This window comes from Citrobacter sp. CRE-46 (assembly GCF_059615875.1).
The window spans coordinates 457,116-514,786 of sequence record NZ_CM184341.1 but is presented as its reverse complement, the minus strand read 5'-3'; the positions used below and the strand labels follow the sequence as shown (position 1 = coordinate 514,786).

Annotated in this window: 54 protein-coding genes, 3 tRNA genes and 4 rRNA genes (2 of these 61 cut by a window edge); 29 read left to right on the top strand and 32 right to left on the bottom strand. The window is 51.6% G+C overall.

Annotation, left to right across the window (positions count from 1 at the left end):
• Window positions 1–249, top strand: partial view of a peroxide/acid stress response protein YhcN gene (gene yhcN / locus AC534G_RS02540; protein WP_110496714.1) — the 3' portion only. Its footprint begins 18 nt before the window's first position; only the last 249 of its 267 coding nucleotides appear in the window; its start codon lies beyond the left edge, outside the window; its stop codon occupies window positions 247–249.
• Window positions 250–305: 56 nt separating this feature from the next.
• On the opposite strand, the gene AC534G_RS02535 is transcribed toward yhcN, so the two are convergent.
• From AC534G_RS02535 to aaeX, 4 genes are all read right to left on the bottom strand, one after another.
• Window positions 306–584 carry a barstar family protein gene (locus tag AC534G_RS02535; protein WP_038634342.1) on the bottom strand — a complete coding sequence of 93 codons (279 nt, stop codon included), beginning with the start codon at window positions 582–584 and terminating at the stop codon, window positions 306–308.
• 117 nt (window positions 585–701) lie between these two features.
• Window positions 702–2,669, bottom strand: a complete 1,968-nt coding sequence (gene aaeB / locus AC534G_RS02530) for a p-hydroxybenzoic acid efflux pump subunit AaeB (RefSeq protein WP_038634345.1) — start codon at window positions 2,667–2,669, stop codon at window positions 702–704.
• Between the two features lie 5 nt (window positions 2,670–2,674).
• Window positions 2,675–3,607, bottom strand: a complete 933-nt coding sequence (gene aaeA / locus AC534G_RS02525) for a p-hydroxybenzoic acid efflux pump subunit AaeA (RefSeq protein WP_038634348.1) — start codon at window positions 3,605–3,607, stop codon at window positions 2,675–2,677.
• Window positions 3,608–3,614: 7 nt separating this feature from the next.
• Window positions 3,615–3,818, bottom strand: a complete 204-nt coding sequence (gene aaeX / locus AC534G_RS02520; protein ID WP_003025177.1) for a p-hydroxybenzoic acid efflux pump operon protein AaeX — start codon at window positions 3,816–3,818, stop codon at window positions 3,615–3,617.
• Window positions 3,819–4,002: 184 nt separating this feature from the next.
• On the opposite strand from aaeX, the gene aaeR reads away from it, so the two are divergent.
• Window positions 4,003–4,932: an HTH-type transcriptional activator AaeR gene (gene aaeR / locus AC534G_RS02515; RefSeq protein WP_038634351.1), complete on the top strand. Its 930-nt coding sequence runs from the start codon at window positions 4,003–4,005 to the stop codon at window positions 4,930–4,932.
• 84 nt (window positions 4,933–5,016) lie between these two features.
• Here the strand turns inward: aaeR and tldD are convergent, their stop codons facing one another.
• The 7 genes from tldD to mreB form a co-directional block, all read right to left on the bottom strand.
• Window positions 5,017–6,462, bottom strand: a complete 1,446-nt coding sequence (gene tldD / locus AC534G_RS02510) for a metalloprotease TldD (RefSeq protein WP_038642897.1) — start codon at window positions 6,460–6,462, stop codon at window positions 5,017–5,019.
• 146 nt (window positions 6,463–6,608) lie between these two features.
• Entirely contained in the window at window positions 6,609–10,409 is a 3,801-nt protein-coding gene (gene yhdP, locus AC534G_RS02505; RefSeq protein WP_038634353.1) for an AsmA2 domain-containing protein YhdP, read from the bottom strand.
• Window positions 10,410–10,519: 110 nt separating this feature from the next.
• The gene (gene rng / locus AC534G_RS02500) at window positions 10,520–11,989 is read right to left on the bottom strand and encodes a ribonuclease G (RefSeq protein WP_038634356.1); all 1,470 of its coding nucleotides are present in this window, start codon (window positions 11,987–11,989) and stop codon (window positions 10,520–10,522) included.
• A complete protein-coding gene (locus AC534G_RS02495) occupies window positions 11,979–12,572 on the bottom strand; it encodes a Maf family protein (RefSeq protein WP_085048629.1) in 594 nt (197 codons plus the stop codon). Before AC534G_RS02495 ends, rng begins: the two co-directional genes overlap by 11 nt.
• 8 nt (window positions 12,573–12,580) lie before the next feature.
• Window positions 12,581–13,069 (bottom strand): rod shape-determining protein MreD, encoded by a 489-nt coding sequence (gene mreD, locus AC534G_RS02490; protein ID WP_038634362.1) that lies wholly within the window; start codon window positions 13,067–13,069, stop codon window positions 12,581–12,583.
• Window positions 13,070–14,092, bottom strand: coding sequence for a rod shape-determining protein MreC (gene mreC / locus AC534G_RS02485; RefSeq protein WP_038634365.1), 1,023 nt, complete (start codon window positions 14,090–14,092; stop codon window positions 13,070–13,072). It lies immediately after the preceding gene.
• A 64-nt stretch (window positions 14,093–14,156) separates the two neighbouring features.
• A complete protein-coding gene (gene mreB, locus AC534G_RS02480) occupies window positions 14,157–15,200 on the bottom strand; it encodes a rod shape-determining protein MreB (RefSeq protein ID WP_000913396.1) in 1,044 nt (347 codons plus the stop codon).
• Here mreB and AC534G_RS02475 point away from each other — a divergent pair.
• Window positions 15,178–15,498 carry a hypothetical protein gene (locus AC534G_RS02475; protein WP_154050627.1) on the top strand — a complete coding sequence of 107 codons (321 nt, stop codon included), beginning with the start codon at window positions 15,178–15,180 and terminating at the stop codon, window positions 15,496–15,498. The genes mreB and AC534G_RS02475 overlap by 23 nt on opposite strands.
• Before the next feature lie 8 nt (window positions 15,499–15,506).
• On the opposite strand, the gene csrD is transcribed toward AC534G_RS02475, so the two are convergent.
• Window positions 15,507–17,447 (bottom strand): RNase E specificity factor CsrD, encoded by a 1,941-nt coding sequence (gene csrD / locus AC534G_RS02470; protein ID WP_110496712.1) that lies wholly within the window; start codon window positions 17,445–17,447, stop codon window positions 15,507–15,509.
• A 225-nt stretch (window positions 17,448–17,672) separates the two neighbouring features.
• On the opposite strand from csrD, the gene acuI reads away from it, so the two are divergent.
• From acuI to AC534G_RS02405, 13 genes are all read left to right on the top strand, one after another.
• Window positions 17,673–18,647, top strand: a complete 975-nt coding sequence (gene acuI, locus AC534G_RS02465) for an acrylyl-CoA reductase (NADPH) (RefSeq protein WP_069324416.1) — start codon at window positions 17,673–17,675, stop codon at window positions 18,645–18,647.
• Between the two features lie 119 nt (window positions 18,648–18,766).
• Window positions 18,767–19,771, top strand: coding sequence for a protein-methionine-sulfoxide reductase catalytic subunit MsrP (msrP, locus tag AC534G_RS02460; RefSeq protein ID WP_085048625.1), 1,005 nt, complete (start codon window positions 18,767–18,769; stop codon window positions 19,769–19,771).
• On the top strand, window positions 19,772–20,371 hold the full coding sequence (gene msrQ, locus AC534G_RS02455) for a protein-methionine-sulfoxide reductase heme-binding subunit MsrQ (protein ID WP_087856909.1): 600 nt from the start codon (window positions 19,772–19,774) through the stop codon (window positions 20,369–20,371).
• Window positions 20,372–20,763: 392 nt separating this feature from the next.
• Window positions 20,764–21,234, top strand: coding sequence for an acetyl-CoA carboxylase biotin carboxyl carrier protein (accB, locus tag AC534G_RS02450; protein ID WP_003025210.1), 471 nt, complete (start codon window positions 20,764–20,766; stop codon window positions 21,232–21,234).
• 10 nt (window positions 21,235–21,244) lie between these two features.
• Window positions 21,245–22,594: an acetyl-CoA carboxylase biotin carboxylase subunit gene (accC, locus tag AC534G_RS02445; protein WP_003828838.1), complete on the top strand. Its 1,350-nt coding sequence runs from the start codon at window positions 21,245–21,247 to the stop codon at window positions 22,592–22,594.
• A gap of 107 nt (window positions 22,595–22,701) precedes the next feature.
• Window positions 22,702–22,944 (top strand): YhdT family protein, encoded by a 243-nt coding sequence (locus tag AC534G_RS02440; protein ID WP_038634384.1) that lies wholly within the window; start codon window positions 22,702–22,704, stop codon window positions 22,942–22,944.
• Window positions 22,934–24,385: a sodium/pantothenate symporter gene (gene panF, locus AC534G_RS02435; protein WP_110496710.1), complete on the top strand. Its 1,452-nt coding sequence runs from the start codon at window positions 22,934–22,936 to the stop codon at window positions 24,383–24,385. The genes AC534G_RS02440 and panF overlap by 11 nt, the downstream gene beginning before the upstream one ends.
• An 11-nt stretch (window positions 24,386–24,396) precedes the next feature.
• Complete coding sequence (prmA, locus tag AC534G_RS02430) at window positions 24,397–25,278, top strand: 50S ribosomal protein L11 methyltransferase (protein ID WP_069324419.1); 882 nt, start codon at window positions 24,397–24,399, stop codon at window positions 25,276–25,278.
• A gap of 161 nt (window positions 25,279–25,439) precedes the next feature.
• On the top strand, window positions 25,440–26,171 hold the full coding sequence (locus tag AC534G_RS02425) for a carbonic anhydrase (protein WP_233593814.1): 732 nt from the start codon (window positions 25,440–25,442) through the stop codon (window positions 26,169–26,171).
• A 298-nt stretch (window positions 26,172–26,469) separates the two neighbouring features.
• Entirely contained in the window at window positions 26,470–27,435 is a 966-nt protein-coding gene (gene dusB, locus AC534G_RS02420) for a tRNA dihydrouridine synthase DusB (protein WP_110496706.1), read from the top strand.
• 25 nt (window positions 27,436–27,460) lie between these two features.
• Window positions 27,461–27,757, top strand: coding sequence for a DNA-binding transcriptional regulator Fis (fis, locus tag AC534G_RS02415; protein ID WP_000462905.1), 297 nt, complete (start codon window positions 27,461–27,463; stop codon window positions 27,755–27,757).
• An 88-nt stretch (window positions 27,758–27,845) separates the two neighbouring features.
• Complete coding sequence (gene yhdJ / locus AC534G_RS02410) at window positions 27,846–28,730, top strand: adenine-specific DNA-methyltransferase (protein ID WP_038634402.1); 885 nt, start codon at window positions 27,846–27,848, stop codon at window positions 28,728–28,730.
• A gap of 82 nt (window positions 28,731–28,812) precedes the next feature.
• Window positions 28,813–28,977, top strand: coding sequence for a DUF2556 family protein (locus tag AC534G_RS02405; protein ID WP_032940702.1), 165 nt, complete (start codon window positions 28,813–28,815; stop codon window positions 28,975–28,977).
• 34 nt (window positions 28,978–29,011) lie between these two features.
• On the opposite strand, the gene envR is transcribed toward AC534G_RS02405, so the two are convergent.
• Window positions 29,012–29,668 (bottom strand): acrEF/envCD operon transcriptional regulator, encoded by a 657-nt coding sequence (gene envR, locus AC534G_RS02400; protein WP_038634405.1) that lies wholly within the window; start codon window positions 29,666–29,668, stop codon window positions 29,012–29,014.
• 413 nt (window positions 29,669–30,081) lie between these two features.
• Here envR and AC534G_RS02395 point away from each other — a divergent pair, with 413 nt between their 5' ends.
• The 7 genes from AC534G_RS02395 (at window position 30,082) to AC534G_RS02365 (ending at window position 39,482) form a co-directional block, all read left to right on the top strand.
• Window positions 30,082–31,242, top strand: coding sequence for an efflux RND transporter periplasmic adaptor subunit (locus tag AC534G_RS02395; protein WP_110496704.1), 1,161 nt, complete (start codon window positions 30,082–30,084; stop codon window positions 31,240–31,242).
• 11 nt (window positions 31,243–31,253) lie between these two features.
• Window positions 31,254–34,367, top strand: a complete 3,114-nt coding sequence (locus AC534G_RS02390; protein WP_110496702.1) for an efflux RND transporter permease subunit — start codon at window positions 31,254–31,256, stop codon at window positions 34,365–34,367.
• 271 nt (window positions 34,368–34,638) lie between these two features.
• The gene (locus AC534G_RS02385) at window positions 34,639–34,860 is read left to right on the top strand and encodes a lipoprotein (protein ID WP_003025292.1); all 222 of its coding nucleotides are present in this window, start codon (window positions 34,639–34,641) and stop codon (window positions 34,858–34,860) included.
• Between the two features lie 466 nt (window positions 34,861–35,326).
• A complete protein-coding gene (locus AC534G_RS02380) occupies window positions 35,327–36,352 on the top strand; it encodes an amino acid ABC transporter substrate-binding protein (RefSeq protein WP_110496700.1) in 1,026 nt (341 codons plus the stop codon).
• Window positions 36,353–36,421: 69 nt separating this feature from the next.
• Entirely contained in the window at window positions 36,422–37,603 is a 1,182-nt protein-coding gene (locus AC534G_RS02375; RefSeq protein WP_110496698.1) for an amino acid ABC transporter permease, read from the top strand.
• Window positions 37,604–37,612: 9 nt separating this feature from the next.
• Window positions 37,613–38,716, top strand: a complete 1,104-nt coding sequence (locus tag AC534G_RS02370) for an amino acid ABC transporter permease (protein WP_038634420.1) — start codon at window positions 37,613–37,615, stop codon at window positions 38,714–38,716.
• Between the two features lie 7 nt (window positions 38,717–38,723).
• A complete protein-coding gene (locus AC534G_RS02365) occupies window positions 38,724–39,482 on the top strand; it encodes an amino acid ABC transporter ATP-binding protein (RefSeq protein WP_038634423.1) in 759 nt (252 codons plus the stop codon).
• A gap of 103 nt (window positions 39,483–39,585) precedes the next feature.
• Here AC534G_RS02365 and rrf (AC534G_RS02360) read toward each other — a convergent pair.
• From rrf (AC534G_RS02360) to AC534G_RS02330, 7 genes are all read right to left on the bottom strand, one after another.
• A 5S ribosomal RNA gene (rrf, locus tag AC534G_RS02360) occupies window positions 39,586–39,701 on the bottom strand.
• Between the two features lie 38 nt (window positions 39,702–39,739).
• A tRNA-Thr gene (locus AC534G_RS02355) sits at window positions 39,740–39,815 on the bottom strand.
• Between the two features lie 14 nt (window positions 39,816–39,829).
• A 5S ribosomal RNA gene (rrf, locus tag AC534G_RS02350) occupies window positions 39,830–39,945 on the bottom strand.
• 98 nt (window positions 39,946–40,043) lie between these two features.
• Window positions 40,044–42,948, bottom strand: a 23S ribosomal RNA gene (locus AC534G_RS02345).
• Between the two features lie 199 nt (window positions 42,949–43,147).
• Window positions 43,148–43,223 (bottom strand) — tRNA-Ala (locus AC534G_RS02340).
• Window positions 43,224–43,329: 106 nt separating this feature from the next.
• Window positions 43,330–43,406: transfer RNA gene (locus tag AC534G_RS02335), tRNA-Ile, on the bottom strand.
• Between the two features lie 71 nt (window positions 43,407–43,477).
• Window positions 43,478–45,017, bottom strand: a 16S ribosomal RNA gene (locus AC534G_RS02330).
• The 16S, 23S and 5S rRNA genes sit together here with 3 tRNA genes alongside, the layout of an rRNA operon.
• Before the next feature lie 469 nt (window positions 45,018–45,486).
• Between AC534G_RS02330 and AC534G_RS02325 the strand changes: the two genes are divergently transcribed.
• Complete coding sequence (locus AC534G_RS02325) at window positions 45,487–46,041, top strand: gamma carbonic anhydrase family protein (protein ID WP_110496696.1); 555 nt, start codon at window positions 45,487–45,489, stop codon at window positions 46,039–46,041.
• On the opposite strand, the gene AC534G_RS02320 is transcribed toward AC534G_RS02325, so the two are convergent.
• Genes AC534G_RS02320 through dprA form a run of 6 tightly spaced genes read right to left on the bottom strand, consistent with a single transcriptional unit; the run spans window position 46,017 to window position 49,809 of the window.
• Window positions 46,017–46,274, bottom strand: coding sequence for a DUF1488 family protein (locus tag AC534G_RS02320; protein WP_038634625.1), 258 nt, complete (start codon window positions 46,272–46,274; stop codon window positions 46,017–46,019). The two genes, AC534G_RS02325 and AC534G_RS02320, sit on opposite strands and share 25 nt — an antisense overlap.
• Window positions 46,271–47,092, bottom strand: a complete 822-nt coding sequence (gene aroE, locus AC534G_RS02315; protein ID WP_110496694.1) for a shikimate dehydrogenase — start codon at window positions 47,090–47,092, stop codon at window positions 46,271–46,273. Before aroE ends, AC534G_RS02320 begins: the two co-directional genes overlap by 4 nt.
• Window position 47,093: 1 nt before the next feature.
• Window positions 47,094–47,666 (bottom strand): L-threonylcarbamoyladenylate synthase type 1 TsaC, encoded by a 573-nt coding sequence (gene tsaC / locus AC534G_RS02310; RefSeq protein ID WP_038634630.1) that lies wholly within the window; start codon window positions 47,664–47,666, stop codon window positions 47,094–47,096.
• A gap of 4 nt (window positions 47,667–47,670) precedes the next feature.
• Complete coding sequence (locus AC534G_RS02305) at window positions 47,671–48,213, bottom strand: DNA topoisomerase family protein (protein WP_069325294.1); 543 nt, start codon at window positions 48,211–48,213, stop codon at window positions 47,671–47,673.
• Between the two features lie 26 nt (window positions 48,214–48,239).
• Window positions 48,240–48,713, bottom strand: coding sequence for a DUF494 family protein Smg (gene smg, locus AC534G_RS02300; RefSeq protein WP_038634635.1), 474 nt, complete (start codon window positions 48,711–48,713; stop codon window positions 48,240–48,242).
• The gene (dprA, locus tag AC534G_RS02295) at window positions 48,685–49,809 is read right to left on the bottom strand and encodes a DNA-protecting protein DprA (protein WP_110496691.1); all 1,125 of its coding nucleotides are present in this window, start codon (window positions 49,807–49,809) and stop codon (window positions 48,685–48,687) included. The genes smg and dprA overlap by 29 nt, the downstream gene beginning before the upstream one ends.
• Window positions 49,810–49,938: 129 nt before the next feature.
• Between dprA and def the strand changes: the two genes are divergently transcribed.
• From def to mscL, 5 genes are all read left to right on the top strand, one after another.
• Window positions 49,939–50,448, top strand: coding sequence for a peptide deformylase (def, locus tag AC534G_RS02290; protein WP_038634641.1), 510 nt, complete (start codon window positions 49,939–49,941; stop codon window positions 50,446–50,448).
• Window positions 50,449–50,462: 14 nt separating this feature from the next.
• Window positions 50,463–51,410 carry a methionyl-tRNA formyltransferase gene (gene fmt / locus AC534G_RS02285; RefSeq protein WP_042312102.1) on the top strand — a complete coding sequence of 316 codons (948 nt, stop codon included), beginning with the start codon at window positions 50,463–50,465 and terminating at the stop codon, window positions 51,408–51,410.
• A gap of 51 nt (window positions 51,411–51,461) precedes the next feature.
• Entirely contained in the window at window positions 51,462–52,751 is a 1,290-nt protein-coding gene (gene rsmB, locus AC534G_RS02280) for a 16S rRNA (cytosine(967)-C(5))-methyltransferase RsmB (RefSeq protein ID WP_110496689.1), read from the top strand.
• 21 nt (window positions 52,752–52,772) lie between these two features.
• Window positions 52,773–54,149, top strand: a complete 1,377-nt coding sequence (gene trkA, locus AC534G_RS02275; protein WP_006687350.1) for a Trk system potassium transporter TrkA — start codon at window positions 52,773–52,775, stop codon at window positions 54,147–54,149.
• A gap of 141 nt (window positions 54,150–54,290) precedes the next feature.
• Window positions 54,291–54,704: a large-conductance mechanosensitive channel protein MscL gene (mscL, locus tag AC534G_RS02270; RefSeq protein WP_003031152.1), complete on the top strand. Its 414-nt coding sequence runs from the start codon at window positions 54,291–54,293 to the stop codon at window positions 54,702–54,704.
• Here mscL and arfA read toward each other — a convergent pair.
• The 6 genes from arfA to rpsD all read right to left on the bottom strand — a co-directional run.
• On the bottom strand, window positions 54,701–54,919 hold the full coding sequence (gene arfA / locus AC534G_RS02265) for an alternative ribosome-rescue factor ArfA (protein ID WP_038634656.1): 219 nt from the start codon (window positions 54,917–54,919) through the stop codon (window positions 54,701–54,703). The genes mscL and arfA overlap by 4 nt on opposite strands.
• Window positions 54,920–54,978: 59 nt before the next feature.
• Window positions 54,979–55,404, bottom strand: coding sequence for a Zn(2+)-responsive transcriptional regulator (gene zntR, locus AC534G_RS02260; RefSeq protein WP_038634659.1), 426 nt, complete (start codon window positions 55,402–55,404; stop codon window positions 54,979–54,981).
• A 10-nt stretch (window positions 55,405–55,414) separates the two neighbouring features.
• Window positions 55,415–55,783: a DnaJ family domain-containing protein gene (locus tag AC534G_RS02255; RefSeq protein WP_038634662.1), complete on the bottom strand. Its 369-nt coding sequence runs from the start codon at window positions 55,781–55,783 to the stop codon at window positions 55,415–55,417.
• 107 nt (window positions 55,784–55,890) lie between these two features.
• Window positions 55,891–56,274, bottom strand: coding sequence for a 50S ribosomal protein L17 (rplQ, locus tag AC534G_RS02250; RefSeq protein WP_001216370.1), 384 nt, complete (start codon window positions 56,272–56,274; stop codon window positions 55,891–55,893).
• Window positions 56,275–56,314: 40 nt separating this feature from the next.
• Complete coding sequence (locus AC534G_RS02245) at window positions 56,315–57,304, bottom strand: DNA-directed RNA polymerase subunit alpha (protein WP_003031139.1); 990 nt, start codon at window positions 57,302–57,304, stop codon at window positions 56,315–56,317.
• Window positions 57,305–57,329: 25 nt separating this feature from the next.
• Window positions 57,330–57,671: the 3' portion of a 30S ribosomal protein S4 gene (gene rpsD, locus AC534G_RS02240; RefSeq protein WP_003031138.1), read on the bottom strand. The gene runs 279 nt beyond the window's last position; the window shows 342 of its 621 coding nt (coding positions 280–621); its start codon lies beyond the right edge, outside the window; the stop codon is at window positions 57,330–57,332.

The window sequence follows — 57,671 nt, the reverse complement described above, 5'->3', positions numbered from 1 at the left end:
GTTGCAACTTTAAGTCTTCTTTCTGTTCTCTCTTTCGGTGCAAGCGCCGCGGTTACTCAGGTGAACTCACAAAAAGCACAGAACCTGCAATCCATGGGTAGCATCTCTGTATCTCAGATCGGTAGTTCACCAATGGATATGCGTCAGGCTATCGCCGCTAAAGCTGAAAAAGCGGGTGCCAGCAGCTATCGCGTCACCGAACTCCGTGAAGGTGCTCACTGGCACGCGACTGCAGAACTGTACAAATAAACCCTCGTCGTCTAAACCGACGACTTGCCCCCGCCTGCCGGGGGCTTTTTTGTACCTTACATTGAGTGACGAACATTAAAACGCAACTGCCCTTCCAGCTCTTCTTCCGCTTCATCGAACAGTAAGATTAATGCGCCATATCGCCTGCGTAGTTTGTCCGGCAAATGGACAAATTCAATCTCCACCGGCAGCGGCAAGACATCTCCGGTAACGACCTCCCACAGAGAATCTAAATCGACCACTTTTTCCCGGGTCAGACCAAATGCGCGCGTGAACTCGCGGTAGAAATCACCCTGGTCTTCTATCTCGTCAAAATCAAACGTATAGATGTTCATCTATAGCCACCATCCCGACGCCAGTCACTCTACGGACCGCCAATATGCAGGGCCTCCCGCATTTCAGGTAAGTATAGCCATAAAAAAACCGACGCTTCTGGCATCGGTTTTTTGTGCTTAATTGCTGGTCAGCGCGTGCTGGTATTTGTGTAGCATCCCACTGAGTCGTTTTACCGGCTCGGTCACCTGTGGAGGGGCTTGCCAGATGATTAACTTCTCCTGATAGATCTCAAGCTCTTCCAGCAACTGGCTAAAGTAGCGGCGGCGTTTATCGTCATTTCCTGCTGAAATCACATGATCGGCGGTGCGACGCAACTGGCGATGGAAGGCAGATAAATCCTCATTTACCGGTACCGGCGCATCACGCAGACGCTGATGCGCGATAATCATCGTCAGCGCCAGGCGAAACTTCGCCAGGTCGCCGGGGAATTTGTTCATCAGTAAAAACAACTGCTGATAAAGCGCCGGAAGGTGGTTTTCTTTACGACGAACCACGTTGGTAGTCATTGCAGAAACCGCCGCGGAGACAAACTGGTTGAGTAACACGCGACCAGTTCTGTCCCGCGAGTTATCGCGCACCAGCAGAATGACGATAAATGCCAGCACACAACCAACAATCTGCCCCAGCGCACTGTCAAGAAACTGGCTAAAGTGGAAAGTCATCGGGTTATCCAGCACGATGATATTAATGGTGCTGGCCAGCGCGCCCATCGATCCCAGCCGTCGTTTCTGCACCTCGATTCCCAGAAAGAATCCCAGCACGGCCAGGCTCAGACACAACAACAGCATACTTTGCTGCGTATTGGGGATAATCACCAGAAAATAGAGCGCCCCGAGTGGTAATGCCGCCAACGTACCGTAGATAAAATCTATCGCCACCATCCGAGGGTTAGGCAGGCGCATTGCCAGCGAGGTGACAACCGCAATCATCACCATCGCGCCGCTGCCGGATGTCCAGCCAGTCCACAGCCAGAATAAGGTGCCCAGCACACAGGAGAGCGTGGTACGCCAGAAGTTGACCATCGCATGGTGACGCTCGGCGGACTCCACTTTCACTACCGGCTCGCCTTGCAGGATCTCTTCTTCCGTCGCGCTAATTTTTGTATTACTCACCACACCGCGTTTCAGTAGCAAGTAGCGCGTCGCCGCACCTGCCCAGCTATAAATCGTTACCGGTGTTTCACGTTCGCCAGTCCAGACAATAACCCGACGCATCCGCTTCAACTGTTTATGGACATCCTGCACCGTTTCAACCGGCGTATCGAACAACTCGCGGAAGGTGTCGGTGATAAGTTCCGGGCGGGTATTTTGAATAAGGTAAGTTTCACAGGACTGAGTAATGAGCGTGAGCGACAGCGTGTTCAATGCTTTGAGTCTGCGATTAGCACGCACCCAACGTGAAGACTCCATATTGAGGTTGCTGCGCATGCCCTCCAGCGCCGCCGTTCGGCGGACTAAATCGCCCCAGGCTTTGTCCACTTCTTCGCTGTCGCCATGCTTTATACACAACTGCATAAGCTGATACTGCGCCACCAGCAGGCTGTCCAGTTCGACATCAATTTCCTGTTTCACCGAGCGGGGCGAAAAGAGCAGATCGGCAACAATAGCGCAGACAATCCCCATCACAATCTCGCTGCAACGCTCAAGTGCAAATTGCGGCGTCAACAACGGTTCAGCCTGGATAGTAATGACGATGATCAGCGCCGTATAACCCGAAAGTCCCCAGGCATAGGAATTCTCGATCTTCACCAGCGACGAGATCCAGGTACAAAAACCGGCCCAGATACAACACACCAGGATCATCAACAACGGAGCGCGGATCATGCTGATAATAATGATCAGGGCGGCAATACAGCCAATAAATGTGCCGACGATACGCAGCATCCCGCGGTAGCGGATGGCGCCTGAATAGGGTTCCCCACCGGCGGCAAAAGCCGGGCCTGCTGCCACAATTGCCGCGGTCAACACCGCCCAACGCGGAGTCTCAAGCTGAAAGTGAAAACCAACGAACAGCGCCAGAACAATTGCGCACGCCAGTTTTACCGCGAAGCGGATATGCTGGTTAGCAATGGAAAAAATACCCATCGCAATTAACCGAACTCGCGCAGGCGGTGCGCCATTTTACGGAAGAAGGATTCCTGACTGGCATCGCGATCCTGCTTACCGGTGATAACAACGGTAGCCGTCGTCCCGGCTGGCCACAGGGTTCCCTGCTGCTCATCAAGACGAATGCGCACCGGTACACGCTGTGCCAGACGGACCCATTCAAGATTGGAATCAATGGTCGCCATACCTTTTGCGTCTCGCGTGCTGCTGGCATTCGTTACGCCAGCCGCCACGCTATCAACGGTACCCTTCAACACATTATTGCTACCAAGCGGGGTAATTTCAGCGCGATATCCAGGGCGTACGCCTTCCAGCTTGGTTTCTTCCATATACGCCAGGACATAGAACGAGTGCTGTTTTACCAGCGCTACCGCCGTGGAGCCACGGGTAATAAATTCGCCGCTGTAAACATTCAGGTTAGTCACCCAACCATCCGCTGGCGCACGAATAACGGTACGTTCAAGATCCAATTTTGCCAAATCGCGGGTCGCTTGCGCCTTCGCCAACTGGTGTAATACGGTTTGCAGTACGTTGTTAGACTGATCAATCTCTTCACGAGACATGGCCTGTACGCCCAGACGGTTACGACGACCGGCTTCCTGACGTTTTTCCTGCGCCAGAACCTGGTAATAAGAGACGTCGGCTTCAGCCTGTTCGAGGGCTTTTTTATAGCGCGGTTGGTCGATGGTAAACAGCACCTGATCCTTTTTCACCAGTTGGTTATCATGGACGTTAACGTTGGAAATAAGACCCGCAACGTCCGGCGCAATGGCGACGACATCAGCGCTGAAACGCGCATCACGCGTCCACGGCGACTCGGTGTAGAACACCCATGCGCGAAAAATAGCAATGAAGGCCAGAATGACCAGTACGAGAGTCATGGCCGTACGGGAGAGTTTTTTTGTTAGTGTTTTCACTTCAACCTCAAACGAACAGGCGCGTTATTAAATAGAACAGGCAGCAATACAGCGCGGTGTTAAACAGAGCCGGATGCCAGACAAAATCATAGATGCCAGTTGGAACCAGCACCCGGCGCACCAGCCAGAAAATCGCCAGTGACAAAAGCAATTCGAAAAAAATCGGTGGGAAGGACAGACCAAACACCACGATAACGGGAAACAGACTCATGTTGACCTTGGTAGCTTAAGAGAGTGCAGGTGATAGATTTTCTAGCGTATGTCACCGCAGAGAAGGGCAAGGATGAGCCAGGCGAGAGCGACATAGCCGTTATTTGAATAATAATATATTAACGTAACTGTTATGCTGTTATCTATATTATGTGATCTAAATCACTTTTAAGCCAGAGTGAATAATGGAACGATTAAAACGTATGTCGGTGTTCGCCAAAGTTGTCGAACTGGGCTCCTTCACCGCCGCCGCAAGACAGCTGCAAATGAGCGTTTCATCGATAAGCCAGACGGTCTCTAAACTGGAAGATGAACTACAGGTCAAGCTGCTAAACCGCAGTACGCGCAGCATTGGGCTAACCGAAGCCGGTAAAATTTATTATCAGGGCTGCCGTCGAATGCTGCACGAAGCGCAGGATGTGCATGAGCAGCTGTATGCCTTTAATAACACTCCTATCGGCACATTGCGTATTGGCTGTTCTTCAACCATGGCACAAAATGTCCTCGCCGGGCTGACGGCGAAAATGCTGAAAGAGTACCCCGGCCTGACGGTAAATCTGGTCACCGGCATCCCGGCACCGGATTTAATTGCTGATGGCCTGGACGTGGTCATCCGCGTCGGCGCGTTACAAGACTCCAGCCTGTTTTCACGTCGTCTGGGAGCCATGCCGATGGTGGTCTGCGCCGCTAAAAGTTATCTCGCCCAGTTTGGCGTTCCGGAAAAACCTGCCGATCTCAGCAATCACTCATGGCTGGAATATAGCGTGCGCCCGGATAACGAATTCGAGCTTATCGCCCCGGAGGGGATCTCTACCCGCCTGATTCCAGAGGGGCGTTTCGTCACTAACGATCCGATGACGCTGGTGCGCTGGCTGGCCGCAGGCGCGGGTATTGCCTATGTACCCTTGATGTGGGTGATCAATGAGATCAATCGCGGCGAGGTGGAGATCCTGCTTCCCCGCTACCAGTCGGATCCACGTCCGGTCTATGCGCTGTACACCGAAAAAGACAAACTGCCGCTTAAGGTTCAGGTAGTGATTAACTATCTGACGGATTATTTTGTCGATGTGGCGCAGCTGTTTCAGGGAATGTATGGTCGAGGGAAAGAGAAATAAAGAGTCCAGGCCGGATAAGGCGTTAACGCCGCATCCGGCAAGATGCCCGATGGCACTGACGCTTATCGGGCCAGGATCATGATGCTATGCGGTGCCGCCGACCGTCAAATTATCGACCTTCAGCGTCGGCTGGCCCACGCCCACCGGCAGGCTTTGCCCTTCTTTACCGCAAACGCCTACGCCGTTATCCAGTTTCAGATCGTTACCCACCATCGAAATTTGCTGCATCGCTTCGATACCGGAGCCAATCAGCGTCGCGCCTTTCACGGGTTTGGTCACTTTACCGTTTTCAATCAGATACGCTTCGGACGTTGAGAACACAAATTTCCCGGAGGTGATATCCACCTGACCACCGCCGAAGTTCGGCGCATAAATGCCGTATTCGACGGATTCAATGATTTCCTGCGGCGTGGATTTGCCCGGCAGCATATAGGTGTTGGTCATCCGCGGCATCGGCAGGTGCGCGTAAGATTCACGGCGTCCGTTACCCGTTGGCGCCACACCCATCAGGCGCGCATTCAGTTTGTCCTGCATGTAGCCTTTCAGAATACCGTTTTCGATCAGCACGTTGTACTGGCCCGGTGTACCTTCGTCATCAATAGCCACGGATCCACGACGGTCCGCCATTGTGCCATCATCCACTACGGTACACAGTTCTGACGCGACCAGTTCACCCATATGACCGCTAAATACCGAGGTGCCACGGCGGTTAAAGTCGCCTTCCAGACCATGGCCGACCGCTTCGTGCAGCAGAACGCCAGGCCAGCCAGCGCCGAGTACCACCGGTAACGTACCTGCCGGCGCGGCTACTGCGGACAGATTGACCAGCGCCATGCGCACAGCCTCTTTCGCCCACGCGTCGGCACGCACGTCACCATCAAGATCGCCAAGGAAATAGTCATAACCAAAGCGACCGCCGCCACCGCTCGCGCCGCGCTCACGTTTACCGTCTTCTTCGACCTGTACGCTGACGGACAAACGTACCAGTGGACGGACATCCGCGGCCAGCGTACCGTCGGTCGCCGCCACCAGAATCAGCTCATAAACACCGGTCAGGCTGGCGGTCACTTCCTGAACGCGCTTGTCAGCAGCACGCGCAACGCGGTCAACGCGACGCAGAATATCCAGTTTCTCTTCGCGGCTCATGCTTTGTAACGGATCGACCGAAGTGTAAAGCGCCTGATGCTCTACCGCACCCAGCGTTTTTACTTTGCCGTCACCACTGTCGCGCACAATAGTCCGGGCAGCATGCGCACTTTGCTCCAGCGCCAGCAGGCTAATCTGGTCTGCATAGGCAAACCCCGTTTTTTCGCCGCTGATGGCGCGTACGCCAACACCCTGATCGATATTGTAAGAACCATCTTTAATGATGCGATCTTCTAAAACCCAGGATTCGTGATAGCTCGACTGAAAATAGAGATCGCCGTAATCGAGACGGCGTTCGGCCAGTTGGCCCAGGATGGCAAACAGATCCTGATGTTTCAGGCCATTCGCCGCTAGCAATTGTTCACTTACCAGGTTCAGACTCATCGTTTTGTTACTCATTTAATTCTGCCGGATGGCGGCAAAAACGCCTTATCCGGCCTACGTTGTTAGGCTACTGTAGGCCGGATAAGCGCTGCTCCATCCGGCAATACTATGTACTGAGATTGGGGCAATTACTTGCCCCCGTCAAATCATTGCTGGCTTTCTTTGCGCGGCTGACGCAGAACTTCGTTAATCTGCGGCTTATCAACCGGACCGGTGATACGGTAACGCAGAATCGAAACTTTACTCCACAGCGGCCCCAGAACCTTACTGGCGGCAAACACCGCCGCGCCGACAATCGGGTTGACGGCGAACGCGGCGGCAACCCCAACGGTGGCAGAAATTTCAGGCGCGACAACCGCTTCCATATCCAGTTCGCGGCGTACCAGATTCACCGAGCCTTTCATCGCGATGTCAGCTTCCAGACCGTCCACCAGCGTGTCGTCGGTATGCATCACACCATCCTTAATCCACGCCGTGCTGCGAATGGAGTCGAAATAGAAGCCTTCACTGAAGGTATCGCTAAAATCAAAGCGCAGTTTACGTAGCAACGCGTCAAAGCTTAACAGGCGTAACAGTTGCCCCGCATGTCCGGTACTAAGTTCGGTAAGCTCACCTTTGCCCAAGCGGGTGCGCAAAATCCCATTCAGCGACGCTTCATCCGGATCCCACGGTGGATTACGCCAGTGCAGGTCGTACTCCACATTGAACGAAGAGTTACGAATCGGCGTCGATACGCCAAAGAAACCGGCGGCAGAGTCAATTTTTTTGCCGTTCAGTTTTCCCTTCAGTGACGTACGCTCTTTACCCGGCACATTCACCCATTCACCATCGGCAGTCAGTCTGGCAAAGCCGGTATCCAACAGACCGTTGCTCAACGAGAGCGTATCGCCTTTGATCGCCACATCGGCATCAATACGTCCATATTTCTGTCCCCACAGCCAACACTCTGCACAGCGGAGTTGAACATCCGGCCAGCCACGGAAGCTGACGTTATTGATGGTAGAGAAAGGCGACGCTGGCGCTGTGCCGGGAGAAGGCTTTGCGGCGCTCGGGTTGTAATAGAGGTATTTAATGTTCGCCAGCCACGGGGCGTTATTGCGCATAGCCAGCGTGGCGTTGATCTCACGCCCCTGCGCCTGCACGCTGGAACCATTGCCCGAAGGCTCAGACACAATACTTAAATTGTTCCACTGCTGCCCCCCCAGGGATAACGATGGCGTACGTACCGTGATGCGTTGCGGGAAGTTGGCGTTCGAGCCAACGTTATCCGCAGCGCCTTTCTGGAACAATGCCAGCCATTGCGCGCCGTCCATAGGGGGAAGATTGAGCTCAATGCCTTGCTGATCGGGTAACGCGGGCACGGTGCGGCTTTCCGACGTCCAGATAGCGCGGTCAAGGGTCAGCTTCTGATTCAGCAGCCAGTGGCTGTTGAAGTGATTCTTGCTCCCTGCGTTGCCGGTGAGATCAAAGCTGCGCAGATTGCCGTTGGCCTTCACGTTTACCGGCAGCGCCTCACCGGCCGCCTTATTCAGTGGAGCAGGTAAGTGACTACTTACATTCTTCAGGTCACTCTTTAACGCAATGTCGTAGGTCGCCCCGGCATGATACGGAAGATTGATATCCACCTTGCCATTCCACGCCATACTGCCGCTTAACGCATCGTTCACCTGCGTCGGCAAAATCCCCATACGGTTTGGCTGCCAGTCGCCTTGCAGATTCACCGCCACCTGATAGGCTTTGGCCCCTTCGGTAGTGGAAAAATCGACGTTCAGCGGCTGATTAAACCAGTTTGCCGTCATCGGCTCGCTCTGCAGATCGCCGTTCACAAAGCTGAATTTACCGGTCAAATTCTTCAACGTGCTGTCGAGCGGTTTAATAAACAGACTGTTATTACGCAGATTGACATCACCTTTGGCCGTAACCAGCGAGCCATCCAACGGGATATCGAGATGTAAGCGAGCATTCACATCGCCATCAATCTGCAACTGCTCAAGCGTGGCGCCAAGAGAATCTTTTAGCGGCGTATCATCAAAATAAGGTCCAACCGCTTTGCCCGGCCCGTTGATGTCGGCATCAATCAGCAGCTTTTCTTTTGCATAGTCGGGAATATTGGCCGTCAGATTGCTGGCTTTTACGCCGCCTAAATTAACGCCATCCGTTTTCATCCACAGACCGTCGTTAATGAAGTTCAGTTCAATATTGAGGTCAGTCAACGCAGGCCAGTCGGGCTGAAAGGCGAATTTAGCATTGCGTAACGGCACCAGGACCTGAAACTGCCCTTCATTATGCAGATATGGGAACAAATGCGGGTTACCGCCATACACCAACGTGGCATTATCCGCTTCGCCGCCCTGAATCGCGCCGCTGAGGTAGTCAACCAGCTCTTTGCCCATCAGATTTTCCGGGAAGTAGCGCCAGGCCTGAGAGCCGTCATCAGTACTGATCCCCGCCAGAATGCCTAACCATGGCTCGTCACCGGTCGGTTGCAGATAGCGAAAACCACCGCGCGCATGTACCGCTTTCGCTTTGACATCAATATTGCGCCCATCTAACTGAAAACCTTTATCATTCTTCAGCCAGCTTAGCGTCGCCACGCCGTTTTCTATTTCCAATGGTGCGCGGAAGACGCTCTCATACGGCATGCGGGCTTGCTTGATGGAGGCGGTAAGCGCACCATTTTCCACGCTGCCCGAAAGCGTACCGGAGAAATGCTCCGCCCCCGGTAACAACTTCCACTGTTTCCAGGCCAGATTGGTCCACGAAGACTGGAAACGGGTCTTTTCTGTTGCCTGTAATGGGATATCCAGCGCCAGCACATCAATTTTGCCGCTTGGCTGCGTGGCGCGCCAAATATCCCCCAGCGCTGGCGATAACTTAGCCGCCATCGGGCGCAGCCCTTCTAATCCGGCCAGCTCCAGATTGCTGGCGCGAATGCGTAGCTCGTCACTGCGCTTGTTATTCTCACCACCGACTTCCTGCTCAGGGATCCAGGCCAGCGTTAACGCCCCGCTTGGCCAGGGTTTATCATCCATGGTGATACGGGTATCGGGAATAGAGAATTGCCAGCCCGGCTGTTCGCGGCTAATGTGCGCCGTCAGGTTATCCACGGAGAGCGTATGCGTGCGGTTGTCACCCAGCCAGCTGGCGCCGCCTTTCTTCAGCCAGACATCGCCTCCGGAAACGACGCCTTTATTGATCGTCATCCATGCTTCCAGGCTAAAACGCGCGGTTTGCAACGCGACATTATCCTGCATCCATTTGCCCAGCCACGGTTTGACGTCAATGTCGTCTGCCTGCAGCCAGACCCGACCATTATTCAACAGCCCATTGTCGTCGCGCAGATCCATGCGCACCTGCATAACGCCATGTTGACCGGTCAGACTGGAGAGACTGACCTGCCCCTCAGCGCGATGCCGGTTTTTACCGTTCAGCCAGGTAAGCTGTGGGATCGCCAGTTCAGCGCGCTGACCTGAGAGGGTTAAAAAGCTGATTTGACTGTCGCGGAGATCGAAATGATCGAACTGACGCAGGAAGAGATCGCTGAGGTGACCCGCTTCAATTCCATCACCGCTTTCACTACTCTGGATAGGGGTATTGGTGCGCAACTGCAATTGCCAGAAGGTGAGATCGCGAAACTGCCAGCGCATGTGCAGTAAACTTTGCCAGACATCCAGCGCTAACGTGACGCGTTTTACCGAAAACTCACCGCCGTCTTTGAGCTGCGCGTGGATATCACGCGCTTCAAGCGTAGGGCCGAAATTTTGCCAGTTGGCGGAGAGCTGGCTGGCGGTAACGGGCAGGCCAGTCGCGGATTCAATCTTACCGAGAATGGCCGGACGCCAGCTATCAAGATGAGGTAGCGCAAGGCGCAGTCCACTGACCATCAGCGCTGCAATGACAACGAATGCGGCTCCAGTGAGCAGTAATATCCCCGGCAATCGCCTCACGCGCCTCTCCTTGTCTGCAAAAAAATGTGACTCACACCCCTTGAGTGTATATTGCCGGATGGCGGCGCTTGCGCCTTATCCGGCCTACATGCGCTGGTGCTACTACTCAATTACATCATTACGACGTCGAACTGCTCCTGGTTATAGAGCGGTTCAACCTGGACTTTGACCTGTTTACCCACAAAGATTTCGACTTCCGCCAGCGCATGCGACTCTTCGCCTTTCAGGGTTTCTGCCACTGCCGGAGATGCATAAACCAGGAAGCGATCGGAGTCGTATGCATGGTGTACGCGGACAATTTCGCGCATGATTTCATAGCATACGGTTTCCACCGTTTTCACGGTACCGCGTCCATGACAGGTAGGGCACTCATTGCACAGCACATGCTCCACGCTTTCACGCGTGCGCTTACGCGTCATCTCCACCAGGCCCAGCTGTGAAAAACCGTTAATGCTGGTTTTTACGCGGTCCTTGCTCAGAGCCTGCTCCAGAGAGTGCAACACCCGGCGCCGATGATCTTCATTATTCATGTCGATAAAATCGATAATGATAATGCCGCCCAGGTTACGCAGACGCAGTTGACGCGCAATGGCCTGCGTTGCTTCAATATTAGTATTAAAAATAGTGTCGTCGAGATTACGATGTCCAACAAACGCGCCGGTATTGATATCCACGGTGGTCATCGCTTCGGTTTGATCGATGATCAAATAGCCGCCGGATTTCAGCTCAACCTTGCGTTCCAGCGCGCGCTGGATTTCATTCTCAACGTCAAAGAGATCGAAAATAGGCTGACGTCCGCTGTAATGCTCCAGCTTGCTGGTCATCTCGGGAATGTACTCCGCCGTAAATTCCAGCAACGCCTCATAGGTCAGGCGAGAGTCGACGCGGATCCGATCAAGCTGGGCATCGGCAAAATCACGCAAAACGCGCTGCGCCAGCGCAAGTTCGCCATACATCTGGTAGCGCGTTTGCGGACGTTTTTTGCGCTCCATGACTTTCGTCCAGACGCGCTTCAGGTAGGCAGCATCCGAGGCCAGATCCTCTTCGCATACGCCTTCCGCCGCTGTACGAATAATAAATCCGCCCTGCTCATCACAGTAATCGGCTACCACTTTTTTCAGACGTTCGCGTTCGCTTTCGCTTTCGATACGTTGGGAAACGCCAACGTGCGACGCGCCCGGCATAAAAACAAGATAACGGGAAGGCAGCGTAATGTCCGTCGTCAGGCGAGCGCCCTTAGTACCCAGCGGATCTTTTACCACCTGCACCATCAAATCCTGGCCCTGGCGAACCAGTTCAGAAATGTCGCGCACGGTGAACTGTTTTTGTTCTTCACCGGCCACGCATTCGGTGTGTGGCATGATGTCTGAAGCGTGAAGAAATGCGGCTTTATCCAGTCCAATATCTACAAAAGCCGCCTGCATACCCGGAAGTACACGACTTACACGACCTTTGTAGATATTGCCTACGATTCCACGTCGCGCCTCACGTTCAATATGAATTTCCTGCAGAATACCGCCATCAATGTAAGCCACCCGTGTTTCCGATGGCGTTACGTTTACCAACAATTCAGCCGTCATGTTTATCCCTTTGCTCACGCAGTGCGTTAAAATTGGTCAGCAACTCATACGTTTCTACCAGCGGTAAGCCGACTACGGCGTGATAGCTGCCATTTATCTTCCTGACAAAACAGCCACCCAACCCTTGAATACCGTATGCACCTGCTTTATCCATTGGTTCACCGCTGGCAACATAACCCGCGATGTCCTCATCGGTGAGTGCTCTGAATGTCACTTCCGTCACCACCAGACAGTCCAGACTGTGCTGGCGATCGGCCAATGCCACGGCGGTCATGACCTGATGCGTGTTGCCCGACAGCTTACGCAGCATTGCGGCGGCATGGGCGGCGTCGTGCGGTTTTTCCAGCACTTCACCGTTAAGAATAACAATGGTATCCGCACCCAATACCGGCAAATCGCGCTGCGCCAACGCAACGCCAGCCTGCGCTTTTTCGCGCGCCAGACGAGAAACGTACTGCTGCGCGCTTTCCTGCGGGTGCCGCTGTTCTTCAATCCCAGGAACCAGCCGTTCAAACGTGATACCAAGTTGAGCGAGCAGTTCCTGACGACGTGGAGAACCTGAAGCAAGATACAGAGTATTCATATCAACCTTTATTGCACCGCAAACTGCTGACGGATTTTACGCATCAGTAAGAATAGCCATGGCCAGAGCACACCATTCACTACACTACTCCAGAACACTTCAGGTCTGAAAGAGACATTGATCACTAAAAACTCGGCCCAGAAAACAATAATATCCACGACCAGTGATAACAACACGACCACCAGCGCCTGTTGCCAGAGCGCGAGGTTGCGGAAAAGCTGGAATTTCAGCGCGACCAGATAGGCAATGATACTCATCGACAAGGCCCGCACGCCAAGCGTGGAACCGCTAATGAGATCCAGTATGGCACCCACCACGAACCCTGTGCCCACATTTACGCGATGCGGTAGCGCCAGAATCCAATACAACAAGATGAGCAGCACCCAGTTTGGCCGGAAAACAAGAATGTCATCCGGCCAGGGCATAACTTGCAGCAACAGTGCAATAAGGAACGAAAGCCAAATAACCCAACGCCCCTGGCTACGATAGCTTGCCACTTACTGTCCTCCCGGCTTACGCGGAGCAGGTTGTGGCGACGTGGTGTCCGTAGGCGCTGTAGTGACGCCTGTAGCAGGTGCCGGTACTGGCGCAGGCGGCCCCATGGCATCTGGCGCAGGCAGAACTTGCGGCATCATTTGCATCAAACGTTCATTGGCAACACGGTGTACTTCTTCCGGCGTCATCGGATTGGCGCCGTTACGATCGGCTCCCCACAACAGCAGCAGATAGCGCAAACGCTGCAAACCCGCGGTCGGACGAGCCTGAATGACGGTATAAGCACGCTGAGTGTCCAGCTTAACGGAAGAAACAACAGCAACCGGATAACCTTCCGGGAAGCGTCCACCCAAACCTGAAGTCACCAGTACATCGCCAACGCGAATGTCGGTGTTCGCCGGCAGATGTTCAAGCTGAAGATCGTCCGTACAACCGTTGCCCGCAGCAATGACGCGAATATCGTTACGCAGAACCTGGATTGGCAGAGCATGCGTCGCATCGCAAATCAGCAGTACGCGGCTGGTCAGTTTTGCTACCGCAACGACCTGACCCACTACACCTTTGTCGCTGATAACTGGCTGACCTTCGTAGACGCCGTTAACGCTCCCTTTGTCGATCACGACCTGATCGCTGTATGGGTCATTAACCGTTGAGATGACCTGCGTCACCATCTTTTGTTCGTCCTGACGCAATGGGGATCCCAGCAGCTCGCGCAAACGCGCGTTCTCCTGTTTATATTGCCCCAGCATCAGCAGCTCGCTATTTTTCAGCAGCAGTTCCTGACGCAGCGCCCGGTTTTCAAGTTCGAGTTGGTCACGCGAAGCCAGCGTTTGCGACACGCCGTCGAGTAATTCACGAGGACCATTAGAGATAAAGTAGAAAGGACTGACGGCGGTATCCATGTACGTTCGGATTTGACTAAACGTACCCAGGCGGCTGTCGGCAATAATAACGCCGAGCGCCACCAGCACCGCCAGAATAAGGCGAATCTGTAGCGACGGGCCACGGCTAAAAATTGGCTTCATAGTCTATGCGTATTCTCGTATCAGAGCGGAAGGGCAACCCGCGGGCCACCCTACCTGCGTCCGATTACTCTTCGCTGAACAGGTCGCCGCCGTGCATATCGATCATTTCCAGTGCTTTGCCGCCACCGCGCGCCACGCAGGTCAGCGGATCTTCAGCAACAACAACTGGAATACCGGTTTCTTCCATTAACAGACGATCAAGGTTACGCAGCAGCGCACCGCCACCGGTCAGCACCATACCGCGCTCGGAGATGTCTGACGCCAGCTCTGGCGGACACTGTTCCAGAGCAACCATTACCGCGCTCACGATACCGGTCAGCGGTTCCTGCAGCGCTTCCAGAATCTCGTTGGAGTTCAGGGTAAAGCCGCGTGGAACACCTTCTGCCAGGTTACGGCCGCGTACTTCGATCTCGCGGACTTCATCGCCCGGATAAGCGGAACCGATTTCGTGTTTAATACGTTCTGCGGTGGCTTCACCGATCAGAGAACCATAGTTACGACGAACGTAATTAATGATGGCTTCGTCGAAGCGGTCACCACCAATACGTACGGAAGAAGAGTAAACCACGCCGTTCAGGGAGATAACGGCAACTTCAGTGGTACCACCACCGATATCCACAACCATTGAGCCGGTTGCTTCAGAAACTGGCAGACCCGCACCAATCGCGGCCGCCATCGGCTCTTCGATCAGAAAGACTTCACGGGCGCCTGCGCCCTGAGCGGATTCACGGATCGCACGGCGTTCAACCTGGGTTGCGCCAACCGGTACACACACCAGTACGCGCGGGCTTGGGCGCATGAAGCTATTGCTGTGCACTTGTTTGATAAAGTGCTGGAGCATTTTTTCAGTCACGAAGAAGTCAGCGATAACGCCGTCTTTCATTGGGCGAATTGCAGCGATATTGCCCGGCGTACGACCCAGCATCTGCTTCGCATCATGACCTACTGCAGCCACGCTTTTCGGCGAACCGGCACGATCCTGACGAATGGCCACAACAGAAGGCTCATTCAATACGATGCCTTGTCCTTTTACATAAATAAGGGTATTCGCGGTACCCAGGTCAATGGACAGGTCATTGGAAAACATGCCACGAAATTTTTTCAACATACTAAGGGATAATCCTGAAAGCTGGGGCGGAAAACAAAATCCGCTTACTTTACCAACCACACGCAGCAGCGACAAGGCGCAAAAATCATCTGCTACGGTGAAAATTAGTGCAGTTCGTTTCCTTTGTTACAAAACCGGCCTGAGTCCATCAGGGCTGAAAAAATCAGCAGCATTCCTCGCTTTTGTTTGCAACCTGTCAAAGGTCATTCACCTGCATGTTTGCTGTTACAACCTGGCGAGCAGACAAGCACACCCCCAGAAGGCACAGCGCGCGTTATTCTACGTGAAAACGAATTAAACGGCAGGTTAAACCGAATATCTTTGCGAATATTTTTTCACGTTAGTGTCAAGTGGCTGTGATGCGGCAAAAAAATCCCCTTGCCCACCAGCAACTCCGCGTTCCGTCAGCGTATGCCACTCGCTACGCGAACGAACTCCCGTGGCATAAACCTGCGTTGGCGTGCCTGAACAGGCCTCCGCCAGGCTTTGAACCAACAGTTGGTTTTCGGTTCGCTTATCAATATTCCTCACCAGGCTTGGATGCAGCTTCAATAACTCAACGTTAAGCTCTTTAATCCAACTGGTGCTCACCAGCGTTAAACCGGCCTGCGTAACGGCGATCCGTACCCCTAGCGCATCCATCAATCGGATGACGGGCTGTAATCGGCTGATATGTTGACAAACATCTGCCTCAGCAAGTTCAATAATTATGCGTTTGCGTAGTGATTTTTCGCACTGCATCAACGTATCACGCAGCCAGCGCTGAAAACGTGGGCGAATTAGCGATTCAACCGTTATCTGCATCGCCAGGCTTTCCTGCGGCCAGTAGCCCAAAAGCAGGATCAGACGACTTAACTGTAAACGGTCATACTCTTCAGCCAGGCCAAATTGCAGCACCATCGGCATATATTCCGCCGAAATAACTTCTTCGCTGCCATCAAAAATACGGCACATCAGTTCCCGGTGGTGTACCCGTCCTTCACGCGTTACCGCAGGTTTTTGATATATTCTCGGCCCGCCCCGGCTGAGCATCTGTTCAATCAGCGTCCGCCAGCGCACGTTGCCCCGGCCTTTTTCCGGCAGGGAGTCATCATAGACCGACCAGCTGTTCCCACCCTGCAGGACCGAATTCCGGGTGGCGGCCTCAGCATGATCCATCACCTGTTCCGTCGACTGACCACTGCGGCAAACGCAAATACCAATATGAACCATATCGGCACGATCGATCATTTTATTAGTCGGAAGCGCATCGACCGCTTTTAATAATTGCCCGGCGATGCTTTCGGCTTCTTTCAGCGTGCGATGTGGCAACAGGATGGCAAAATCGCTACGGTGGTAGCGCGCCAGCAATGCCCCCGGATAACGCGTCATAAACGTCGACAACAAATTGATGAGCGTTGAAATTTGTTCTTCCGCCAGGGTGATTCCCCAGCTATCTCGCAGCAGAGTAAAGTCCGGCAGACGCACCATCATCACGACGCCATGCGCTCCCACCTTTTCTTGATCTTCCAACAGCGTGGCCAACTGGTTATCAAAAAACAGACGGTTACTCAGCCCGGTTTTTGTATCCTGCGCAACATAGGAACGAATCAGGGTGTCCAGTCGGCTGCGTTGCTCGCGGGCATTTTGAATTTCAGTCAGCAACATATCGAGCGCACTGCTGGTGCGCGCTGGCCATTCATAGACCGTTCCTCGTACATTCGACCCGCGTTCACCGTTCAGAATACGCGTGGAACGAATCTCCAGTAACTCCTGGCCTGAAAGCTGACGCTGAAGCCAGCGTACCGACAAAAAGAGCATCAGAATAATAAACGCAATGGCCAGCGTGAGCGGCGCGGTAGTCAGTAGCGAATGGAAATAATTGCCCATCGGATCCTGATAAACCAGGCGAACTGACATGCCCGGATGCTTGACCAACGGTACGGTGATGTCGCGGTAGAGGTTGTTCGTTCCTGCCGGGCGGTAGCTGCTGGTTCGGGAGTGGTCATACACTATATGCTCCCCTTGCAGCAACTCGATACGCACGATATCAACAGAAACCATCAGTTCATCGATTTGCGGCGTCAGCGAAACGAAATCGTGGGAGACAAGATGTGTATCAATCGCCGTCGCCACCGCCTGCACTCGCGTAGTGAACTTATATTGAATAGCGTTGTAGAAACTCAGCGAGCAGCCAATCAGAGTCACAAAGATCGTTAACCCAGTAAGCAGCGTGACAAAAGCTGAGAATTTCGTCGTTAATCGCATCCTTGTGTTAACTCCGACAGTTATGAAACAGGTGTGAAAGAGATAAAGCGACTCGAAAATGCAAAACTGAACGCAAAATCCGCCAATTTATGCAAACTGTGGGGGCATACTACCAAATCAGGTATATCTGGCAATTTATTGCGCAGAATCGGCATCATGTTTTGATTAGCGAGTATAGTCTTCATTAACAATTTTCCAATCCACTATACGAATTGAGGACAGGTTATGCAGGCTTTGATCTTAGAACAGCAGGACGGAAAAACCCTCGCATCCGTTCAACCCCTCGACGAAAACCAGCTCCCGGAAGGCGATGTAACGGTGGATGTCCACTGGTCGAGCCTGAACTATAAAGACGCCCTGGCTATCACTGGCAAGGGTAAAATCATCCGCAACTTTCCGATGATTCCTGGCATTGATTTCGCCGGTACGGTGCGTGCAAGCGAAGATCCCCGTTTTCATGCGGGTCAGGAAGTCTTACTGACCGGCTGGGGTGTGGGTGAAAACCATTGGGGCGGGCTGGCTGAACGTGCGCGCGTCAAAGGCGACTGGCTGGTAGCGCTGCCGCAAGGGCTGGACGGGCGCAAAGCGATGGTCATCGGCACCGCCGGTTTTACCGCCATGCTGTGCGTCATGGCGCTTGAGGATGCAGGTATTCGCCCGCAACACGGTGAGATTGTCGTCACCGGCGCCAGCGGCGGCGTGGGCAGCACTGCCGTGGCATTACTGCATAAGCTGGGCTATCAGGTTGTGGCAGTATCAGGACGCGAAAGCACCCACGACTATCTGAAGAGCCTGGGCGCGAATCGTATTCTCAGCCGCGATGAGTTTGCTGAATCTCGCCCGTTGGAAAAACAACTGTGGGCCGGTGCAATTGATACCGTTGGCGATAAAGTGCTGGCGAAAGTCCTGGCACAGATGAACTACGGTGGCTGCGTGGCCGCCTGCGGCCTGGCGGGCGGCTTCGCGCTGCCGACCACCGTCATGCCATTCATTCTGCGTAATGTACGTTTGCAAGGGGTGGACTCGGTGATGACCCCACCGGCACGTCGCGCAGAAGCCTGGGCGCGTTTGGTTAAGGATCTGCCGGAATCGTTCTATGCTCAGGCCGCCACGGAGATTACGCTAGCGGATGCGCCGAAGTTCGCCGATGCCATCATCAATAACCAGGTGCAAGGTCGTACCCTGGTGAAGGTGAAATAACCGGCATCGGCGCAGAAATTTACACTTAACTAACAAAATTTCGCGGCATATATAGAGACTCCCTGCCATATTAACTACGCATCCCTTGTCTGTCATGACGCGTAAGCCGGGAGTCTGTTATGAAGAAATTACGTCCATTTACAGAAGCCGACGTCACCGCCGAGTCGGCTTTTTTTATGCAGCGCCGCCAGGTACTGAAAGCATTAGGGATCAGCGCTGCCGCGTTGTCTTTGCCTCACGCTGCGCAGGCCGACCTTCTGAGCTGGTTTAAGGGTAATGACCGCCCTCCGGCGCCTGCGGGTAAGCCGCTTAATTTCAGCAAGCCCACCGCCTGGCAAAATTCGCTTCCTTTAACGCCAGCAGATAAAGTTTCTGGCTACAACAACTTCTATGAATTTGGTCTCGACAAAGCGGATCCAGCGGCCAACGCAGGCAGCCTGAAAACCGATCCGTGGACCTTGAAAATCACTGGCGAAGTCGCAAAACCCCTCACTCTCGATCATGATGCGCTGACCACCCGTTTCCCATTGGAAGAGCGGATTTATCGGATGCGCTGTGTGGAAGCCTGGTCAATGGTGGTGCCGTGGATTGGCTTTCCATTACATAAACTGCTGGCGCAGGTTGAACCCACCAGCAACGCAAAATATGTCGCTTTCGAAACGCGCTACGCCCCGGATGAAATGCCTGGTCAGAAAGATCGCTTTATTGGCGGCGGGCTGAAATATCCCTATGTTGAAGGGTTACGCCTGGATGAAGCGATGCATCCACTAACCCTGCTTACCGTAGGGGTTTATGGTAAGGCCCTTCCGCCGCAAAATGGCGCCCCCATCCGCTTAATTGTGCCGTGGAAATACGGATTTAAGGGCATAAAGTCGATCGTGAGTATCAAACTTACGCGCGAACGCCCCCCAACAACCTGGAACCTGGCCGCGCCTAATGAATATGGGTTTTATGCCAACGTGAATCCGCATGTCGATCACCCCCGCTGGTCCCAGGCCACCGAACGTTTTATTGGCGCTGGCGGTATTCTGGACGTACAGCGTCAATCCACGCTGTTGTTTAACGGTTATGCCGAAGAGGTTGCTTCCCTGTATCGTGGTCTTAATCTACAGGAGAATTTTTAAGTGCGTCTGACTGCAAAGCACATTACCGGGCTGAAAGTTTGCCTGCATCTTGGCGGATTTTTGCCGTTAATCTGGCTCTTTTGGGCGGTAAATCATGGCGGTTTGAGCGCCGATCCGGTCAAAGATATCCAGCACTTTACCGGTAGGACAGCTCTGAAATTCTTACTGGCGACCTTGCTGGTCTCTCCACTCGCGCGCTACGCTAAACAGCCATTATTGATACGCACTCGTCGCCTGTTAGGGCTATGGTGTTTCGCCTGGGCGACGCTGCATTTAACCAGCTACGCGTTACTGGAACTGGGTATTCATAATCTGGCGCTGTTGGGGCGGGAATTCATTTCGCGACCGTATTTGATGTTGGGTATTGTCTGTTGGGTCATATTATTTGCTCTCACCTTAACGTCCACGCAATCTGCACAGCGAAAGCTGGGTAAGTATTGGCAATTTTTGCACAACTTCGTCTATCTTGTGGCGATCCTGGCACCCATACATTATCTGTGGTCGGTTAAAATCATCTCCCCTCAACCGATTATTTATGCCGCACTTGCTGCGGTGCTGTTAGCCTGCCGCTACAGGAAGTTTCGCCAGTGGTGGCGGTAGTTTCACGATATGTGCAGTACGTTGCAAAACACGGACGATCCGATTTTCTTTACATGTTAACGGTTGATTATCTTCCCTGATAAGACCAGTATTTAGCTGCCAATTGCTACGAAATAGTTATAATGTGCGCCTTTGCTATCCCCGGTAGCGTTTTTACGGCGCGGAAAGGGTGACAATCGCATATTGAAGGTATATTTTGTCTTTTACCCGAAAATAACAGAAGATAGCCGCACAATGACTAACAAGTCTGGCAATCTCATGTAAGGGCATCAGCACCCAGTGCAACGCCTGAGATGCGTGGCATCTTGTCACTCACTGTTATAAAAATGCTATACAGACGGCGGTAAAACGCCTGTCACAATCTCACTAAACAAAGAGTACGGAACCCACTCATGGATATTCGTAAGATTAAAAAACTGATCGAGCTGGTTGAAGAATCAGGCATCTCCGAACTGGAAATTTCTGAAGGCGAAGAGTCTGTACGCATCAGCCGTGCGGCGCCAGCTGCAAGTTTTCCAATGATGCAACAGGCTTATGCTGCACCAGTGATGCAGCAGCCAGCTCTGTCTAACGCTGTCGCACAAACTGCCTCTCCAAGTATGGAAGCTCCGGCAGCAGCGGAAATCAGTGGTCACATCGTACGCTCCCCAATGGTTGGTACGTTCTACCGCACCCCGAGCCCGGATGCGAAAGCGTTCATCGAAATCGGCCAGAAAGTGAATGCGGGCGATACCCTGTGCATCGTTGAAGCCATGAAAATGATGAACCAGATCGAAGCCGACAAATCCGGCGTCGTTAAAGCGATTCTGGTAGAAAGCGGTCAACCGGTAGAATTTGACGAGCCGCTGGTCGTCATCGAATAACGAGGCGAACATGTTGGATAAAATTGTCATCGCTAACCGCGGCGAGATTGCCTTGCGTATTCTTCGTGCCTGTAAAGAACTGGGTATCAAGACTGTCGCAGTGCATTCAAGCGCGGATCGCGATTTAAAACACGTATTGCTGGCGGATGAGACGGTCTGTATTGGCCCGGCTCCGTCCGTAAAAAGCTATCTGAACATCCCGGCTATCATTAGCGCCGCTGAAATCACCGGCGCGGTGGCAATTCACCCGGGTTATGGCTTCCTCTCTGAGAACGCCAACTTTGCTGAGCAGGTAGAACGTTCCGGCTTTATCTTCATCGGCCCGAAAGCCGACACCATCCGCCTGATGGGCGACAAAGTGTCCGCGATTACCGCGATGAAAAAAGCTGGCGTACCGACTGTCCCAGGCTCTGACGGCCCGTTGGGCGATGACATGGACGCTAACCGCGCTCATGCTAAACGCATCGGTTATCCGGTTATCATCAAAGCCTCCGGCGGCGGCGGCGGTCGCGGTATGCGCGTCGTGCGCAGCGATGCCGAACTGGCGCAATCCATCTCCATGACCAAAGCGGAAGCGAAAGCGGCTTTCAATAACGACATGGTCTACATGGAGAAATACCTGGAAAACCCACGCCACATCGAAATTCAGGTGCTGGCAGACGGTCAGGGTAACGCGATTTATCTGGCAGAGCGTGACTGCTCCATGCAGCGTCGTCACCAGAAAGTTGTCGAAGAAGCACCAGCGCCGGGCATTACTCCGGAACTGCGTCGCTACATCGGCGAGCGTTGCGCCAAAGCGTGCGTGGATATCGGCTATCGCGGTGCGGGTACTTTCGAGTTCCTGTTCGAAAACGGTGAGTTCTACTTCATTGAAATGAACACCCGTATTCAGGTTGAACACCCGGTAACCGAAATGATCACCGGTGTTGACCTGATCAAAGAACAACTGCGCATCGCAGCGGGTCAGCCGCTGTCTATCAAGCAGGACGAAGTTGTGGTTAAAGGCCATGCGGTAGAGTGCCGTATCAACGCCGAAGACCCGAACACCTTCCTGCCGAGCCCGGGTAAAATCACGCGTTTCCACGCGCCGGGTGGCTTTGGTGTGCGCTGGGAGTCTCATATTTACGCAGGTTACACAGTACCTCCGTACTATGACTCAATGATCGGTAAGCTGATTTGCTATGGCGAAAACCGCGACGTCGCTATCGCCCGCATGAAAAACGCCTTGCAGGAACTGATCATCGACGGCATCAAAACCAACGTTGATCTGCAGATCCGTATCATGAATGACGAGCACTTCCAGCATGGTGGAACCAATATCCACTACCTGGAGAAAAAACTCGGACTTCAGGAAAAGTAAGCAAGCGTTAACCGAAAAGGCCGGAAATTCCGGCCTTTTGTTTTTCTCCCCTCCCATAGGTGCCATAAGGTACAATCCCCGCTTTCTTTATTCACAAGGGACAAAAAATGGACGCTCGTTTTGTTCAGGCCCATAAAGAGGCGCGCTGGGCGCTGTGGCTGACCCTTTTATATCTTGCCGCATGGTTAGTGGCCGCTTACTTACCAGACTCCTCTCTGGGTTTTACCGGCCTCCCGCACTGGTTCGAAATGGCCTGTCTGCTGACGCCATTGGTTTTCATCGTACTGTGCTGGGCGATGGTGAAGTTTATCTATCGCGACATTCCACTGGAGGATGATGATGCAGCTTGAAGTTATTTTGCCGCTGGTCGCCTATCTTCTGGTGGTTTTCGGTCTCTCTGTTTACGCCATGCGCAAAAGGTCGACCGGCACCTTCCTGAATGAATATTTCCTCGGCAGCCGCTCTATGGGCGGGGTCGTGTTAGCCATGACGCTAACGGCAACCTACATTAGCGCCAGTTCGTTTATCGGCGGCCCTGGTGCTGCTTATAAATACGGGCTGGGATGGGTTTTGTTAGCGATGATCCAACTGCCCGCCGTCTGGCTGTCGTTGGGTATTCTCGGCAAAAAATTCGCCATTCTGGCACGCCGTTATAATGCGGTTACCCTCAACGATATGCTGTTTGCCCGCTACCAAAGCCGCCTGCTGGTATGGCTGGCAAGCCTCAGCCTGCTGGTCGCGTTTGTCGGTGCAATGACCGTACAGTTTATTGGCGGCGCGCGTTTGCTGGAAACCGCAGCGGGTATCCCTTACGAAACCGGCCTGCTGATTTTTGGCGTCAGTATCGCGTTATACACGGCGTTCGGCGGATTTCGCGCCAGCGTGTTGAACGACACGATGCAGGGCATGGTGATGCTGATTGGGACTATCGTACTGCTGGTCGGTGTCGTCCATGCCGCTGGTGGTCTCAGCAATGCGGTAGTCACTCTGCAAACCATCGATCCTAAACTGGTCTCGCCGCAGGGCGCTGATGACATTCTGTCCCCCACGTTTATGACTTCATTCTGGGTACTGGTGTGCTTTGGCGTGATTGGCCTGCCGCATACGGCGGTGCGCTGCATCTCCTATAAGGACAGCAAAGCGGTACACCGTGGAATTATCATTGGCACCATCGTGGTGGCTGTCCTGATGTTTGGTATGCATCTGGCCGGCGCGTTGGGCCGGGCGGTGATCCCTGACCTGACGGTACCGGATCTGGTTATTCCCACGCTAATGGTAAAAGTCTTGCCGCCGGTAGCAGCCGGGATCTTCCTCGCCGCGCCCATGGCCGCGATCATGTCGACGATCAATGCCCAATTGCTGCAAAGTTCCGCTACGATCATTAAAGATCTCTATCTGAACCTTCGCCCGGAACAACTGCAAAATGAAACACGGCTGAAACGCATGTCGGCAGTGATCACTCTGCTGCTGGGCGCGTTACTGCTGCTGGCCGCCTGGAAGCCGCCAGAGATGATTATCTGGCTTAACCTGCTGGCGTTTGGCGGGTTGGAAGCCGTCTTCCTATGGCCGCTGGTGCTGGGCCTTTACTGGGAGCGGGCAAACGCGGCAGGCGCACTGAGCGCAATGATTGTCGGCGGCATACTTTATGCCGTACTCGCTACTTTTAACATTCAGTACCTGGGCTTTCATCCGATTGTGCCCTCGTTACTGATAAGTTTGCTGGCTTTCCTGATCGGCAACCGTTTCGGTTCCGCCGTTCCGCAAGTCGCCATATTGACTACTGATAAATAAAGAGTTTTGCCATGCCATGGATTCAACTGAAACTGAACACGACCGGTGCAAACGCTGAAGAGTTGAGCGATGCACTGATGGAAGCGGGCTCCGTTTCCATTACTTTCCAGGATACGCATGATACGCCGGTATTTGAACCTCTACCGGGCGAGACTCGCCTGTGGGGCGATACCGACGTTATCGGCTTGTTCGATGCAGAAACCGACATGAAAGAAGTCGTTGCGATTCTGGAGCAGCACCCACTACTGGGTGCAGGCTTCGCGCATAAAATCGAACAGCTTGAAGACAAAGACTGGGAACGCGAATGGATGGACAACTTCCACCCGATGCGCTTTGGCGAACGTCTGTGGATTTGCCCGAGCTGGCGCGATGTCCCGGATGAGAACGCCGTCAACGTGATGCTCGACCCGGGTCTGGCATTTGGTACCGGTACTCACCCAACCACCTCTCTGTGCCTGCAATGGCTGGACGGTCTCGATCTTAACGGTAAAACGGTTATCGACTTTGGCTGCGGATCCGGCATCCTTGCCATTGCGGCACTGAAGCTGGGTGCAGCGAAAGCGATTGGTATAGATATCGATCCGCAAGCGATTCAGGCCAGCCGTGATAACGCCCAACGTAATGGCGTTTCTGAGCGTCTGGAACTTTATCTGCCTAAAGACCAGCCAGAGTCGATGAAAGCCGATGTGGTGGTCGCCAACATCCTTGCTGGCCCATTACGTGAACTCGCACCTTTAATCAGCGTGCTGCCCGTTGAGGGCGGTTTGCTGGGGCTTTCTGGTATTCTTGCCAGCCAGGCGGAAAGCGTCTGTGAAGCCTATGCCGATCTCTTTACGCTCGATCCGGTTATCGAGAAAGAAGAGTGGTGTCGCATTACCGGACAGAAAAAATAATCCCTTCCGGCGTGGTTATCCGACCACGCCATTTTCAGACAACAGACCAGCATACTGATACTTTACCCAACGATATAATAACTAATTGATTTTTATATTTTTTGCTAAGTAAACGTATGCACTTCCATCGTTTTACAACAATTTTACTGGCAGCATGCTTAATGCCCCTGAAGACGCTGGCCGTGCCATGGGGCTATACCGGAGGAACCGGCCCTGCGCAGTGGGGCAAAATAAGCAAAGAGTATGCAACGTGTCAGACGGGTATCAACCAGTCACCCGTTGATATCCAGACCACGACAACCAGCAAACTCGGCCTGCCCGCGCTCAATTTACAATACATTGATGGCCCGACAAGATTTCGCAGCATTAACCATACGCTGCAGGCAACAATGAGCTCCTACACCCCTAATTTCATTGAAATTGAAGAAAAGTTCTATTATTTAAAACATTGTGATTTTCACGCTCCAGGCGAACATACCCTCAACGGTAAAATCTATCCACTGGAGCTGCAGTTGACCCATAAAAACCAACATGGTGATATCGCCATTGTGGCGGTCATGTTTGACATTGGTGAGCCTAACCAGGCGATTCAAAACCTGTGGGGGTCCTTTCCCACCATGGAGGGCAACAGCATGCCCATTTTTTCGCCCGTCGATATCAACCAGCTTCTACCCGACAATAAGACCTACTGGCTCTACAGTGGCTCGATAACAACGCCTCCCTGTACTGAAGGCGTCACCTGGGTTGTCCTGAAAAAGCCTGTGGCCCTTTCCGCCGAACAGTTGGATAAATTTCACTACATTGTTGGGCCAGCGAACAATCGTCCACCGCAGCCGCTGAATGAACGCACGATTACGGACAGCAATTCAGGTGGCACCGAGATCCTGTACTAAAATGAGGTAACGATCACACAATAGCGAGGTAATTTGCTGATTAATTCAGCAGAATATCTTGTCAGTACCTTCTGTAACTGAAGAAAAAATGAGAAGTTACGCAAAATTATATGCGTATATAAAATCGACACATTTTTGTAAAACCATGATTTATATGATTAAATATTTTCAAGAGTTCATATTTACGGCAATTCATTGATCCACCTCAGTGGATTGGTCAAAGTTTGGCCTTTCATCTCGTGCGAAAAATGCGTAATATACGCCGCCTTGCAGTCACAGTATGGTCATTTCTTAACTCATGCGTATCGGACAACACCAGCTCAGAAATCGCCTGATCGCAGCACCTATGGCTGGCATCACTGACAGACCATTCAGGACGCTGTGCTATGAGATGGGAGCCGGATTGACGGTATCCGAGATGATGTCTTCTAACCCGCAGGTTTGGGAAAGCGACAAGTCTCGTTTACGGATGGTGCACATTGACGAGCCAGGAATTCGCACGGTGCAAATTGCCGGTAGCGATCCTGTTGAGATGGCCGATGCCGCACGTATTAACGTGGAAAGCGGCGCCCAGATTATTGATATCAATATGGGGTGTCCGGCTAAAAAAGTGAATCGCAAGCTCGCAGGTTCAGCCCTCTTGCAGTACCCGGATTTAGTGAAATCAATACTAACCGAGGTCGTCAATGCAGTGGACGTTCCTGTCACACTCAAGATTCGCACCGGCTGGGCTCCGGAACACCGTAACTGCGTAGAGATTGCCCAACTGGCTGAAGACTGTGGCATTCAGGCTCTGACCATTCATGGACGCACCCGCGCCTGTTTGTTCAATGGAGATGCTGAGTACGACAGTATTCGGGCAGTTAAGCAGAAAGTTTCCATTCCGATTATCGCGAATGGCGACATTACTGACCCGCTTAAAGCCAGAGCTGTACTCGACTATACGGGGGCGGATGCCCTGATGATAGGCCGTGCAGCTCAGGGAAGACCCTGGATCTTTCGGGAAATCCAGCATTATCTGGACACTGGGGAGCTGCTGCCCCCGCTGCCACTGGCAGAGGTGAAGCGCTTGCTTTGTGCGCATGTTCGGGAACTGCACGACTTTTATGGTCATGCAAAAGGGTACCGAATTGCGCGTAAACACGTATCCTGGTATCTCCAGGAACACGCTCCGGATGACCAGTTTCGGCGCACATTCAACGCCATTGAAGATTCCAGCGAACAGCTGGCGGCGTTGGAGGCATACTTCGAAAATTTTGCGTAAACAGAAATAAAGAGCTGACAGAACTATGTTCGAACAACGCGTAAATTCTGACGTACTGACCGTTTCTACCGTTAACTCTCAGGACCAGGTAACTCAAAAGCCTCTGCGTGACTCGGTTAAACAGGCACTGAAGAACTATTTTGCTCAATTGAACGGTCAAGACGTTAATGATCTCTATGAGCTGGTACTGGCTGAAGTAGAACAGCCCCTGTTGGACATGGTGATGCAATACACCCGCGGCAACCAGACCCGTGCTGCCCTGATGATGGGCATCAACCGTGGTACGCTGCGTAAAAAACTGAAAAAATACGGCATGAACTGATACTAATCAGTTAAATGTTTGTTTTAAAAGGCGCTACTCGGCATGGGGAAGCGCCTTTTTTATTAATGTCACACGGGAGGCTTTGGCGATGAACGCAAGATGTGAACCTGTCTATTTTGGCGATGAATCTAAAAAGATAATCCTGGGTGATGCGCTGACCGAGCTAAAAAAGCTACCCGCTGAAAGCATCGATCTCATTTTTGCCGACCCACCTTATAACATCGGCAAAGACTTTGACGGGATGGTGGAATCCTGGGACGAAGAGACCTTTCTGGCGTGGCTGTTTGAGTGTATCGACGAGTGCCATCGTATTCTCAAACCACACGGTAGCATGTACATCATGAACAGTACGGAGAACATGCCGTACATCGACCTCAAATGTCGCCAGCTTTTTACCATCAAAAGCCGTATCGTGTGGTCATATGATAGCTCAGGGGTACAGGCTAAAAACTACTTTGGTTCGATGTATGAACCTATCCTGATGATGGTAAAAGATCAGAAAAAGTACACGTTTAATCGTGATGATATTCTGGTTGAAGCCAAAACGGGCGCTAAACGTGCGTTAATAGACTACAGAAAGAATCCGCCCCAGCCTTACAATCAGAAAAAAGTACCTGGCAATGTCTGGGATTTTCCCCGCGTTCGCTATCTGATGGATGAATACGAAAATCACCCCACTCAAAAACCCAAAGCCCTCCTGGAACGGATCATTCTGGCTTCCTCCAACCCGGATGACAAAGTGCTCGATCCGTTTGCCGGCAGCTTTACAACCGGCGCCACCGCTGTGGAATTAGGTCGCAAATTTGTCGGTATCGAAATCAATGCTGAATACGTAAAAATGGGGCTCAGAAGACTGAGTATCGGTTCTCATTTTTCAGAGACTGAACTTGCAAAAGTGAAAAAACGTAAGACAAAAAACCTGTCCAAAAAGAGCCGATTAACGGCAAACAGTGGCGCTCTTTCGGCAAAGTAAAAGCATTGTAAGTCTGCTTTTCAGCTTACTGATTTCGTGTATATTCCCTGCACGCTTGGGCATGAATACACAGGATTAAGCAATGATTCGCAAGTATTGGTGGCTGGTTGTTTTTGCGGTCTTCGTTTTTCTTTTTGATGCGCTGCTCATCCAGTGGATAGAACTGATGACGACAGAGCACGACAAGTGCCGGAATATGAACTCAGTGAATCCCCTAAAGCTGGTCAACTGCGCCGATCTCGACTAGCACCGTCGACAGCCGTCAGGCCCTGGCGGCTAAACTACCCAACCTGGTTTTCACTCTGTATTAATTGCATTACACAGCCATCCGGGCTTAACATTTTTAATACATTATCAACTAATGCTGGCGCTTGCCCATAAAGATCATAACTCTCTGGATTCATTAGCCAGTTTTTTATTATTCCGCTAAAACTACCGTGCAAAATAATTATGATGACGTCTAAATCCAGACTGGTGGCAATCAAATTTTCATCTACGCACCGTTGGAGAGAATCGCGAATGCTTTGGTGGCTGAGACCTATTTTATCGCGAATGGCCTGCTCTGATATCATATCTTTATGGAATTCGCATTTATGATATAAAATCTGCATTAATGCCTGCTGGCGAGGGTTCTCCGCAATATATTGTAATCCCACCACAAATTTTTCACGCAACCGCTGTAAAGGGTTATCCCCCCAACGGCCAATAAGCTTGTCCTGAATAAGATCGCGTAAGGGAGGTTGTTGTAACCATAGCTCATTAAACAATTGAGTTTTATTTTCGAAATGCCAATAAAGTGCACCCCGCGTCACATTGGCGGCATCCGCTATGTCGTTTAGCGTCGTATTACTTACGCCACGTGCGGCAAACTGTACAATCGCCGTTTCCATCAGGTGCTGTCGCGTTTTGAGGGCATCCGCTTTCGTTTTTCTGGCCATGATTCCGACTATCTGGATTGGAGTAGAGAATGATTAACTTTCTTATCTAATATTTTCTATCTGGAACAAATGTATCACTTAGCGTTTATTTAGACGAGGGCAAAAGTATTTAATTGCGGACATTACACACGAATAGATAAAACAAATAACAGAAACCAATATATTCACCAATCAGATGATCATTTCAAGATGTATTTATCAGCATCATAGTGTTGCTATAAATATCACAATGAAACGGTAGCTGATTAATCTTTTTTTGCTTTTATGTGCCGTCCCCCCCGCCCATAAATAAGTATTGCTTACATCGCAAGCTAATAATTTGTAGGATAGCCAACTATTATTTTTCTTGTGCGCGTTATCACCCCCGCTGTTACCCGGTTAATAACGAGCGTTCGGTTTTTTAAGGAATAGAAATGACGAAAAATGCCAGGTTTTCACTCCTGCCCTCATTCATCATCATCTCCGCTGCATTACTCGCCGGTTGTAACGATCAGGGAGAAACACAAGCACATCCCGCAGAGCCGCAGGTGACTGTCCATGTCGTCGAAAAGGCCCCTTTAGCCGTGACGACCGAATTACCCGGGCGCACCACAGCATTCCGTATTGCAGAAGTCCGTCCTCAGGTTAGCGGAATTGTACTTAAACGGAATTTCACCGAGGGGAGCGATGTTGAAGCCGGTCAATCGCTTTATCAGATCGATCCAGCGACTTACCAGGCTGACTATGACAGCGCCAAAGGCGAACTGGCAAAAAGCGAAGCGGCGGCCGCTATCGCGCATTTAACAGTAAAACGTTATGTGCCACTGGTTGGCACTAAGTACATCAGCCAGCAAGAGTACGATCAGGCAATTGCTGATGCCCGCCAGGCTGATGCCTCCGTAATCGCGGCAAAAGCGGCGGTCGAAAGCGCACGTATCAACCTGGCCTACACCAAAGTGACATCGCCCATTAGCGGACGTATCGGTAAATCTAACGTCACCGAAGGCGCATTGGTCACGAATGGTCAGGCAACTGAGCTTGCTACCGTGCAACAGCTCGATCCTATCTATATCGACGTCACGCAGTCCAGTAACGACTTTATGCGCCTCAAGCAGTCTATTGAACAAGGTAGTCTGCATAAAGACAGCGCCAGCAGTACCGTCGAACTGGTGATGGAAAATGGTCAGGCATATCCGCTGAAAGGCTCATTGCAATTTTCTGATGTGACGGTTGATGAAAGCACCGGATCAATCACTCTCAGAGCCGTATTCCCTAACCCACAGCACACGCTGCTGCCAGGCATGTTTGTGCGCGCGCGCATTGATGAAGGCGTCCAACCGAATGCCATTCTTGTTCCGCAGCAGGGTGTAACGCGCACGCCACGCGGCGATGCCACCGTGATGGTCGTTAACGACAAGAGCCAGGTTGAAGCGCGGACAGTTGTCGCCGCTCAAGCCATTGGCGACAAATGGCTCATCAGCGAAGGTCTGCAACCCGGTGACAAAGTTATCGTGAGCGGCTTACAGAAAGCACGCCCTGGCGTTCAGGTTAAAGCAACCGTCGATACCGAAACCCCTGCGACGAAAGCCCAATAAGGTAACCGGATATGGCTAACTTTTTTATCAGGCGTCCTATCTTTGCTTGGGTACTGGCCATCATTCTGATGATGGCGGGCGCTCTGGCAATCATGCAACTGCCCGTGGCGCAGTACCCGACCATCGCGCCCCCTGCCGTATCGATTTCCGCCACCTATCCAGGTGCGGATGCGCAGACGGTGCAGGATACCGTCACGCAGGTTATCGAACAGAATATGAACGGTATCGATAACCTGATGTATATGTCCTCCACCAGCGATTCTGCCGGGAGTGTGACCATCACGCTGACCTTCCAGTCCGGTACCGACCCCGATATCGCGCAAGTTCAGGTGCAAAACAAGCTGCAGCTCGCCACCCCCTTACTGCCGCAAGAAGTTCAGCAGCAGGGGATCAGCGTAGAGAAATCAAGTAGCAGCTTTTTGATGGTCGCGGGTTTCGTTTCTGACAACCCACAAACCACGCAGGATGACATTTCCGACTACGTCGCCTCGAACGTTAAAGACTCAATCAGCCGTCTGAATGGTGTGGGTGACGTGCAGCTGTTTGGTGCGCAGTACGCTATGCGCATCTGGCTGGATGCAAACTTGTTGAATAAGTACCAGCTCACACCGGTTGATGTGATCAATCAGTTGCAGGTGCAGAACGATCAGATTGCCGCCGGTCAGTTGGGCGGTACGCCTGCGTTGCCTAATCAGCAGCTTAACGCCTCAATCATCGCGCAGACACGCCTGAAAGATCCTGAAGAATTCGGGAAGGTCACGTTACGCGTCAACAGCGATGGTTCGGTTGTTCACCTGAAGGATGTCGCGCGTATTGAGTTGGGTGGTGAGAACTACAACGTGGTCGCGCGTATTAACGGTAAACCAGCCTCCGGTCTCGGGATTAAACTGGCAACCGGCGCAAACGCGCTGGATACCGCTAACGCTATCAAAGCCAAGCTGGTTGAGCTGCAACCGTTCTTCCCACAGGGAATGAAGGTGGTCTACCCGTATGACACCACGCCGTTCGTCACTATCTCCATTCATGAGGTCGTGAAAACGCTGTTTGAAGCAATCATACTGGTATTCCTCGTGATGTATTTGTTCCTGCAAAACATCCGGGCTACGCTCATTCCAACCATTGCCGTGCCTGTTGTATTGTTGGGCACATTTGCCGTGCTTGCCGCGTTTGGCTACTCCATAAACACCCTGACGATGTTCGGCATGGTACTCGCCATCGGCCTATTGGTTGATGATGCGATAGTGGTGGTGGAAAACGTGGAACGTGTGATGATGGAAGATAATCTGCCGCCCAAAGAGGCGACAGAAAAATCCATGTCACAAATTCAGGGCGCGCTGGTCGGTATCGCCATGGTGCTGTCTGCGGTATTTATCCCGATGGCCTTCTTTGGCGGCTCAACCGGGGCTATCTATCGGCAGTTCTCTATCACCATCGTTTCTGCCATGGCGCTTTCAGTGCTGGTAGCGCTGATCCTGACTCCCGCGCTTTGTGCAACTCTGTTGAAGCCGGTATCAGCTGAACATCACGAGAATAAAAGCGGTTTCTTTGGCTGGTTTAATGCCAAATTCGATCACAGCGTCAATCATTACACCAATAGCGTCAGCAGTATTGTGCGTAAAACCGGGCGTTACCTGGTCGTCTACCTGGTTATCGTGATTGGGATGGCGGTGTTGTTTATGCGCCTTCCAACCTCCTTCTTGCCAGAAGAAGATCAGGGCGTATTCCTGACGATGATTCAGCTTCCGGCCGGCGCAACGCAAGAGCGAACCCAGAAAGTGCTGGATCAGGTTACCCACTACTACCTGAATAACGAGAAAGCCAACGTCGAAAGCGTCTTTACGGTTAACGGCTTTAGCTTCAGCGGACAGGGGCAAAACTCAGGGATGGCGTTTGTCAGCCTCAAGCCCTGGGAAGAACGCAATGGCGACGAGAATAACGTTGAATCGATTATCGCCAGAGCAACCCGTGCGTTTAGCCAGATTCGTGATGGCTTAGTGTTCCCTTTCAACATGCCAGCCATTGTTGAACTGGGTACCGCAACCGGCTTCGACTTCGAACTGATTGACCAGGGCGGGCTGGGACATACCGCGTTAACACAAGCGCGTAACCAACTTTTGGGCATGGTTGCTAAACATCCTGACCTGTTGGTTCGCGTGCGTCCAAATGGTCTCGAGGATACCGCGCAGTTCAAACTGGATGTTGATCAGGAAAAAGCCCAGGCCCTTGGCGTCTCGCTGTCCGATATTAATGAAACCATCTCCGCTGCGCTGGGTGGCTATTACGTCAATGACTTCATAGACCGTGGCCGCGTGAAAAAAGTGTACGTACAGGCCGATGCCAAATTCCGTATGTTGCCGGAAGACATCAATAATCTGTATGTTCGTAGCGCCAACGGCGAAATGGTACCGTTCTCCACGTTCAGTTCCGCACATTGGATCTACGGGTCACCACGCCTGGAACGTTACAACGGCATGCCTTCAATGGAACTGTTAGGGGAAGCGGCCCCAGGCCGAAGCACCGGTGAAGCGATGGCGCTGATGGAAAGTCTGGCTGAGAAACTGCCTAACGGTATCGGCCATGACTGGACGGGTATGTCCTATCAGGAACGGCTCTCGGGGAACCAGGCGCCTGCGCTGTATGCCATCTCGCTCATCGTTGTCTTCCTTTGCCTTGCCGCTTTGTATGAGAGTTGGTCAATTCCGTTCTCGGTGATGCTGGTTGTACCGCTTGGCGTGGTTGGCGCACTGTTAGCAGCATCGCTACGTGGGATGAATAACGACGTGTATTTCCAGGTTGGGTTGCTAACCACTATCGGTCTCTCGGCTAAAAACGCCATCTTGATCGTCGAGTTTGCCAAAGACCTGATGGATAAAGAGGGCAAAGGACTGATCGAAGCGACGTTGGAGGCATCCCGCATGCGTCTTCGCCCTATCCTGATGACCTCTCTGGCCTTCATTCTGGGGGTTATGCCTCTGGTTATCAGCCACGGTGCGGGTAGCGGTGCGCAGAATGCGGTCGGTACAGGTGTAATGGGGGGAATGCTAACCGCAACATTGTTGGCGATCTTCTTTGTTCCCGTCTTCTTTGTTGTCGTCAGACGGCGTTTTAGTCGGCACACTGATTAATTTGTAAAATAAAGGCGTCTACGGACGCCTTTTTCATCAGTACACTCTCTCTTTGTTTATTAATAAGATAGCCATTTATTTCATTTAAGTCGTTCCTTCAAACCCACCCGCAACCTTTCTTTTTATCCATTATTTTTACAATCCACATGAATTGAGATTATTCCTCCTGTCAGTCTTTTTTTAAGAAGTGGTAAAATAATGACCGAGTTCGCAGATGGCTTAGCGTTTGTCTTTGCTCAATTAGCGAAACGCTTATTTTTGAGGTAACATCATGAAAAGATTAATATCCGTTGCATTGCTTACCGCGTTTCTTGCCGGTTGTGCACACGATTCTCCCTGCGTACCTGTATACGACGATCAGGGACGCCTGGTTCATACCAATACCTGTATGAAAGGCACCACGCAGGATAACTGGGAAACAGCCGGTGCCATCGCTGGTGGCGCAGCCGCCGTTGCCGGATTGACGCTTGGGATAGTTGCCCTGACCAAATAACTCTTCTTAAAGGTTTTAAAGCGCGGTGGTTACCGCGCTTTTAGCAATAAAATAAAATTCACATATAAGACAAAACGTTGGTTTATAGCTCTTACTGAATAATAAAATTATTATAGATATCCCTCACATATCCACGATTTGAAATTAGCATTTTTCCTGTTCTTCGTTACACCGCGTTTTCTTTTCATTATTCTCACGCGATCAATATTAACGTCCGAAATCGTTATCACGCGTCCTGTCTGTTTTTAAAATTTTTGCGCTGAAATGTGGCTTACGTTTCAATTTTGCACCACTTCAGGGCGCTGCATTTATTTTTTCCTGTCTACACTCTGCATATTGCGTCGAATAATCGTGCGCAAAAACCTGGCACTACCTTTGCTTAAAAGAGTATGGCCAAAGCCACAGACCGGTAAAAGACGTTTTCAGAACGTTTTCATAACAATAATTCCTCCACACAGGATGCTCTATGAAAAAGATGATAATAGCCAGCCTGGCTGCGGCCGGCGTGCTCCTTGCGATTGAAAATCAGGCGCATGCCGGCGCAACACTTGATGCCGTAAAGAAAAAAGGGTTTGTGCAATGCGGGATCAGTGACGGGTTGCCTGGCTTCTCTTACGCCGATGCGAGCGGTAAATTTTCAGGTATTGATGTCGACGTATGCCGAGGCGTTGCCTCCGCCGTATTTGGCGATGATACCAAAGTAAAATATACCCCACTTACCGCCAAGGAACGTTTTACCGCGTTACAGTCTGGCGAAGTCGACATGCTCTCGCGTAATACCACATGGACCTCCTCTCGTGATGCAGGTATGGGCATGTCTTTCACTGGCATAACCTATTACGATGGCATTGGTTTTCTTACCCACAATAAAGCCGGCCTGAAGAGCGCCAAAGAACTGGATGGCGCAACGGTGTGTATTCAGGCAGGAACCGATACCGAACTGAACGTGGCTGACTACTTTAAAGCCAACAATATGAAGTATACCCCTGTCACTTTTGACCGCTCGGATGAATCGGCTAAGGCACTGGAATCAGGACGTTGCGATACACTGGCCTCCGACCAGTCTCAGTTGTACGCCCTGCGAATCAAGCTGAGCAATCCTGCAGAATGGATTGTCCTGCCAGAAGTTATTTCTAAAGAACCCTTAGGTCCGGTTGTACGTCGTGGCGACGATGAATGGTTCTCCATTGTTCGCTGGACGCTGTTCGCCATGCTGAATGCGGAAGAGATGGGTGTTAACTCGAAAAACGTTGACGAAAAAGCGGCTAATCCTGCAACGCCGGATATGGCGCATCTGTTAGGTAAAGAAGGGGATTATGGTAAGGATCTGAAGCTTGATAACAAATGGGCTTATAACATTATTAAGCAAGTAGGTAACTACTCGGAGATCTTTGAACGTAACGTTGGATCGGAAAGTCCATTGAAGATCAAACGTGGACAGAACAACCTCTGGAACAACGGTGGCATTCAATATGCGCCACCGGTGCGCTAATACAAAGTGATGTAACGGGCGCCGCAGCTGCGGCGCTCAGCCCAGAGTCATTGTTACCGAGGTTTTCTTATGCTTCATCGCCGCTCAACCGTAAAAGGATCGCTATCCTTTTCTAACCCTGCGGTCCGCGCCTGGTTATTCCAAATACTCGCCGTCATTGCGGTCATTAGCATTGCGGTCTATCTCATTCATAACACGATTAATAACCTGAGCAGTCGCGGTATTACCTCGGGATTTTCTTTTCTCGATCGCAGCGCCGGATTTGGTATCGTCCAGCATCTGATTGATTACGAGCAAGGCGATACCTATGGCCGCGTGTTCCTGGTCGGTCTGCTTAATACTCTGTTAGTTTCCGCACTATGTATCGTCTTCGCTTCATTTCTCGGTTTCTTTCTCGGGCTGGCACGCCTGTCAGATAACTGGTTATTGCGAAAGCTCTCCACGGTCTATATCGAAACGTTCCGCAATATCCCACCGCTATTGCAGATCTTCTTTTGGTATTTTGCCGTATTACGTAACCTGCCCGGCCCACGTCAGGCGGTTAACGCGCTGGATTTAATGTTTCTGAGCAACCGGGGGCTGTATATTCCGGCGCCGCAAATGGGAGAAGGTCTTTTTGCCTTTTGTACCGCGGTCCTTATTGCCGTCGTTGTCACCTTCGGGCTATTCCGTTTCAACAGAATGCACCAGATCAAAACCGGTCAGTTACGCCGTACCTGGCCCACAGCTCTGGCGTTGATCGTGTTCTTACCAATGATTTCACAGTGGTTTTTTGGCGCGGCACTTCACTGGGATATCCCCGAACTACGCGGTTTTAACTTTCGTGGCGGCATGGTGCTTATACCTGAACTGGCGGCTCTGACGCTGGCGCTTTCAGTGTATACCTCAGCGTTTATTGCAGAAATTATTCGGGCAGGAATTCAGGCTGTTCCTTATGGGCAACATGAGGCAGCACGCTCTCTGGGTTTGCCAAATCCGGTGACGCTCCGCCAGGTCATCATCCCGCAGGCGCTGCGCGTCATCATTCCTCCACTAACCAGTCAGTACCTGAATATCGTTAAAAATTCATCGCTCGCTGCCGCCATTGGCTACCCGGATATGGTTTCCCTGTTTGCCGGCACGGTACTCAATCAAACGGGACAATCCATTGAAACTATTGCCATCACGATGTCGGTGTACCTGATCATCAGCCTGAGCATTTCTCTACTGATGAATATTTATAACCGTCGTATCGCACTGATCGAGCGCTAAGGAGCCATGATGACAAAAGCACTACTGTCTCACCCCTCGCGCCAGAGCAGTAACCCGGCAAGCCGCTGTCTGTTCTGGGTCCGCAAAAACCTGTTCTCCAGTTGGTCAAATAGCCTGCTCACGCTGCTATGCGTGTGGCTAATTTGGTCCTTCCTTCCACCGCTGTTGAACTGGGTATTTTTTCAGGCCAACTGGGTAGGCTCTACCCGAGCTGACTGTACCAAAGCGGGGGCCTGCTGGGTGTTCATTCATGAACGCTTCGGACAATTCATGTATGGACTTTACCCACACGATCAGCGCTGGCGCATTAATCTGGCCCTGCTGATTGGCCTGGTCTCAATCGTTCCCATGTTCTGGAAAACCATTCCCCACCGTGGTCGTTATATCGCCGTTTGGGCAGTCGTTTATCCTTTGGTGGTCTGGTGGTTGATGTACGGTGGTTTTTTCGGGCTTGAGCGAGTAGAAACCCGGCAGTGGGGCGGGTTAACGCTGACGCTTATCATCGCATCCGTCGGTATTGCGGGTGCGCTCCCGTGGGGGATTCTACTGGCATTGGGGCGTCGTTCTCATATGCCCGTCGTGCGGATTTTATCCGTGATTTTTATTGAGTTCTGGCGCGGCGTACCGTTGATCACCGTCCTGTTTATGTCCTCTGTCATGCTGCCTCTGTTTATGTCTGAGGGGACCAGTATCGACAAGCTTATCCGGGCACTGGTCGGTGTCATTCTTTTCCAGTCAGCCTATGTTGCAGAGGTGGTTCGTGGGGGATTACAGGCCTTGCCAAAAGGTCAGTATGAAGCGGCTGAATCACTGGCGCTGGGGTACTGGAAAACCCAAGGGTTGGTCATTCTTCCCCAAGCCCTCAAGCTGGTTATTCCTGGTTTGGTTAATACGATTATTGCCCTGTTCAAGGATACCAGTCTGGTCATCATCATCGGCCTGTTTGATCTCTTCAGCAGCGTGCAACAAGCAACCGTGGATCCTGCATGGCTGGGTATGTCGACGGAAGGATATGTTTTTGCCGCACTGATTTACTGGATCTTTTGTTTCAGTATGTCGCGTTACAGCCAACATCTGGAAAAACGTTTTAATACCGGGCGTACACCGCACTGAGGAATTTATGAACCAATTATTAAGGCCGTCTACCGACGCGATGATTACGCTGGAAAACGTCAACAAATGGTACGGACAGTTCCACGTTTTGAAAAACATCAATCTGCAGGTAAAACAAGGAGAGCGTATCGTCTTATGCGGTCCTTCCGGCTCGGGTAAATCGACAACTATCCGTTGTATCAACCATCTGGAAGAGCATCAGCAAGGACGTATTGTGGTGGATGGGATTGAACTCAATGAGGACATTCGCAATATTGAGCGCGTCAGGCAGGAAGTTGGCATGGTCTTTCAACACTTCAATCTCTTTCCTCATTTGACGGTCCTGCAAAACTGTACGCTGGCGCCAGTCTGGGTGCAAAAGATGCCGAAAAAAGAGGCTGAAGTGTTGGCAATGCACTACCTTGAGCGAGTTCGCATTGCTGAACATGCGCATAAATATCCAGGGCAAATCTCTGGCGGGCAACAGCAGCGTGTGGCCATTGCACGTTCGTTATGTATGAAACCTAAAATTATGTTGTTTGATGAACCCACATCAGCGCTGGATCCTGAAATGGTGAAAGAGGTGCTTGATACCATGATCGGTCTGGCGCAATCGGGTATGACTATGCTGTGCGTTACCCATGAAATGGGATTTGCCCGCACAGTGGCCGACCGGGTGATCTTTATGGATCTTGGCGAGATTGTGGAGCAGGCACCACCGGATGAGTTTTTTGCCAATCCCAGGTCAGAACGTACGCGGGCATTCCTGTCGCAGGTGATTCATTAATCTTCTGTTTTGCCCGGTGGCCTGCGCTTACCGGGCCTACGGGTTAGCAAGAAACATAACGCAAAAAGGCCATCCTTTCGGATGGCCTTTTCACTTATTTGATGTCTGGCAGTTCCCTACTCTCGCATGGGGAGACCCCACACTACCATCGGCGCTACGGCGTTTCACTTCTGAGTTCGGCATGGGGTCAGGTGGGACCACCGCGCTACAGCCGCCAGACAAATTCTTTTCTAAGTGCCGAACTTTAACCGAAAAACTGGTGCTGATACCCAGAGTCGAACTGGGGACCTCACCCTTACCAAGGGTGCGCTCTACCAACTGAGCCATATCAGCACACTAAATTTGATGCCTGGCAGTTCCCTACTCTCGCATGGGGAGACCCCACACTACCATCGGCGCTACGGCGTTTCACTTCTGAGTTCGGCATGGGGTCAGGTGGGACCACCGCGCTACAGCCGCCAGGCAAATTCTGTTTATTAACCCGCTTTTCGCCGGTTAATGTCATCTGTATCAGGCTGAAAATCTGTCTTTTCAAATCCGCCAAAACAGCTTCGGCGTTGTAAGGTTAAGCCTCACGGTTCATTAGTATCGGTTAGCTCAACGTATCGCTACGCTTACACACCCGACCTATCAACGTCGTCGTCTTCAACGTTCCTTCAGGAGACTCTAGGTCTCAGGGAGAACTCATCTCGGGGCAAGTTTCGTGCTTAGATGCTTTCAGCACTTATCTCTTCCGCATTTAGCTACCGGGCAGTGCCATTGGCATGACAACCCGAACACCAGTGATGCGTCCACTCCGGTCCTCTCGTACTAGGAGCAGCCCCCCTCAATTCTCCAGCGCCCACGGCAGATAGGGACCGAACTGTCTCACGACGTTCTAAACCCAGCTCGCGTACCACTTTAAATGGCGAACAGCCATACCCTTGGGACCTACTTCAGCCCCAGGATGTGATGAGCCGACATCGAGGTGCCAAACACCGCCGTCGATATGAACTCTTGGGCGGTATCAGCCTGTTATCCCCGGAGTACCTTTTATCCGTTGAGCGATGGCCCTTCCATTCAGAACCACCGGATCACTAAGACCTGCTTTCGCACCTGCTCGAGCCGTCACTCTCGCAGTCAAGCTAGCTTATGCCTTTGCACTAACCTCCTGATGTCCGACCAGGATTAGCTAACCTTCGTGCTCCTCCGTTACTCTTTGGGAGGAGACCGCCCCAGTCAAACTACCCACCAGACACTGTCCGCAACCCGGATTACGGGCCCACGTTAGAACACCAGCCATTAAAGGGTGGTATTTCAAGGACGGCTCCATGCAGACTGGCGTCCACACTTCAAAGCCTCCCACCTATCCTACACATCAAGGACCAGTGTTCAGTGTCAAGCTATAGTAAAGGTTCACGGGGTCTTTCCGTCTTGCCGCGGGTACACTGCATCTTCACAGCGAGTTCAATTTCACTGAGTCTCGGGTGGAGACAGCCTGGCCATCATTACGCCATTCGTGCAGGTCGGAACTTACCCGACAAGGAATTTCGCTACCTTAGGACCGTTATAGTTACGGCCGCCGTTTACCGGGGCTTCGATCAAGAGCTTCTCCTTACGGATAACCCCATCAATTAACCTTCCGGCACCGGGCAGGCGTCACACCGTATACGTCCACTTTCGTGTTTGCACAGTGCTGTGTTTTTAATAAACAGTTGCAGCCAGCTGGTATCTTCGACTGATTTCAGCTCCATGAGTAAATCACTTCACCTACCTATCAGCGTGCCTTCTCCCGAAGTTACGGCACCATTTTGCCTAGTTCCTTCACCCGAGTTCTCTCAAGCGCCTTGGTATTCTCTACCTGACCACCTGTGTCGGTTTGGGGTACGATTTCGTGTTACCTGATGCTTAGAGGCTTTTCCTGGAAGCAGGGCATTTGTCACTTCAGCACCGTAGTGCCTCGTCATCACACCTCAGCGTTAAAAGGTACCGGATTTACCTGGAACCTCCGCCTACATGCTTAAACCGGGACAACCGTCGCCCGGCCAACATAGCCTTCTCCGTCCCCCCTTCGCAGTAACACCAAGTACAGGAATATTAACCTGTTTCCCATCGACTACGCCTTTCGGCCTCGCCTTAGGGGTCGACTCACCCTGCCCCGATTAACGTTGGACAGGAACCCTTGGTCTTCCGGCGTGCGGGTTTTTCACCCGCATTATCGTTACTTATGTCAGCATTCGCACTTCTGATACCTCCAGCAGCCCTCACAGGCCACCTTCAACGGCTTACAGAACGCTCCCCTACCCAACAACACATAGTGTCGCTGCCGCAGCTTCGGTGCATGGTTTAGCCCCGTTACATCTTCCGCGCAGGCCGACTCGACCAGTGAGCTATTACGCTTTCTTTAAATGATGGCTGCTTCTAAGCCAACATCCTGGCTGTCTGTGCCTTCCCACATCGTTTCCCACTTAACCATGACTTTGGGACCTTAGCTGGCGGTCTGGGTTGTTTCCCTCTTCACGACGGACGTTAGCACCCGCCGTGTGTCTCCCGTGATAACATTCTTCGGTATTCGCAGTTTGCATCGGGTTGGTAAGTCGGGATGACCCCCTAGCCGAAACAGTGCTCTACCCCCGAAGATGAGTTCACGAGGCGCTACCTAAATAGCTTTCGGGGAGAACCAGCTATCTCCCGGTTTGATTGGCCTTTCACCCCCAGCCACAAGTCATCCGCTAATTTTTCAACATTAGTCGGTTCGGTCCTCCAGTTAGTGTTACCCAACCTTCAACCTGCCCATGGCTAGATCACCGGGTTTCGGGTCTATACCCTGCAACTTAACGCCCAGTTAAGACTCGGTTTCCCTTCGGCTCCCCTATACGGTTAACCTTGCTACAGAATATAAGTCGCTGACCCATTATACAAAAGGTACGCAGTCACACCCGAAGGTGCTCCCACTGCTTGTACGTACACGGTTTCAGGTTCTTTTTCACTCCCCTCGCCGGGGTTCTTTTCGCCTTTCCCTCACGGTACTGGTTCACTATCGGTCAGTCAGGAGTATTTAGCCTTGGAGGATGGTCCCCCCATATTCAGACAGGATACCACGTGTCCCGCCCTACTCTTCGAGTTCACAGCACATGCGTTTTTGTGTACGGGACTATCACCCTGTACCGTCGGACTTTCCAGACCGTTCCACTAACACACATGCTGATTCAGACTCTGGGCTGCTCCCCGTTCGCTCGCCGCTACTGGGGGAATCTCGGTTGATTTCTTTTCCTCGGGGTACTTAGATGTTTCAGTTCCCCCGGTTCGCTTCGTTAACCTATGTATTCAGTTAACGATAGTGTGACGAATCACACTGGGTTTCCCCATTCGGAAATCGCCGGTTATAACGGTTCATATCACCTTACCGGCGCTTATCGCAGATTAGCACGTCCTTCATCGCCTCTGACTGCCAGGGCATCCACCGTGTACGCTTAGTCGCTTAACCTCACAACCCGAAGATGTTTCACTTCTGATTGCGAAAATTTGAGAGACTCGAACACACCGCTTTTCATTTCTTGTTTACGGAGAAATGAAACAGTGTGTCGTTTCAATTTTCAGCTTGATCCAGATTTTTAAAGAGCAAAACTTCGCAGTGAACCTTTTCAGGTACACTCTGAAGTTTTCTTGGGTTGTTGCAGTAAAGATGGTGGAGCTATGCGGGATCGAACCGCAGACCTCCTGCGTGCAAAGCAGGCGCTCTCCCAGCTGAGCTATAGCCCCATCGACGTCAAATCTCATTACCGTAATTCGGTTCCGGGCAAGGCGTGGAATGACGAAGCATACTTCAGTATGCGAGTTATTTCACAACGCAGCACGGGAGCGAATTTGGTAGGCCTGAGTGGACTTGAACCACCGACCTCACCCTTATCAGGGGTGCGCTCTAACCACCTGAGCTACAAGCCTGCAGAGATTTTCTTACTGCTAATTTTCATCAGACAATCTGTGTGAGCACTGCAAAGAACGTTTCTTTAAGGTAAGGAGGTGATCCAACCGCAGGTTCCCCTACGGTTACCTTGTTACGACTTCACCCCAGTCATGAATCACAAAGTGGTAAGCGCCCTCCCGAAGGTTAAGCTACCTACTTCTTTTGCAACCCACTCCCATGGTGTGACGGGCGGTGTGTACAAGGCCCGGGAACGTATTCACCGTGGCATTCTGATCCACGATTACTAGCGATTCCGACTTCATGGAGTCGAGTTGCAGACTCCAATCCGGACTACGACATACTTTATGAGGTCCGCTTGCTCTCGCGAGGTCGCTTCTCTTTGTATATGCCATTGTAGCACGTGTGTAGCCCTACTCGTAAGGGCCATGATGACTTGACGTCATCCCCACCTTCCTCCAGTTTATCACTGGCAGTCTCCTTTGAGTTCCCGACCGAATCGCTGGCAACAAAGGATAAGGGTTGCGCTCGTTGCGGGACTTAACCCAACATTTCACAACACGAGCTGACGACAGCCATGCAGCACCTGTCTCAGAGTTCCCGAAGGCACCAAAGCATCTCTGCTAAGTTCTCTGGATGTCAAGAGTAGGTAAGGTTCTTCGCGTTGCATCGAATTAAACCACATGCTCCACCGCTTGTGCGGGCCCCCGTCAATTCATTTGAGTTTTAACCTTGCGGCCGTACTCCCCAGGCGGTCGACTTAACGCGTTAGCTCCGGAAGCCACGCCTCAAGGGCACAACCTCCAAGTCGACATCGTTTACGGCGTGGACTACCAGGGTATCTAATCCTGTTTGCTCCCCACGCTTTCGCACCTGAGCGTCAGTCTTTGTCCAGGGGGCCGCCTTCGCCACCGGTATTCCTCCAGATCTCTACGCATTTCACCGCTACACCTGGAATTCTACCCCCCTCTACAAGACTCTAGCCTGCCAGTTTCGGATGCAGTTCCCAGGTTGAGCCCGGGGATTTCACATCCGACTTGACAGACCGCCTGCGTGCGCTTTACGCCCAGTAATTCCGATTAACGCTTGCACCCTCCGTATTACCGCGGCTGCTGGCACGGAGTTAGCCGGTGCTTCTTCTGCGAGTAACGTCAATCGCTGTGGTTATTAACCACAACGCCTTCCTCCTCGCTGAAAGTACTTTACAACCCGAAGGCCTTCTTCATACACGCGGCATGGCTGCATCAGGCTTGCGCCCATTGTGCAATATTCCCCACTGCTGCCTCCCGTAGGAGTCTGGACCGTGTCTCAGTTCCAGTGTGGCTGGTCATCCTCTCAGACCAGCTAGGGATCGTCGCCTAGGTGAGCCGTTACCCCACCTACAAGCTAATCCCATCTGGGCACATCCGATGGCAAGAGGCCCGAAGGTCCCCCTCTTTGGTCTTGCGACATTATGCGGTATTAGCTACCGTTTCCAGTAGTTATCCCCCTCCATCGGGCAGTTTCCCAGACATTACTCACCCGTCCGCCACTCGTCACCCGAGAGCAAGCTCTCTGTGCTACCGTTCGACTTGCATGTGTTAGGCCTGCCGCCAGCGTTCAATCTGAGCCATGATCAAACTCTTCAATTTAAGTTTGATGCTCGTGAATTAAACTTCGTAATGAATTACGTGTTCACTCAGAGACTTGGTATTCATTTTTCGTCTTGCGACGTTAAGAATCCGTATCCTCGAGTGCCCACACAGATTGTCTGATAAATTGTTAAAGAGCAGTTGCGACGCGCCTTAGCGCTCTGTCGCGAGGTGGCGTATATTACGCTTTCCTCTTTCAGAGTCAACCCTCATTTTCAGGTTTTTCTCTTCAACCGACCGGGCTGTTTGCGTGAAGTGATTCACATCCGCCGTGTCGATGGAGGCGCATTATAGGGATCCCATTTTTTAGCACAAGTGTTTTTTGGATCTTTTTTGCTGAATGCTTGTTTTTCACCCCTTTCGCTATATTCCTGCGCAATTTGGCTGATTTTTGATAGATAAATCACTTGCACAGTCTCAATAATCCAACCAAAGTCTTCATTACCGCTCTATTTTCGCTGAGGTAAACATGTCTGATGTACTGCGCCCTTATAAGGATCTTTTCCCACAGATCGGAAAACGCGTGATGATCGACGCCAGTAGTGTCGTCATTGGCGATGCTCGTTTGGCTGATGATGTCGGAATTTGGCCACTGGTCGCGATCCGTGGCGACGTGAACTACGTGCAAATCGGTGCGCGTACAAACATTCAGGACGGCAGCGTTCTACATGTCACACATAAATCTACATCCAATCCGCAGGGTAATCCGCTGATCGTAGGTGAAGATGTCACAGTTGGTCATAAAGTCATGCTGCACGGTTGTACCATTGGTAACCGCGTATTAGTCGGCATGGGATCGATTCTGTTGGACGGTGTCGTTGTTGAAGACGACGTTATGATTGGGGCGGGAAGCCTGGTTCCGCAAAACAAACGCCTGGAGAGTGGATATCTGTACCTGGGAAGCCCAGTTAAGCAGATTCGTCCATTAAGCGATGAAGAGAAAGCAGGCTTGCAATACTCAGCTAACAACTACGTTAAGTGGAAAGATGAGTATTTAAGTCAGAGTAACCACACCCAACCCTGAGCGTCTTCCTGCTGGTCCTGGATCAATGCTTCGGCCTCTTCTTCCAGGTCCCAGCGATGTAATCGAAAGGTTTCCAGCCACTGTTCAGGCGTGTCGCCGCCAAAGCGGGACGCCAACATCTTTCCCGATATGGCACATGTTAACTGCATACCATGAACCATTGCAGGGAAAACAATGGCATTTACATCCGTCCGCCATTCTTCTCGATCGGGAAACTGGATCGCCTGATTCATGCCGACAATTCCTGTTGCATGCTTTTAATGACCGGCTCAATCTGGGGTAAAACACCATGCCAGAGTAAAACAGCATGTGCAGCTTGTCCCACCAGCATCCCCAGACCATCGGCGTACTGTTTCGCCCCATGCTTTTCACACCAGGAAAGGAACGGCGTATTCCCTTTCTGATAAAACATGTCGTAACAGTAGACGGAGGGATGGATAAGAGATGCCGGAATAGACGGGACCTCACCGCTAATACCGCTGGACGTCGCGTTAATAATCAGATCAAAGCTGTGATTATCAAGTTCGTCCATTCCCACCGCCTGCACGCTACCGGTATGAGAGAAGAGCTGCGCCAGTTCTTCAGCGCGGTAGGCCGTACGATTAACAATGGTTACCGCACAACCCATAGAAAGAAGAGGTAGCAATACCCCACGGGATGCACCGCCCGCACCAATCAGCAGAATTCGCGATCCGGGACGAATGAAAGATAAACGTTCAAGATCGCTTAATAAACCGATACCATCCGTGTTATCTCCCAGCAAACGTCCATCCTCCAGCCGTTTAAGGGTGTTAACTGCTCCAGCTAGCGATGCCCGCTCTGTTAATTCATCGGCACGCGCAAACGCCTCTTCTTTAAAAGGAACGGTGACATTTGCCCCCTTACCCCCCTCAGCAAAAAAGGCGTTCAGCGAATTCACAAAGTCATTGATCGGCGCCAGTACACGTCCATAGGAGTAATCAATCTTCAGCTGCTCTGCAAATTGCTGATGAATAAAAGGCGATTTACTGTGCGCTATCGGATTACCAAAAACAGCATAGGCTTCTTTCATATTACCCCTGTCGAAACTGTTTACCCGTCAGTGCATCACGGATCTCCGAAGGATTCAATCGCCCTCCGGTCTCTCCTTCAACAACGGGAAAGTCTGTACCGAACTGCGTGCGGACTTCCTCTACCGTTCGGCAGGGCGGTAAGCCACTCAAATTAGCACTGGTGGAAACTATAGGTTTGCCATAAGCCTGGCACAGTGCAACCACCAGCGGATGATCGGTGACACGCACGGCCAGCGAATCAAAACGACCGGTCAACCAACGAGGTGTAGTCGCAAGCGCCGGGAAAACAAAGGTGACGGGACCAGGCCAACGAGCGAAGATAGCCTCACGTTGAGTATCAGTAAGCGAGCTATCGTCAATATAGGGCTTAAGTTGCTCAAAGTTGGCCGCAATCAAAATTAAGCCTTTCTCGACAGGACGTTGTTTTAATTCCAACAAACGACTTACTGCCGTTTCGCTGTCGGGATCGCAGCCGACACCAAATACAGCTTCTGTTGGATAGGCGATGACTTTCTCTTGGTTCAGTACCTCTATTGCAGCAGCGATAGGGCCTGTGGGCAGGTTATTATTCACTTTTTTATTCCGCCGAAATCGGCTTTCCACATTGTTTACTGGCACAGAAATGCTTCACACCCTGCGCGGTTTTCTTTTCGATGAGTAGCGGATAATGACACTCTGGACATTCTCCAGCTAACGGTTTGAAGTTAATAACAAACTGGCACTCCGGATAGCGATCGCAGGAGTAAAAAGTTTTGCCATAACGGGAACGCCGCTGGACCAGGTGACCGGTCTGGCATTGAGGACAGACTATTGCTGTTTCATCAGGCTTGTCGATAAGCTCGGTGTGCTCGCATGCAGGATAGTCACTGCATCCGATAAACATACCGAATCGCCCCTGTCGCAATACCAACTCAGCGCCACATGCAGGGCAAAACTTACCCTCCAGAACTTTGACAATATGCCCGTCTGCAGATGATTTCAGCGGACGGATATAATCGCATTCTGGATAGTGTGAACAACCGAGAAACGGACCGTGTTTCCCGGAGCGAATAACCAGTTCAGCCCCGCATTGTGGGCAGGGCTCGTTTTTACGCACCGTAAACAGTGCTGATTTAGCCATAACAACTCATACTGAATGAAGATTGATTAATGCAGCATACCTTCATTCACTTCAAAGAGTAATTCTTCCATTTGCTGATAGGCATTTTCACAACCTGGAATGTTGAATAGCACCATCAGGATCACCCACTTCAGGTCTTCCAGATCAAACTCTGCCGTATCCAGCGCGAGTACGCGCTCAATTACCATTTCTCGCGTTTCGAGGTTTAGCACCTGAATCTGCTCCAGGAATAGCAAGAATCCGCGACAACTCGCATCCAGCCGTTCACATTCTTCTGCCGTATAAATACGCAGAGAAAGAGGATCAGATGCTAGCTGCATAGGTTCGGCAAGGCCATCCTGATAATCAGCAAGCTTTTCCAGCCACAGTAACGCGTTGTAGATGTCTTCACGATCAAAACCAGCGTCGGTAAGATCCCGTTCCAGTTTGTCCTGATCCACTCGCAGCTCAGCTTCGTTATGGATATATGTCTCAAACAAATACATTAGTACGTCGAACATGGCATGCCCTCCTCAATCGGACATAGCCGCCGGGTACAGCTGCGATCCATCCTGCTAACTCCAGTTCGAGTAGTTGAGCCACTACCTCTGGCACAGGTTGGCCGGCACGTTCAGCGACGACGTCAACAGGTGTTACCTCATCTCCTACGTTAGCCAGGAGCTCAGGAAATGGCAATGCCACCTCTTCGTGATCTGGCGAATAAATTGATTTTTCAGGTTCATCTGGCAACCATTGCAGCCCATATTGCAAATTTTCCAGAATTTCCTCTGGTGCGGTCACAAGCGTGGCTCCCTGCTGAATAAGCCAATGTGGGCCTTCACTTCCTGGACTCCCAATCGGCCCAGGCAAAGCAAAAACCTCCCTCCCCTGCTCCAGCGCACAGCGTGCCGTGACCAATGAACCGCTACGTTGCGCGGCCTCAACGACCAGGACACCTTTACTTAGACCACTGATAATGCGATTTCGTCGGGGAAAATTGCGCGGCAGCGGGAGCGTATCTAATGGGAACTCAGACACCAATGCGCCTCCGGAATCGATCAGACGTTCAGCGAGACGGACATGCTGTCGTGGATGAATGGTCTCAAGCCCATTTCCCAGCACCGCAATACTCGTGCCTTGTCGGTTTATCGCCGCATGATGCGCCACGCCATCAATCCCTCGGGCCAGCCCACTGGTTATCGTCACCCCAAACGCGGCAAGCTTTTCGCAAAATAATCGCCCCCAACGTTCGCCATACCATGAATGCTGGCGACTACCGACGACGGCCACCTGAAATGAATGCAGGCATACGGGAGTACCGGCAACGAAAAGTACCCCAGGATAATCTTCAATCGCGCGCAGCTGGGACGGATAATGCTCGCTGTCGGCAACCACTAAATGGTGATTAGGCTGCTCCAACCAACACAGCGTTTTTTCCAGTAACTGTTCTGAAAAGGTTAGAAAGCGCTTGGCCTGGCGGGAAGATAATCCTGCGTGCTGGAGTATCGTGTTGTTAATACAGGGTTGGGCATTGAGCCAGTGGGCAAGGCGCACCATCTCATCACCATACAGTTCATTCACTTGCGCTAAACGTAGCCAAATTTCAATTTGGGTCATCCCTGCTCCCCTGCCACAAGCAGTCCTGGCAATCTTTGCGATTGGTCACTGATGCTGTCAATCAGAGGGGGTTTTGTCTAGAATAGAGGTAATAATCTTTTCAACTCCTGAACACAACTCTGGATAACTATGTCAGTTTTGCAAGTGTTACATATTCCGGACGAGCGCCTTCGCAAAGTCGCAAAACCGGTTGAAGAAGTGAATGCAGAAATTCAGCGTATCGTTGATGATATGTTCGAAACGATGTACGCAGAAGAGGGTATCGGTCTGGCGGCAACACAGGTCGATATCCATCAGCGCATCATTGTTATTGATGTCTCTGAAAATCGCGACGAGCAGTTGGTTTTAATCAACCCAGAGCTGCTGGAGAAAGATGGCGAAACCGGTATTGAAGAAGGTTGCCTGTCTATCCCCGAACAGCGTGCGTTAGTACCACGCGCTGAGAAAGTAAAAATTCGTGCGCTCAATCGCGACGGTAAATCTTTTGAACTGGAAGCCGATGGCCTGCTCGCTATCTGCATTCAACATGAAATGGATCACCTGGTCGGTAAACTGTTTATCGATTATCTGTCTCCGTTGAAGCAACAACGTATTCGTCAGAAAGTTGAAAAACTCGACCGCCTGAACGCCCGAGCTTAAGGACAAGAATCAACGTGTCAGACTCACTACGTATTATTTTTGCGGGTACACCTGACTTTGCAGCGCGTCACCTTGACGCGCTGTTGTCTTCTGGACATAACGTCGTTGGCGTGTTTACCCAACCGGACCGCCCTGCGGGACGCGGTAAAAAGCTGATGCCCAGCCCGGTAAAAGTGTTGGCTGAAGAAAAAGGGATACCGGTTTTCCAGCCTGTCTCTCTTCGCCCTCAGGAAAACCAACAATTGGTTGCTGATTTACACGCAGACGTGATGGTGGTAGTGGCATATGGACTGATTCTGCCAAAAGCCGTGCTGGAAATGCCGCGCCTGGGTTGTATCAACGTTCACGGTTCCCTGCTTCCACGCTGGCGTGGCGCAGCACCGATTCAACGTTCACTGTGGGCTGGCGATAGCGAAACGGGCGTTACCATCATGCAAATGGATGTTGGTCTCGACACCGGTGATATGTTGCTTAAGCTCTCCTGCCCGATTACGGCAGAAGATACCAGCGGTTCTTTATACGACAAGCTGGCGGACCTGGGGCCTCAGGGGCTGATTGAAACGCTAAAACAGTTGGCTGCTGGCACGATAAAACCCGTTGTACAAGATGAATCACTGGTTACGCATGCAGAGAAACTCAGTAAAGAAGAGGCCCGTATCGACTGGTCACTTTCGGCCGCCCAGTTGGAGCGCTGCATCCGCGCCTTTAACCCGTGGCCAATGAGCTATATCGTCATCGACGAGCAACCAGTAAAAATTTGGCAGGCGACGGTGATCGATACGCCCGCTAACGCTGAACCAGGCACAATTCTGGAAGCGACCCGTCAGGGTATCCAGGTTGCAACAGGCGACGGCATCCTGAATCTCGTCTCTTTGCAGCCTGCAGGCAAAAAAGCCATGAGTGCGCAGGATCTGCTTAATTCGCGCCGGGAGTGGTTTGTGCCCGGAAACCGTCTGGCCTGACGGTTCATCTCTTTAAGCCCGGTGTGACCGGGCATTTTTATTTTTGCACTTATGAAAAAACATCTTAATTTACGCAGTATGGCAGCCCAGGCCGTCGAGCAGGTTGTCGAAAAGGGGCAATCATTAAGCAACGTGCTGCCCGCCATGCAGCAAAAAGTTGCCGATAAAGATAAAGCGCTGTTGCAAGAGCTTTGCTTCGGCGTATTGCGCACACTTTCGCAACTGGAGTGGATGATCCAGCAACTGATGGAACGTCCGATGACGGGCAAACAGCGTACCGTTCACTACCTGATCATGGTGGGCTTCTACCAACTGCTGCATACCCGTATCCCACCCCATGCTGCGCTGGCCGAAACCGTAGAAGGCGCGGTGGTGATTAAGCGTCCGCAGTTGAAAGGGCTGATCAATGGTGTATTACGCCAGTTCCAGCGCCGTCAGGAAGAACTACTGACCGAGTTCGCACAAAGCGATCTACGTTTCTTACACCCCTCCTGGCTGGTAAAACGTATTAAAGCCGCTTATCCACAGCAATGGGAAGCCATCCTTGAGGCTAATAACCAACGCCCGCCAATGTGGCTCCGTGTCAATCGCAACCACCATACGCGCGACGCCTGGCTGGAACTACTCGCCGAAGCAGGATTGACCGGTTTCCCTCATCCGGATTACCCGGATGCGATCCGTCTGGAAACACCAGCCCCCGTGCTCGCCCTGCCAGGTTTTGAGCAAGGTTGGGTCACCGTTCAGGATGCCTCTGCCCAGGGTTGCGTCAGCTATCTGCAGCCACAAAACGGAGAGCAGATCCTTGATTTATGTTGCGCTCCCGGCGGCAAGACCACCCATATTCTGGAGGTCGCGCCAGATGCGAACGTGATGGCAGTCGATGTCGACGATAAACGCCTGTCTCGCGTGTACGACAACCTGAAACGCCTGGGTATGAAAGCAACCGTGAAGCAGGGTGATGGTCGCTATCCGCAGCAGTGGTGCGGTGAGCAACAGTTTGACCGTATTTTGCTGGACGCTCCATGTTCTGCCACTGGTGTGATCCGTCGCCATCCGGATATCAAATGGCTGCGTCGCGATCGTGATATTGCCGAACTCGCTCAGTTGCAGGCCGAGATCCTCAACGCGACCTGGACACACCTTAAGCCGGGCGGCACGCTGGTCTATGCAACCTGTTCTATTCTGCCAGAAGAAAACCAACAGCAGATCGCCGCGTTCCTTGCACGCACACCGGATGCGGTGTTAAGCGAAACCGGTACGCCAGCGCAGCCGGGACGTCAGAATTTACCGGGTGCAGAAGATGGCGATGGCTTCTTTTACGCTAAGCTAATCAAAAAGTGATGAGATAACGGGTCGCGACTGATGAAAATTATCATTCTTGGCGCAGGGCAAGTTGGCGGTACGCTGGCTGAAAACCTGGTCGGAGAGAACAACGATATCACGGTAGTCGATACCAATGGTGAGCGCCTGCGCAGCTTGCAGGACAAGTTTGATCTCCGCGTCGTGCAAGGACATGGTTCACATCCCCGTGTATTGCGTGAAGCTGGTGCCGACGATGCCGATATGCTGGTTGCCGTAACCAGCTCAGATGAAACAAATATGGTTGCCTGCCAGGTTGCTTATTCCCTGTTTAATACGCCTAACCGTATCGCCCGTATTCGTTCACCGGATTACGTTCGCGATGCAGACAAGCTATTTCAATCCGATGCCGTCCCTATCGATCATCTGATTGCGCCTGAGCAACTGGTTATCGATAGCATTTATCGCCTGATTGAATATCCGGGCGCATTGCAGGTCGTGAATTTTGCCGAGGGCAAAGTCAGTCTGGCGGTCGTGAAAGCTTATTACGGCGGACCGCTAATCGGTAATGCGTTGTCGACCATGCGCGATCACATGCCGCATATCGATACCCGCGTTGCGGCGATATTCCGTCATGACAGGCCAATTCGCCCGCAGGGTTCTACCATCGTTGAAGCGGGTGATGAAGTCTTCTTTATCGCGGCATCACAGCACATTCGCGCCGTCATGAGCGAGCTACAGCGTCTGGAAAAGCCGTACAAACGCATTATGTTAGTCGGTGGCGGTAATATCGGTGCAGGGCTCGCGCGGCGTCTGGAAAAAGATTACAGCGTCAAACTGATCGAGCGTAACCAGCAGCGCGCATCGGAGCTTGCAGAGAAACTGCAAAATACGATCGTCTTTTTTGGCGATGCTTCGGATCAAGAGCTTCTGGCGGAAGAACACATCGATCAGGTTGATCTGTTCATCGCGGTGACCAATGACGATGAAGCTAACATCATGTCGGCGATGCTGGCTAAACGAATGGGCGCCAAGAAAGTGATGGTGCTGATCCAACGCAGAGCGTACGTCGATCTGGTGCAGGGCAGCGTGATCGATATTGCGATTTCACCGCAGCAGGCGACCATCTCCGCACTCCTGAGCCATGTTCGTAAAGCTGATATTGTTGGTGTTTCATCACTACGCCGCGGCGTAGCGGAAGCCATTGAAGCCGTCGCACACGGTGATGAGACAACATCACGGGTAGTAGGTCGCTCGATTGATGAAATTAAACTTCCGCCCGGCACCATTATTGGCGCTGTTGTACGGGGTAATGATGTGATGATTGCCAATGACAACCTGCGTATTGAACAAGGCGATCACGTTATTATGTTCCTGACAGATAAAAAGTTTATTACCGACGTCGAGCGCTTATTCCAGCCAAGCCCCTTCTTCCTGTAATAATTTAGGCGCTAATATAGCGCCTTTTTTATTTCCCTTTATTTATCAGGGCCTAATAATTTTTCCTTTCAGCAATACATAAATGGAAATTGCCTAAACATTTGTTAAACTTATAAACGTCAGCTGCATAGGGAGAATAAAATGAGCATTATTAAAGAGTTTCGCGAATTCGCGATGCGCGGGAATGTTGTCGATTTGGCAGTGGGTGTCATTATTGGTGCGGCATTCGGTAAGATCGTTTCATCACTGGTTGCCGATATCATCATGCCGCCACTGGGGTTGTTAATTGGTGGGATTGATTTTAAACAGTTTGCTTTAACGTTACGTGATGCGCAGGGAGACATCCCGGCGGTGGTCATGCATTACGGCGTATTCATTCAGAATGTCTTCGATTTCATTATTGTTGCGTTTGCTATCTTTATGGCAATCAAACTGATCAATAAATTGAATCGTAAAAAAGCTGAAGAGCCAGCGGCGCCCCCAGCACCATCTAAAGAAGAAGTATTACTAAGTGAAATTCGTGACCTGCTGAAAGAACAGAATAACCGCTCTTAAGCGTTCACTGAAACAAAAAGGCCAGTGGTAAAAAAGTGCTTCACTTTCTTGCCACTGGCCTCCCAGTTTCCCCGATTGCCATGTTTACCTTTACGTAGATAACTTCCTTTCCCTTTCTTATTTTTCTCAACGCGCTGCCTGAACAGTGGATCATGCAGAAGCGCCTCAATGGCGTTGTCCTTTATCTGTCCTTTGGTATGCTGATAACGGCTCATACTCTCTCCAGTTTGTGGGGTAATTTACGCCGGGAGTGTAGACCTGACCGTGCAAAAAATCAACGGTCTGATAGTGTCCCGCTGGCGCCTTGTTCAAGTGCTTCAAGAATAGAACAGTACACACTGCTATGTGCTTTACCACAGCACGCATCATTTAATCGCTGTAACGATCGTTGCATCGCCTGAAGCTCCGCTATGCGCGCTTCGACCTCTTGTAATCTTTCCTGAACGATCCCTTTTGATTCCTGGCAGGTATGGTGCTCTGGATCTATGCGGATCGAAAGCAGTTCGCGAATCGACTCCAGTGTAAAACCAAGCTGACGGGCATAACGAATAAACTTAAGACGCTGAAGATCACTTTCCGTGTAGAGGCGAAACCCGCCTTCGGTACGTACTTCATGTTCCATCATCTGCTGCTTTTCATAGTAACGGATAGTATCCGGCGTCACGTCAGCCAGCTTCGCTAATTCACCAATTCGGTACATGCTCTCTCCGCTATTTGTCGTTGATCTTCTGTAGCAGCTTATCTGCGTATTCACCGTGTAAAAACTCGGTGCTAAGCCCAGCCTGTCGAAGTTTTAGCTCCAGTAGCGACAACCGTCGACTGACTTCCTGATAACTGGGATCATCTTTGCGGATCCCCGCGAGTATTTCAAGCAGCTGAATTGCCTCTCTGCGTTGCTCAAGCTCAGGTGGAAGACAGCCTGCATTTTTTAATAAACGGTATCCGGCTCGAAGTTCAGGTGGAATATGGGAATCATCGTCAAGAGTAAGCGGTTCGCCTGTACCAGGTAAATCATCAAACTCGCCTTTAGACTGTGCAGCAATAATATGGCGCTCCGCCCACTGGTCCAGTAACCACATATGACGCTCCAGGGGATGAACAAAAAGAGTACAGATATTGTAGTTAAGTGGGGATATGGCGGATATAAAAAAACCCGCCGAGGCGGGTTTTTTTACGTTACTACAGATTACTCTGCAGCAGCTTCTGTTTTCTCTGAACGATCAACCAGCTCGATGTATGCCATCGGCGCGTTGTCGCCTGCACGGAAACCACACTTCAGAATGCGAGTGTAACCACCGGCGCGGCTCGCGAAACGCGGGCCCAGTTCGTTAAACAGTTTTGCCACGATCTCGTTATCACGAGTACGGGCGAATGCCAGACGACGATTAGCTACGCTATCAGTCTTGGCAAGAGTAATCAGCGGCTCAACTACGCGACGCAGCTCTTTCGCTTTCGGCAGAGTCGTCTTGATGATTTCATGACGAACCAGTGAACCTGCCATATTGCGGAACATAGCCTGGCGATGGCTGCTGTTGCGGTTCAGTTGACGACCACTCTTACGATGGCGCATGACCTTATCCTTCTCAGTAAAACCTTAACCTGTGATCCGGTTACTCGTCAGCGATGCTTGCCGGTGGCCAGTTTTCCAGGCGCATGCCCAGAGACAGTCCACGGGAAGCCAGCACGTCTTTAATCTCAGTAAGAGATTTTTTACCAAGGTTAGGCGTCTTAAGAAGCTCAACCTCGGTACGCTGTACCAGATCACCGATATAGTGGATAGCTTCTGCTTTGAGGCAGTTAGCAGAGCGGACAGTCAATTCCAGATCGTCAACAGGGCGCAGCAGGATCGGATCGAATTCTGGTTTCTCTTCTTTAACTTCCGGCTGACGTACATCACGTAAGTCAACAAAAGCTTCCAGTTGTTCAGCCAGAATGGTTGCCGCACGACGAATCGCCTCTTCAGGATCGATTGTGCCGTTGGTTTCCATTTCGATGACCAGCTTGTCCAGGTCGGTACGCTGTTCTACACGCGCTGCTTCAACATTGTAGGCAATACGCTCTACAGGGCTGTAGCATGCGTCGACCAGCAGACGGCCGATTGGGCGCTCATCTTCTTCCGAATGAATTCGGGTAGAAGCCGGCACATAACCACGACCGCGCTGAACTTTGATGCGCATACTAATAGATGCGTTCTCATCGGTCAGGTGGCAGATCACGTGCTGTGGCTTGACGATTTCGACATCACCATCATGGGTAATGTCGGCTGCAGTCACAGGGCCAATGCCAGATTTATTCAAGGTAAGAATAACGTCATCTTTACCCTGAACTCTCACCGCCAGCCCTTTCAGGTTGAGCAGGATTTCCAGGATATCTTCCTGAACGCCTTCTTTGGTGCTGTACTCATGTAGTACACCATCAATCTCAACCTCGGTCACCGCGCAACCCGGCATCGATGAGAGCAGAATACGGCGCAGTGCGTTACCCAAAGTATGGCCAAAGCCACGCTCTAAAGGCTCAAGGGTCACCTTGGCGTGCGTCGAACTCACTTGCTCGATATCTACCAGGCGCGGTTTTAGAAACTCTGTCACAGAACCCTGCATTGTGTCCTCTCTTTGGTACTAAGCTTTACTTGGAGTAAAGCTCGACGATCAGGTGTTCGTTAATGTCCGCAGACAGATCAGAACGCTCCGGCTTACGCTTGAACGTACCTTCCATCTTGCCAGCATCAACTTCCAGCCAGGTTGGCTTTTCACGCTGCTCAGCCAGCTCCAGAGCGGCTTTCACGCGAGACTGCTTCTTCGCTTTCTCACGAATGCTAACAACGTCATTCGGACTAACCTGATAAGAAGCGATGTTAACAACACGACCGTTTACCATAATTGCTTTATGGCTGACCAGCTGACGTGCTTCTGCACGAGTGGCACCGAAGCCCATACGGTATACAACGTTGTCCAGACGACCTTCCAG

What these genes read in the sequence shown, in the direction of transcription:
- AC534G_RS02535 (WP_038634342.1), bottom strand. Translation starts at nt 584, where the DNA reads ATGAACATCTATACGTTTGATTTTGACGAGATAGAAGACCAGGGTGAT.
- aaeB (WP_038634345.1), bottom strand. Translation starts at nt 2,669, where the DNA reads ATGGGTATTTTTTCCATTGCTAACCAGCATATCCGCTTCGCGGTAAAA.
- aaeX (WP_003025177.1), bottom strand. Translation starts at nt 3,818, where the DNA reads ATGAGTCTGTTTCCCGTTATCGTGGTGTTTGGTCTGTCCTTCCCACCG.
- aaeR (WP_038634351.1), top strand. Translation starts at nt 4,003, where the DNA reads ATGGAACGATTAAAACGTATGTCGGTGTTCGCCAAAGTTGTCGAACTG.
- tldD (WP_038642897.1), bottom strand. Translation starts at nt 6,462, where the DNA reads ATGAGTCTGAACCTGGTAAGTGAACAATTGCTAGCGGCGAATGGCCTG.
- rng (WP_038634356.1), bottom strand. Translation starts at nt 11,989, where the DNA reads ATGACGGCTGAATTGTTGGTAAACGTAACGCCATCGGAAACACGGGTG.
- AC534G_RS02495 (WP_085048629.1), bottom strand. Translation starts at nt 12,572, where the DNA reads ATGAATACTCTGTATCTTGCTTCAGGTTCTCCACGTCGTCAGGAACTG.
- mreC (WP_038634365.1), bottom strand. Translation starts at nt 14,092, where the DNA reads ATGAAGCCAATTTTTAGCCGTGGCCCGTCGCTACAGATTCGCCTTATT.
- AC534G_RS02475 (WP_154050627.1), top strand. Translation starts at nt 15,178, where the DNA reads ATGCCACGAAATTTTTTCAACATACTAAGGGATAATCCTGAAAGCTGG.
- mreB (WP_000913396.1), bottom strand. Translation starts at nt 15,200, where the DNA reads ATGTTGAAAAAATTTCGTGGCATGTTTTCCAATGACCTGTCCATTGAC.
- csrD (WP_110496712.1), bottom strand. Translation starts at nt 17,447, where the DNA reads ATGCGATTAACGACGAAATTCTCAGCTTTTGTCACGCTGCTTACTGGG.
- acuI (WP_069324416.1), top strand. Translation starts at nt 17,673, where the DNA reads ATGCAGGCTTTGATCTTAGAACAGCAGGACGGAAAAACCCTCGCATCC.
- msrP (WP_085048625.1), top strand. Translation starts at nt 18,767, where the DNA reads ATGAAGAAATTACGTCCATTTACAGAAGCCGACGTCACCGCCGAGTCG.
- accB (WP_003025210.1), top strand. Translation starts at nt 20,764, where the DNA reads ATGGATATTCGTAAGATTAAAAAACTGATCGAGCTGGTTGAAGAATCA.
- accC (WP_003828838.1), top strand. Translation starts at nt 21,245, where the DNA reads ATGTTGGATAAAATTGTCATCGCTAACCGCGGCGAGATTGCCTTGCGT.
- AC534G_RS02440 (WP_038634384.1), top strand. Translation starts at nt 22,702, where the DNA reads ATGGACGCTCGTTTTGTTCAGGCCCATAAAGAGGCGCGCTGGGCGCTG.
- panF (WP_110496710.1), top strand. Translation starts at nt 22,934, where the DNA reads ATGCAGCTTGAAGTTATTTTGCCGCTGGTCGCCTATCTTCTGGTGGTT.
- prmA (WP_069324419.1), top strand. Translation starts at nt 24,397, where the DNA reads ATGCCATGGATTCAACTGAAACTGAACACGACCGGTGCAAACGCTGAA.
- AC534G_RS02425 (WP_233593814.1), top strand. Translation starts at nt 25,440, where the DNA reads ATGCCCCTGAAGACGCTGGCCGTGCCATGGGGCTATACCGGAGGAACC.
- dusB (WP_110496706.1), top strand. Translation starts at nt 26,470, where the DNA reads ATGCGTATCGGACAACACCAGCTCAGAAATCGCCTGATCGCAGCACCT.
- fis (WP_000462905.1), top strand. Translation starts at nt 27,461, where the DNA reads ATGTTCGAACAACGCGTAAATTCTGACGTACTGACCGTTTCTACCGTT.
- yhdJ (WP_038634402.1), top strand. Translation starts at nt 27,846, where the DNA reads ATGAACGCAAGATGTGAACCTGTCTATTTTGGCGATGAATCTAAAAAG.
- AC534G_RS02405 (WP_032940702.1), top strand. Translation starts at nt 28,813, where the DNA reads ATGATTCGCAAGTATTGGTGGCTGGTTGTTTTTGCGGTCTTCGTTTTT.
- envR (WP_038634405.1), bottom strand. Translation starts at nt 29,668, where the DNA reads ATGGCCAGAAAAACGAAAGCGGATGCCCTCAAAACGCGACAGCACCTG.
- AC534G_RS02395 (WP_110496704.1), top strand. Translation starts at nt 30,082, where the DNA reads ATGACGAAAAATGCCAGGTTTTCACTCCTGCCCTCATTCATCATCATC.
- AC534G_RS02390 (WP_110496702.1), top strand. Translation starts at nt 31,254, where the DNA reads ATGGCTAACTTTTTTATCAGGCGTCCTATCTTTGCTTGGGTACTGGCC.
- AC534G_RS02385 (WP_003025292.1), top strand. Translation starts at nt 34,639, where the DNA reads ATGAAAAGATTAATATCCGTTGCATTGCTTACCGCGTTTCTTGCCGGT.
- AC534G_RS02380 (WP_110496700.1), top strand. Translation starts at nt 35,327, where the DNA reads ATGAAAAAGATGATAATAGCCAGCCTGGCTGCGGCCGGCGTGCTCCTT.
- AC534G_RS02375 (WP_110496698.1), top strand. Translation starts at nt 36,422, where the DNA reads ATGCTTCATCGCCGCTCAACCGTAAAAGGATCGCTATCCTTTTCTAAC.
- AC534G_RS02370 (WP_038634420.1), top strand. Translation starts at nt 37,613, where the DNA reads ATGACAAAAGCACTACTGTCTCACCCCTCGCGCCAGAGCAGTAACCCG.
- AC534G_RS02365 (WP_038634423.1), top strand. Translation starts at nt 38,724, where the DNA reads ATGAACCAATTATTAAGGCCGTCTACCGACGCGATGATTACGCTGGAA.
- AC534G_RS02325 (WP_110496696.1), top strand. Translation starts at nt 45,487, where the DNA reads ATGTCTGATGTACTGCGCCCTTATAAGGATCTTTTCCCACAGATCGGA.
- AC534G_RS02320 (WP_038634625.1), bottom strand. Translation starts at nt 46,274, where the DNA reads ATGAATCAGGCGATCCAGTTTCCCGATCGAGAAGAATGGCGGACGGAT.
- aroE (WP_110496694.1), bottom strand. Translation starts at nt 47,092, where the DNA reads ATGAAAGAAGCCTATGCTGTTTTTGGTAATCCGATAGCGCACAGTAAA.
- AC534G_RS02305 (WP_069325294.1), bottom strand. Translation starts at nt 48,213, where the DNA reads ATGGCTAAATCAGCACTGTTTACGGTGCGTAAAAACGAGCCCTGCCCA.
- smg (WP_038634635.1), bottom strand. Translation starts at nt 48,713, where the DNA reads ATGTTCGACGTACTAATGTATTTGTTTGAGACATATATCCATAACGAA.
- dprA (WP_110496691.1), bottom strand. Translation starts at nt 49,809, where the DNA reads ATGACCCAAATTGAAATTTGGCTACGTTTAGCGCAAGTGAATGAACTG.
- def (WP_038634641.1), top strand. Translation starts at nt 49,939, where the DNA reads ATGTCAGTTTTGCAAGTGTTACATATTCCGGACGAGCGCCTTCGCAAA.
- rsmB (WP_110496689.1), top strand. Translation starts at nt 51,462, where the DNA reads ATGAAAAAACATCTTAATTTACGCAGTATGGCAGCCCAGGCCGTCGAG.
- trkA (WP_006687350.1), top strand. Translation starts at nt 52,773, where the DNA reads ATGAAAATTATCATTCTTGGCGCAGGGCAAGTTGGCGGTACGCTGGCT.
- mscL (WP_003031152.1), top strand. Translation starts at nt 54,291, where the DNA reads ATGAGCATTATTAAAGAGTTTCGCGAATTCGCGATGCGCGGGAATGTT.
- arfA (WP_038634656.1), bottom strand. Translation starts at nt 54,919, where the DNA reads ATGAGCCGTTATCAGCATACCAAAGGACAGATAAAGGACAACGCCATT.
- zntR (WP_038634659.1), bottom strand. Translation starts at nt 55,404, where the DNA reads ATGTACCGAATTGGTGAATTAGCGAAGCTGGCTGACGTGACGCCGGAT.
- AC534G_RS02255 (WP_038634662.1), bottom strand. Translation starts at nt 55,783, where the DNA reads ATGTGGTTACTGGACCAGTGGGCGGAGCGCCATATTATTGCTGCACAG.
- rplQ (WP_001216370.1), bottom strand. Translation starts at nt 56,274, where the DNA reads ATGCGCCATCGTAAGAGTGGTCGTCAACTGAACCGCAACAGCAGCCAT.
- AC534G_RS02245 (WP_003031139.1), bottom strand. Translation starts at nt 57,304, where the DNA reads ATGCAGGGTTCTGTGACAGAGTTTCTAAAACCGCGCCTGGTAGATATC.